Here is a 56,049-nt window from a genome sequence, read left to right on the forward strand (position 1 = left end):
AGCTCCCCGCGCTCCACGCCCTCGCGCAGCACGGTCTCCACGACGGCGACGGCCTCGCGCCGGACGACCATCAGGGTGGACTGCCAGGTCCGGTTTCGCCGCGTACGGGCTGCTGCTGTGGGCCCCCGGCCTGCCGGCCCTCCCCTGCCTCGTTCTCGCGCTGCACGGCATGTTCTACGCGGCCACCGACGGGGTCCTCCCGGCCGCCGTCGCGGCCACCGTCCCGGCCGGGCTGCGGGCCACCGGGATCGCCCTCGTCGGCACCGGCCGGGCCCTGGCCCGGTTCGGCTGCTCCCTCGCCGTCGGCGCCGCGTGGACGGTCTGGGGCTCCGGCCCGGCCCTCGCCGCCGCCGCGGCCGGCCTGTGCTGCTGCGCCGCCGTCGCGGGCTTCGTACTCCGTCCGACGGCCCCGGAGGGCGACGCCCCCGGCCCGGCCCGCACCCCTCGCCCCCGACGCCCCCGAGGAACCCGATGACGCGCTCCCGCCGGCTGCTCGTACTCGTGCTGGCCGTGCTGCTCCTCGGGGGTCTCGCCGCCGTCCTGGTGCTGCGCGCCGCCGCCCGCGGCGAGCAGACCCGGGAGGGCGATCCCACGGTCGCCCGCGGCGAGGTCGCCCTCGGCCGTACGGACGCCCTGGCCTTCCTCAACGGCGCTCAGGGCCCGCACCGCGGAGCGCTCGTCTCGGTACCGGCCCGGACTCCCCGGGCGGAGCGCACCGCCTCCGACCTGAACTGCCTGCGCTTCCACGCGGCCGCGGGGACCGGCGTCTGCCTCAGCTCCACTCCGGGGGCCCTGTCCCAGGAGAACCGGGCCCTGATCGTCGACTCCGGCCTGCGCACCCTGCGCGGCTTCCCCCTCGCGGGCACCCCCTCCCGGGCCCGGGTCTCCCCCAGCGGGCATTTCGCCGCCTGGACCGTCTTCGTCTCCGGGGAGTCCTACGGCTCCGCGTTCTTCTCCACCCGTACCTCGATCGTGGACACACGGACCTGGGCGCTCGAACCAGACCTGGAGAAGTTCTCCGTCCTGCTCGACGGGAAGCCGTACGGCGCGGGCGACGTGAACGTCTGGGGCGTGACCTTCTCCAAGGACGACGACACCTTCTACGCGACCCTGTCGACGGGGGGCCAGACCTACCTGGTGAAGGGCTCGCTCGCGGGCCGCAGCCTCGTCACCCTCGCCCAGAACGTCGAGTGCCCGTCGCTGTCGCCCGACGAGACCCGGGTGGCGTACAAGAAGCGCGTGCTGCGCGGTGCTTCCCTGTGGCGCGAGCACGTACTGGACCTGCGCACGCTGCGGGAGCAGCCGCTCGCGGAGAAGCGCAGCGTGGACGACCAGGCCGTCTGGCTCGACGACCGCACCGTCGCCTACTCCCTGCCCACCGAGGGGTCCGTGGACACCACGGACCTCTGGACGGTCCCGGCGGACGGCACCGGAGCCCCCCGCATCCTGGCACCGGCGGCCTCCTCGCCGGCCCGTCTCGGCTGACGGACGGCTGACGGACGGCTGAACGACGGCTGAAGGACCCGGCGAACGGCGGCCGGACACCGGACGGATGCCGGCCGTCGGCCTCAGGGCGTGCCCGCGGGCACGCGGAATCGTTGGGGCGGGCATGGGCACTACACATGCGACCGGCTCGCCCTCCGTGGCGCGGCACAGGGCACCCGAGCGCGGCCCCGCCGTGCCGGTGCGGGGGATCCCCCGACAGCAATCGGGCGGTACCACCCCCGCCGCCGGCGGGGGCGACGGGCCCGTCCTCTTCGACCAGCTCGTGCGGGAATGGGAGGCGCGCGGAGCCACGGTTCCCGGCCGGCCCGACCCCCTGTGGGACCGGCTGATCACCTACGAGCACTTCGAGCGGGAGACGGACGCCACGCTGCGCAGCCTGCGCCTCGACCGCGCCGACCCGCAGCCGGACCCCGTCGTGCCGGGCCCGCGCTGGCGTCGGGCCTGAGGGGCGCGTCCGTTTCCCCGTTTCCCCGGTCCCTCGACACCTCGGTCCTGCGGTCCTGCGGTCCCTCAGTCCCTCACCGGCACCGCCGCGGCGAGCCGCCCGGCCGCCGGAAAGTGCAGACGGTCCAGCCGGGCCCCGTACGGCCACTCCCGCGCCCGGTGGAAACAGAGGTCGCTCGGGACGGGCGCCTCCCGGAGGTCGGCCACGTGCGTGCCGTCGGGCAGCCCGGCGGCCGTGGCCGCGCGCAGCGGATCGGCCGATCCCGCCCATTCGGCGACGGGCGCCGGCCGCGGCCACGGTTCCCCGGTGTTCGGGAACAGCCAGTCTCCGCCGCCGGGGACGCTCGGTGCGCCGCCCGCTGCGGAACCGGCCCCGGCGGCCTTGCGGGCCCGCCCGGCGTACGCCAGGAGCAGGGCGGGCAGCGATTCCGCGACCAGCTTGACCTCGGGGTACTCCCGGAGTTCCGCTGTGTCGGAGGGGACCGAGACCACGTACCCCCATTGCCCGGTCTCCGGGTCGATCCGGGCCTGCGCGAGCGCGTGGCCGCGGCCGTACCGGACGTGGGCCAGCGGCCAGTACGTCCCGTCGCCGCCCAGCATGCGGTGCAGTCGCGGATCGACGGCGCGTTCGGGCGGCCACGGCAGCAGGTCCAGCGGGGGGAGTCCGGTGACGGTGACCCCGCCGATCTCGCGGAGCACGACGCGGACGTCCTCGGGGACCGTGACGGGCCAGGTGTCCAGGTCGGAGTCGGCGCGGCCCGCCGCGAGGACGACGAATCCGGGGTGGAGGGCGGCCAGTTCGCGCAGTTCGGCCACCGCGCGGTGCGGGGCGTCCTCGGGCAGCGCGTGGCGGCGTACGGGACGGGCCAGGAAGTCCCCGCTCACGAGGGAGCGCAGCAGGAGGGCCCGGCCGCCGGCGCCGACGCCGGCGAGCCCGAACTGGATCTCGCTGCCGCTGGTGTCCGCCGTGCCGTGCGCGGTGGAGAAGTACGGCTCCCAGTCCACCCCGCACGGGTATCCGGGCAGGTCGCGCAGGTCGGCCACATCGGTGAGCGGGTCCCCGCGCCCCACGAGGGCGGCCAGTTCGGCGTCCGGGCCCTCGGCCGCCCCGACGCTCGGCACGGCGGTGACGAACACCTTCGGCCCGGTGGCGGAGGCGTCCTCGCCTGCCGTCAGGCGCGCCGCGAGGCCGGCCAGCCATCCGACGAACTCGGGCGCCTCGACGGTGACGTCCCGCGCGTCGTCGCGGTACGGGTACACGGAGACGAGCGGCCCCCAGTCCCCCGCTCCGGCGCCGACGATCAGCGAGCCCTCGCCGTAGTCCAGTTCGCCCAGCGTCCAGCAGCCGTCCTCGAACACCTGGCGGCCGCGCGGTCCGAAGGCGAAGCTCTCCTCCTGGGTCTCCACCCCGCCGATCGCCCGCAGTACGGTCCGCAGTCCGTCCGGCACGTCCACCGGCCAGGCGTCCATCTCGGCATCCGTGAACCCGTCGAGCAGCTCGATCTCCCCGGGCCGCTCCCGCGCCAGCTCCCGCAGCGCGCCGACCACCTGGGCCGCGTCGGTCATACGCCCCCACCTCTCGCGTCTCGTCCCCGTGCTGGTCGGGCCTCCGATCGGGCCCGGCCGCGCCGTTGCCCCGGCACCGTACATTGCCGCCGTGACGCAGTGGGCCGCCCGGCCCGTGGGGGCCCGAGGCGCTCGGCCTCGTCGACGCGGAGTTCGCCGCGGCCCGCACCTGGGCGGCGGAGCGGGCGAGACCACCACTCGTGATCACCACCCCGTTCGCGGTCCAGTGCTGTGACCGGGGGCCCACCAGCCGGCCGGGCTCGGTCCACGAGCCCCCGGCCCGTGGAGCGGGAGGCCTGCCGGCCGCGGCCCGCCGCCCACCGCCCGCCGCCGGTGGTCAGGAAGCCTGCTCCCGGCCGAGGAACAGGACGGTCGTGACGGTCCCGGCCAGCACGATCGCCGTGTTGACGACGATCGCGGTGGTGATGCCGGAGTGGATGCCGGTGTGGGCCGACGCGATCGCGCTCATGACCGGGGTGCCCATCGTGATGCCGATCTGCTGCGTCATGGTGGCGAGGCCGGTGGCCATGCCCTGCTCGTGGTCCGGGAGCCCGGTGGTGGCGGTGACCATGAAGCCGACGATCACCAGCATGTTGCCGATGCCGCCGGCGAAGGTGGCGGCCAGCAGGAGCCACAGGCCCGTGGAGGAGGTCCCGAGGGCGACCAGGCTCAGCGTGGCGGCGGCCTGGAGGAGTCCGCCGGCGATCAGGGTCGTCCGGGTGGACGTGGCCGCGATGACGCGGGACGCCAGGGAGCCGCCGATGACGGTGCCGAGGCCCAGGACTCCGAAGGAGAGGCCGGCCGCGAGCGGGGAGAAGTCGAGGACCTCCTGCAGGTGGAGCGTCATGAGGAAGACGAGGCTCGTCTCCGTCAGGAAGGCGATCAGTCCCGCGGTGTTGCCCCAGGCGACCGTGCGCTTCTTCAGTACGGAGACGGGCACGAGCGGACTGACGGCCCTGGACTCGACGGCGTAGAAGGCGATCAGCAGGAGCACGCCCGCCGCGAGCCAGATCAGCGCCGTCGCCGAGTCCCAGCCGTGCTCGCCCGCCCGCGTCAGACCGTAGATCAGGGCCAGGAGGCCCAGGGTGACGGTCGCGGCGCCGGGCAGGTCGAGCCTCGGGCGGGTGACGGGGCGGGACTCCTTGATGACCGTCGGGGCGATCGCCAGGACCGCCAGGGCGACGGGGACGTTGACGAAGAACGCCCAGCGCCAGGAGAGCAGGGACGTCAGGACGCCGCCCAGGACGGCGCCCGCCGTGAATCCGGCCGACATCAGCGCACCGTTGAGGCCCAGCGCCCTCTGGCGCAGCGGTCCCTCGGGGAAGGAGGTCGTCAGGAGCGACAGGCCGGCCGGGGTGACCGCGGCGGTTGCCAGCCCTTGGAACACCCTGGCGGTCAGGAGCATTTCGGGGCCGGTGGCCAGGCCTCCGGCCAGGGAGGACAGGCCCAGGACGGCGAGGCCCGCCAGGAAGACCCGGCGGCGGCCGAAGAGGTCCGCGATCCGGCCGAAGAGCAGGGTGAATCCGGCGGCGCTGAGCGCGAACGACGTCGCGATCCACTGGAGGCCGGAGAGCGGGAAGCCGAGCCCCTCTCCGATCACCGGCAGTGCCACGTTCAGGATCGAGAAGTCGACGGCCAGCATGAACTGGGCGACCAGCAGGACCCCCAGGACGAGCCGCAGGCGACCGTCGGGCCGAAGCCCTTCGGACTCCCGCACGAGCTCCCCGCCCCGCTCCCGTTTCCCCTTCGTTTCCTCCCTCTCCCTCTCCCTCTCCTCCCGGCTCCCCTTCTCCCCGGCCGTGTCCACGTGCCTGCGTGCGCTCCCGGTAACCGGCATCGCCGTACTTCCCTTCCCTCGTCCGTCACGTCGTTCCGGACAGCGACTCTGGTCCTTTCGAGGGGAGTTACCCAGCCCCCTGGTTCTGATGGCGCCGGGGAAGCCAGCACTGGCAGGGCCACCCTCGGCGGGCCCGCTCCCCGGGCCGGCGCGGCACACTGGCACCCATGGACACACCCACTGCCCTGGGCGACTTCCTTCGCAACCGCCGTGCCCGGCTCCAGCCGGAGGACGTCGGGCTGCCGGCGCACGGCGCTCGTCGGCGCGTGCCCGGACTGCGCCGCGAGGAGCTGGCGCTGCTCGCCGGAGTGAGCATCACGTACTACACGCACCTGGAGCAGGGCCAGAGCACGAACGCTTCGGACAGCGTCCTCGACGCGCTCGCCCGCGCCCTGCGCCTGACCCCGGACGAGCACGCGCACCTACGGGACCTCGCCCGGCCGCCCAAGGCCAGGCGGGCCCGGTCCCCGCGTCCCGAGCACGCCCGTCCCGCCACACGCCGGCTGATCGCGGCGATGCCGCAGATCCCCGCCGTCGTGCTGGACGGGCGCAACGACGTGCTCGCCTGGAACCCGCTGGGTCACGCCCTGCTCGCGGGGCACGTCGATCCGAAGAGCCCGGACGACCCGGCCGCCCGCCCCAATCTGACGCGCATGCTCTTCCTCGACCCGCACACCCGGGAGCTGTACGCCGACTGGAAGAACGAGGCCCGCGTCGCCCTGGCGGCGCTGCGGCTGGTCGCCGGCCGCAATCCCGAGGACCGCGCGCTCGCCGAGCTGATCGGTTCGCTGATGCTGCGGAGCCCGGACTTCGCGGCGCTCTGGTCACAGCAGCCGGTACGGGACTGCACGGTGGGGACCAAGGCTCTGCGCCACCCGGCCGTGGGTCCGCTGACCCTCGACTTCGAGAACCTCCACGTGGCCGACGGGACCGCCCACCGCATGCTGCTCTTCAGCGCTCCTGAAGGTTCCCCGTCCGACGCGGGGCTGCGGCTGCTGTCGGGCCTGGTCGCCGATTCCGACCCGCGACTGCTCGATGATGCTTGTTCGGACGGAGTTTCGAGCATCTCTTGACATAGACAGGCGCCTGCGCTGCACTTTGGCCACTCCCTCCGGCCGTCACGGCCGGAGGGAGACACGCCCGTGCACTCCCCCGACACCCACCACACCTGGGGACTGGCCATGCACCTGCTCAGATTCCTGACCGCCTCCGCCTTGGCCGTGGCCGCGCTCTCCCTGCCCGGCGCCACCACCGCGTCGGCTTCCGCCCCGGCTCCTGCCCCTGCTTCCGCCCCTGCCGCTTCCGCCGCCTCCGCCGGTTCCGTCGGTTCCGTCGGTTCCGTCGGTTCCGCCACCTCCGCCGCCGGGGTGCCGCAGACCGTGCCGGCGTTGCGCCAGTGGACGGCCGGCAGCGGCACGTACAGCTTCACGAGCACCAGCCGGATCGTCGTGGACCCCGCCTACACCGCTCAACTCTCGGACGAAGCAACCACGTTGGCGGAAGATCTGGGTGCACTCGCCGGGCGTCCGGTGGCCGTCACCACCGGGACCGCCTCCCCCGGCGACATCGGCCTGAGCCTCGGCGACGGTTCGCTGCCCGCCGAGGGGTACCGGATGACCGTGGGGCAGAGCGTCGCCATCCGCGCGGCCACCGATGCCGGCGCGTTCTACGGCACCCGTACCGTGCTGCAACTGCTGCACCAGTCCGCTTCGGTGACGGCCGGCACGGCCGTGGACTGGCCGACGAAGGCCGAACGCGGGCTCATGATCGACCAGGGCCGGAAGTTCTTCACCGTCGCCTGGGTCGCGCAGCACATCAAGGAACTGGCGTACCTCAAGCTCAACTACTTCCACTTCCACGTGTCGGACACCTTCGGCTTCCGACTGGAGAGCACGACCCACCCCGAGATCGTCTCCACCGACCACTACTCCAAGCAGGACATCGCCGATCTGGTCGCGCTCGGACAGAAGTACCACGTCACGATCGTGCCGGAGATCGACACCCCGGGGCACATGAACCAGATCCTGGCCGCCCACCCGGAGCTCAGGCTCAAGGACGGCGCGGGCACGGCGAGCCCCGATTTCATCGACCTCTCGCTCCCCGCCTCGTACACGCTGATCAAGGACCTGATCAACGAGTACCTGCCGCTGTTCCCCGCGGCGTACTGGCACATCGGCGCCGACGAGTACGTCACGGACTACAACAGGTACCCGCAGCTGCTCAGTTACGCCCGCGCCCACTACGGCGCGAACGCCACCGCCAAGGACACCTACTACGGATACGTGAACTGGGCGGACGCGCTGGTCCGTGCGGCCGGCAAGACCACCCGGATGTGGAACGACGGCATCAAGGCCGGCGACGGCACCGTCACCCCGAATCCAGCGATCCTCGTGGAGTACTGGTACAGCTACGGCCTCACCCCGCAACAGCTGGTCGCCGCCGGGCACAAGGTCGCCAACGAGTCCTGGACGCCGACCTATTACGTGCTCGGGGGTGCGAAGCCCGACACCAGGTGGATGTACGAGAACTGGACCCCGGACACGTTCGAGGGCGCCAACGTCCTCGCGGACGGGTCGAAGAACCCCGGTTCGCTGCTCCACGTGTGGTGCGACAACCCGAACGCCGAGACGGAGACCCAGGTCGCCGGCGGCATCATGTACCCGCTGCGCGCACTCGCGCAGCAGACCTGGGGCTCGCCGAAGCCGGTGAGCACCTACGCCGCCTTCACCCCGATCGTGGCCGCGATCGGCCACCATCCCGCCTGGCCCGGCAGCTCCCAGCCGGGCAACCTCGCCCTCAACCGCCCCACCACCGCCTCCAGTACCGAGACCTCCGCCTTCCCCGCCCCCCTGGCGACGGACGGCGACCCCGGCACCCGGTGGTCGAGCGCGTACGCCGACCCGCAGTGGCTGGAGGTCGACCTCGGGTCCAGCCAGGCCGTCGACCGGGTGATCCTGCGCTGGGAGGCCGCGTACGGCAAGTCCTTCCAGGTCCAGCTCTCGGACGACAGGGCCACCTGGCGCACCGCCTATGCGACGACGACCGGCGCGGGCGGGGTCCAGGACCTGACCGGGCTGTCCGGGTCGGGCCGCTACATCCGCGTGTACGCAACCCAGCGCGGCACCCCGTACGGCTACTCCCTGTACGACTTCGAGGTGTACGGCGGACGGTTGAGCGGGACCCGGACGCTCACGGCCGCCGGGAAGGCACTCGACGACCCGGGGAGTTCCCCCGCGTCCGGCACCCAGCTGATCACGTGGACTCCGCACGGCGGGCCCAACCAGCAGTGGCGGCTGACCCTCAACGGTGACGGCAGCTACGCCATGGCCAACGGCTCGTCCGGCCTCTGCGCGGACGTCGCGGGCGGCTCCACGGCCGCCGGTGCGGCCGTGGTCCAGGCCACCTGTGGCGGCGGCGACAGCCAGCGCTGGCTGATCACGGCGCTCGGCGGGGGTGAGTACGCGGTCACCAACAAGAAGAGCTCGCTGCGGCTCACCACCGCCTCCGGCGCGGAGGGAGCCCCGGCCACCCAGCAGCCGACCGGCGCTTCGGTGTACCAGCGCTGGCAGATCGGCTGACGGCGGACGGCGGACGGCTGACGGCCGGCAACGGGCTCAGCGGGCGAACGCCGGGCTCAGGCTGATGTGGTAGCCGTCCTGTTCCATCCGCCCGACGGTGACGCCGAACGGGTCGGGGTGTGCCAGTTCCACGGGAGTGAAGCAGCGGCCCACCGCGGCCCGGATCGGCGGGATCAGCTCGCCGCCGGGCTGCGGCGCGGGGGCCGGCTGCCAGTCGGGGGCCGTCGACGCCCAGCCCTCGGGGCTGTGGCACAGGAGCTGCTCGGCGTAGGGGAACGAGTGCAGCACGTGTCCGTCCGGGGTGGCGAGGACCACGTTCACGCACGGCGCCGGGCCGACGACGGGCAGCTCGCAGGCGGTGGCGACGTCGCGGGTCTCCCACGCGAGAACGACCTCGTCCGCGCCGGCTGCCGCGGCGAGGTTCGCGAGCTCCGCGATGGCGGCGTGCGCGTCCTGGCCGGCCTCGGGCGCGGGAACCGAGATCAGCCCGACCAGCTCGCCCCGCACCAGCGGCATCATGAGCGGGCGCGGCACGCTCCCCTCGCCCAGCTCTGCGGTGTACGTCTCCCTGACCAGGGCGACCAAGCCCTTCCACAACCGTGCTTTCACGGGAGCCTCCTCCGTCTGTCGTAGGCGATCACCGCCGACCCTGCCGCTCGAGCTTCAAAACGAGGTGCGAAACGAGGTGCGGCAAAGGCCGGTCGAAGATCAGAACGGAACCGACAGACCGGCGTCGCGCAGTCGGGCCAGAGCGACGGACATGCACTGCTGAACTGTCCTCCCGTCAGCTCGCATCCCATGCGCCAACGGTCCGCCGCTGGCGGCGAAGGTCCACGCCGGCGCGTTGTCGGCCAGCCGCTCGGCGTCCACCCTGATCATGGCGTTCACACCCTGCTCGCCCAGCCACTCCAAGATCAGGAGCGTCACGTCCTCGACGCCCCGTTCCTCATCGGTCTTCGGCCCACGGCTTCGGTTCCCAGTCGTCATCACCCCGACTGTATCGGGGCCCCGGGACGCCTGGAGGGTGGGACCGACGGGCTCGGTCGCACCCTCGCCGTCCCCGATCGGAGCAGGTCGATTCCCGGGACAGCCAGGACCGCCCGAGCCCGCCGCCCGCTCACGCGGCGTCGGCGCCGCCGCAGTCCGGGTGTCCCCAGCGGGAACCGAGCTTGGTGATCTTCTCGCCCGCGGCGTACTGCTTGCCGCACGGGCAGGTGCCGGGGAACTTCGCCTTGATGGTCACGCCGCCGCGCACGGCCGTCGCCTTCCCGGCGGCCGCGGCGCCGGTCCCGGCACCCGGCGCGCTCCGGCGCGCCGAGGCGCCGCGCGAGGAGGAGGTCCGGGCGGGCGTGCTGCGCGCGGGCGCCGGGACCGGCATGGCCTCGTGGCCCAGCGCGGTGCCGGCCGGCTCCTGGCTGACGGCGGCGTCGCTGGCCGCCTGGTCGGCGATCGCGTTCAGGTGGTCGCCGTCCTCGCGGTGCGCGGGGACGTAGCGGAACTCCACGTCCCGGTCGCTCAGCAGCGCGTCGATGCTCTCCACGAGCTCCCGGTTCGCCACCGGCTTTCCGGCCGCGGTCTTCCAGCCGTTGCGCTTCCAGGCCGGCAGCCACTGGGTCACGGCCTTCATGGCGTACTGCGAGTCCATCCGTACCTCTACGGCGGTCCCCGGCTGCACCGCCTCCAGCAGCCGCTGCAGGGCGGTGAGTTCACCCACGTTGTTGGTGGCCCGCCCGAGCGGCCCGGCCTCCCAGCGCTCGGGGCGCCCGTGCGTGTCGGCGATGACCCAGGCCCATGCGGCTGGCCCGGGGTTTCCCTTGGCCGCGCCGTCACAAGCGGCGAAGATGCGATCAGACATCCCCCGATCATGCCTCACCCGCGCCCCTCCCCGTGCACGGCGGCGGCCGGCGCCCCCTGGCGGGGGGCGGGGAGCGGGTCCGCACGCGGACCCGGGTGCGGATGCGGCTCCGGGGCCGGGTCCGGAGCCGGGTCCGGGTGCACGTGCGTACGCGGCAGGATCCGGTCCAGGAAGGGCGGGAGCCACCAGTTGGCGCGGCCCATCAGGAACATCATGGCCGGGACGAGCACCAGCCGGACCACGGTGGCGTCCAGGACCACGCTGACGGCCAGGCCCAGCGCGAGCATCTTGACGACGACCGTGGACGAGGCGGCGAAGGACAGGAAGACGGCCGTCATGATGAGCGCCGCACTCGAGATGACGCGCCCGGTGGCCGCCAGGCCCGTGCCGACGGCAAGGGTGTTGTCCCGGGTGCGCTGCCAGGTCCCCGCGATGGCGGAGAGCAGGAAGATCTCGTAGTCCATCGACAGGCCGAAGACGATGGCGAACATCATCATCGGTACGAAGGACTCGATGGGCACGGGCTCCGACAGCCCGACGAGGCCGCTCCCCCAGCCCCACTGGAACACCGCGACGAGTACTCCGTAGGACGCGGCGGTGGTGAACAGGTTGAGGACGACCGCCTTGAGCGGAACCACCACGCTGCGGAACACGACGGTCAGCAGCGCGAGCGCGGCGGCCAGCACGATGCCGATGATGAACGGCAGCCGGTCCTTGACGGTGTCGCGGAAGTCCAGTTGTCCGGCGGTCGAGCCGGTGAGGTGGCCCTCGGCGCCGGTGCCTCGCAGCGCGGTGGGCAGGGTGGCTCCGGTGAGTTCCGTGAACAGGCTCCCCGTGGCCGCGCTCTGCGGCCCCTGGGCCGGGGTGAGCGTGGAGAGGAGCAGCTTTCCGTCGGGGCTCGGCGTGAGGGGGGTGAAGCGGGCGATCCCGGCCGTGTCCCGCAGGGCGGCGGTGACCTGGCCGCTGATCCGGTCGGCCGGGACGGTGGCGTGGCGGAGGTCCGTCACCAGGACGAAGGGGCCGTTGGCGCCGGGGCCGAAGCCGGGTCCCTCGCCCTCGGCGATCCAGTCGTAGGCGTTGCGGGTGGTGCTGCCCGGCCGGTCGGCGCCGTCGTCGACGTGACCCAGGCGCAGGGAGAACAGCGGTACGGCGCACAGGGCGAGCAGCAGCGTGCCCGCGGTCAGGAACGCCCACGGCCGCCGGGCCACCAGGGCGGCATAACGGTGCCAGCGGTCGTGGCCGCCGGTGGTCTCGGCGACCGGGCTGCGCAGGGCGAAGCGGTCGATGCGGCGCCCCACCAGGCCCAGGGCGGCCGGAACGAGGGTCAGCGCGGCCGCACCCGTGACGATCACGACGAGGGTGGCGGCGAGCCCCATGCGTCCGATGAAGCCGAGTCCGCACGCGTACAGGCTCAGCATCGCCACCGCGACGGTGACCGCGGCCACCACGACCGCGCGTCCGCTGGAAGCGGCGGTGCGGCCGGCCGCGTCGACCGGATCGTGCCCGTCGACGAGGTCCTGCCGGAAACGGGTGGTGAGGAAAAGGGCGTAGTCGATGCCCACGCCGAGGCCGATCATCGTGGCGAGGGTGGGGGCGGCGGTCGCGAAGGTCAGGGCGCCGGCGACGATGCCTACGACGCCCATGCCCACGCCGACGCCGATCAGTGCCGTGACCAGGGGCAGCAGCGCCGCGGCGACGCTGCCGAAGGCGAGTACGAGGATCAGTAGGGCCACGACGACGCCCGCCGCCTCGCCGGCCTTGTCGTCGGCCGGCGGCCGCACGACCTGATTAAGGTCCCCGCCGTACGCGACCCGCACCCCAGAGGCGCGGGCCGGCCCGGTGGCCGCGTCGAGCGTGTCCGTGTAGGCGTGCCCGAGCGCTTTGACCTGCCGGTCGAAGGCCACCGTCGTGTAGAGCGTACGGCCGTCCGTGCTGGTCACGGCCGGGGAGGCGGTGGTGACGTGGGGCATCTCCGCGAGGCCGGCGATGCTCTCGTCGACGGCCTGCCGGTACCCGGCAAGCGTCCCCTCGTCGACGTGGAAGACCACGCGCCCGCTGGGGTCGCCGACCCCCGGGGCGGAGGCGGCCAGCAGGTCCGCGCCGGTACGCGACTGCGTGCTGGGCAGGGTGATCTGGTCGCTGTAGGCCGGGGCGGCCAGCTGGCGGCCGAGCACGGCGCCGCCCAGCAGGAGGAGCCAGGCCGCGATGACCCAGACGGGGCGCCGGGCGCAGAGGATTCCGAGGCGGCGCAGGCGGGAGGCCCGTGCCGGGGGTTCGGGTTCGGGCGGCTGGGGGCAGTGCACGACGCCTCCGGGAACGTGTCGGACAGGAAGGTCAGGACCGATGCGAAGCACCTTGGCAGAAAATGGCAGGACTGACAATTGGCGTGAGCGACAATTGACGTGCCTGACAATTGACAGAGGTGACGTCATTGCTAGGCTTCGGCCATGAGCCACGATCAGGCCGGCACCGGCACCGAGCCCGGCCTGCGCGAACGCAAGAAGGAGCGGACCCGCAAGCTGCTGCGCGAGGGCGCCGCAGCGCTCTTCGCCGAGCGCGGCTTCGCGGGCACCACGGTCGCGGACATCGCCGCCTGCGCGAACGTGTCGGAGCGCACCTTCTTCCGCTACTTCGACAGCAAAGAGGCCCTGCTGCTGCCCGACAGCGTCGACGTCTTCGGCTACGTGGAAGCCGAACTCGCCCGGCGCCCCCCGGAGGAGGAGCCGCTCGAGGCGGTGTGCAACGCCCTGATCTCCGCCGTGGCGCCGTTCGCTGCCTCCAGCCTCACCGCCCTGACCCACTCCATCTCCGTGGCGGGCGGCGAGCACGCGGTGGCCGCCCAACTCGTGCAGCTCTTCGCCGAGTTCGAGAACCGCCTCACGCTCATGGTCCTGGACCGCCTCCCCGCCGGCACGCCCGACGCCGACCTGCGCGCCGGAGTGATCGCGGGCGCCGCCCTCGCCGCCGTACGCGCCGTCCTGCGCACCCAACGCCGGCGGCGCGAGAACGGCACCGTCACCGACACCCCTCCCTCCCACCTCCTGCGCGAGGCCTTGGGGATGCTGAAGCAGATCGGATCCGTACCGCGATGAAGTTCCGCCGCACCCCCGTCCTCGTCACCGCCGGCATCGTCACCGCGCTCACCGCGGCGCTGTGCACGGCCGACGTGGTGGTCGCCCACTCCGCCCAGGACCGCATCGCACGGGCGGCCGGCTGCCGCCTCCAGGCCGGTGGACCCGTCAGCGCCGAACTCACGGGCACTTTCGCCGGACTCCGCGCGCTGACGGGCGAGGTGGGTTCCCTGCATCTGGCGGCGCAGGGCGTGCGCCGCGCCGACACCGAGATGAGCGTCGAGGCCGACCTCCACGACGTCACGCGCGACGGAGCCGTGGGCGGCGGCCGGGCGACGGCGACCATCCCCTACAGCTCCCTGCAGAAACGCCTGGGCGACTCCGCGCAGGCCGGCGGCGAGGACGCCCCGGCCGACATGAAGGTGGGCGGCGACGCCGAGGGACTCACCCTCACCGGGACCGTGGGCCGCCTCGGGCTGCCCGTCACCGTCCGCGCGAGCACCAGCACCACGGCGAACAGCCTCACCATCACGCCGACGACGGTGACCGTACTGGGCCGCGAGCTGCCCATCGCCTCCCTCAGCGGGCTGCCGGGCGCCGCCGACCTGGCGGGGCGGCTCGCACCCCGCACCGTGGACGTCGGCGACCTTCCCGACGGGGTCCGCCTCACCGGGTCCCGTCCCACCAGCGCCGGGCTGAGCCTCGACGTCTCCGTCGCCCCCACCTCGTCCGCGGCCGGCGACGAGGGGAAGCGCTGCACCTCCGTGTGACCCGCGACGAGTAGCGGGCCCTCGCGACACGGGCCGGGAAGGTACCTACGAGGCGGACGCCCTCACTGAGGGCAGGAAAGCGGGGTGAGGCCCGCACTGGTGAACACGTAGCTGACCGATCGTTTGTCCGGTCCCGGATAGGAGACGACGACGGCGGTCCCGTGGCTGTTGGTTCCGCCGTACTGCGGTGTCATCTGCGTATAGGCGCGTCCGCGGAGGTCGGCGGCCCACGTCGCGGTGGAGTCGGTCCAGGTGATCACATCTCCGGCGACATGGACCCAGTCGATGGGCGCCCCCTCGACCACCAAGACCGGCGCCGGCCATCCGGCCCTCCAGGCGTACAGATTCTTGTTGTCCACTCCGGTCCACGCCCACGTGGTTCCGTCGCTCGCCGAGGCCGGTGAGCCGTCAGCGGCGGCCAGTGCCGCGGGGAGGCTGCCCGGCTCGCCCTGCGGGGTGACGGCGGTGAGCTTCGTGGCGGTGTCGATGGCGAAGGCCTCCGGCCAGACCAGTGTGTCTCCGGCGAAGAAGGAGGGCGCCATGCGCCCGGTGTGCACGATCTTGTCGGTCGCCGAGGCGAGATCGTAGAGATGGACCTGCCGCTGGACGTCGGTGAGTTTCTGGTCCTTGGTCCCGTCGCCGACTCCCTGGACCCAGGTCGCCTTGCCGTTGTTGACCCACGGGTACATGAACGGCCCGGGCACCGCGTTCCCGGCGGCGCCGACTTGGGTCTTGGCGATGCTCTTGGGGGCTCCGCCGGCCTGGGAGTCCCAGGCGAACAGCTCCCACTTGGAGCCGACGTCGTTCGAGGCGAGGATGTTGAAGACCAGCCAACGGCCGTCGAAGTCAGCCAGGCCGAGGCCACCCTTGCCGGAGTCGGCGGCGGTGTAGATCGTGGTGCGCTCGCGACCCTGGTCACGCAACCAGACCAGGGTCACACGGCCGTCGCGCCGGCTGGCGGCGATCACCGAGGAGCCGTCGGGCGCCACGGCCATCGGGTCCAAGGACTCGCCCTGCGCCGCCTGGAGCGTGCCGGCGGTCTGGGCCTGTTTCCAGGCGGCTGGGGTGTCCACCTTGCAGAACGGCTTGCCGGAACCGGGCGGGGGCACGGAACCGGACGGCTGGGAGGGTGCTGCGCTGCTCGGGGTAGGAGACGCTGCTGTCGCCTCGGAAGTGCGCGGCTCCGGCGAGCACCCGAAGGTGCTCGCCAGCGCCACGCCCACCGCTGCGATCAGCAGTCTCCTACCAGTTGTAGCCACGTCCGCCCATGATCGTCACGAGGGTGCTGTCGGGCATGCCGCTCCGTGAAGGCACGCTGGACCACACGGTGGTCGCCGAGTCCAGGTAGGCCGCCCAGTCCCCGTCGTAGCCCTGGAACGGGAACCAGTGGTAGATCGTCGACTGGTTGTTGGGGTGGCCGACGAGGTGCGGGCCGTTGTGGACCTCCATCGCGTTGCCGACCAGGGAGGCGTTGGCGTCGGTGTCGCCTATGAGACGGTTCTTGAACGCGGCGACGTCTGCGCCGGTCGGGGTGTACGGCAGGTCGACCCTGACGTAGGGGAAGCCGCCCGCTTCGTCGTTCAGCTGCTTGCCCATCTGATCCACGCCGGTACCGCCGTTGTTCGGCGTGATGCCGATCCAGCTCGCGAAGGTCCCCTGGTCGTAGTTCCAGATACCACGCATGCCCAAGGCCATCACCAGCGTGGCCGGCCCACAGTAGTTGTTGTACCACTGGCCCTGGTGGGTGTTCGCGAGCATCTTGCTGGTCGCTAAGGTCGAGGTCTTCGGTTGGTGGGCCGCCATGTACGCGTCCTTCGACTTGAGTTCGGCCGCAGTCGCGCTTCTGCCGCCCCAGCCGTCCTTGGACCGGTCGCTCCGGTCGTCGTTGGCGGCCTTGGCCGCCCCGACCTCCTGCGCGGACAAGGTGCCCACCCCGGAGGACGGGGAGTCCGCCGAGGCGGCCTGCGGGGTGATGAGTCCGGCACATACGAATGCGGCCAGCACTCCTGCCGTGGTGGCCTTCACTGCAATGGTCATGATGTCCTTCGGATGGTGGGTGGGTTTTTGGGAATCAGCGTGCTGAGAGGCGGCGCCGTGCCGGCCCCGCCGACCGGGCCTGTGGGGCCGGGCCCCCGAAGTGCGGAAGGGGTCGTCCTGCTGGGTGGCCCTTGCGGTGGGAAGGTCCTTCACCGACCAGATGGATACGGAAAATGGCGGAAGAACGGGTCGATCCCCTCACGCATCCACAGGGAATAAGAGAGCGACGCCCGGGATTTCCGAACGAATCCAGACGCCCTTCCTCCGGAGGCGCAGATCCTCACACGCCGAACCTCTTGAGGGGGATTTGAGGTTGACCGGTAAACTCCAGCCACAGCCGGCCGGACTGTCCAGAAGTGACGACTGCCGACGGCTCTCGGCCGCCCACGCCGCCACCCCGCGGGAGGAGAAGCGGAGCTTCCACCCTCACCCCCGCGACCGGCTCCGAATGAAGCGTCCAGCAGACATCACGGCACACCCGTGTCCACGGACACGCCGACATCCGGGTGAGCACCGCCCGTCCGTCGGGAACTCCAGCCGCCGAAGCCGGGGTTCACGGGAAAGACTGAGGAGTGGCGCCCCTGCTCGCCACTGCTGAGCAGCAGCCCTTCGGGCCCCCTGGCCTCGGACCACTCCTCCAGTTCCTTGAGTGCACGGCTTCATACGGACGGGGCTGGTGAGGCAGGACGGCCGGGCCGGCGGACCGTCGCGCCGTCTCCGGCGTATGAGTCGACGAGCCGCGTGAGCGTCATGGACATGACCGAAAACTGTCGGCCGCCCGGCGGGCGCTGTCCAAGGTGTCCCAGGATGTGCGTACCGCTCCGGGAACCGGGCGGAGGCGCGAAGCGGGCAGCGGGCAGCGGGCAGCGGGCAGCGGGCAGCGGGCAGCGGGCAGCGCCAGGTTCCGCCACCGCACGCGCCCCGCCGCCCGACCGGGTGGACACCCACCCTGGGAAATCGGCTCGCGCGCGGGATCGCCGGGCGACGAGGATGACCCGACCACCCCGTCGTCCGGAAGGACCTCCCATGAACGGCCCGCCGCGGGACCGCGCCGCACACGCCTCCCTCGACGGCCTGGTGATGGGTGACGCCTTCGGCGACAGCTGGTTCACGCTCTCCGGCGAGAACGTCGAAGAGCAGTGGGCGGCCCGGCAGTTGCGCCCCGCCCCCTGGCAGTGGACGGACGACTCCGCCATGGCCTTCGTCCTCTTCGCCCATCTGCGGACCCACGGCGAGGTCCGACCGGGCCGGCTGGCCCGGGAGTTCGCCGCGGAGTACGCGCGGGACGACGGACGCAAGTACGGACCCTCCATGCACGGCGTGCTGCGCCGGATCGGAGAGGGCGAGGACTGGAGGAGCGTCACCTCCGGCCAGTTCGAGGGACAGGGCTCCTACGGCAACGGCGCCGCGATGCGGGTCGCGCCGCTCGGAGCCTGGTTCCGCGACGACCCGAAGGCCGCCGCCGAGCAGGCCCGGCTCTCCGCGCTGGCCACGCACGCCCACCCGGAGGCCGTCGCGGGAGCCGTGGCCGTGGCCGTCGCCGCCGCTCTGGCGGCGGCGGGCTCGGACCACGTCGCCCCGTCGCGCACCGAGTTCCTCCGGGAAGTCGCCGCGTACGTACCGCGGAGCGACGTCGGTTCCGGGCTGCGGGTGGCCGCGGGCTTCCCGGCGCACACGTCGGTGCGCCATGCCGCGTCGGTGCTGGGCTCGGGGTGGCGGGTCTCGGCGCCGGACACCGTGCCGTTCGCCCTGTGGTCCGCGGCCGGGCACCTGGACGACCTGCCCGAGGCGCTGTGGCAGACGGTGGCCGGGTGGGGCGACCGCGACACCACCTGCGCGATGGCGGGTGGCGTCGTCGCGGCCCGCACGGGAACCGCCGCCGTCCCGCCCGCCTGGCGCGCGGCACGCGAGCCCATCCCCGCGTGGAGCCGCTGGACTCCCCCGCAGGTGGCGCCCGACGGCCGGCCAGTACGCCATCCGTAGCGCGTGATCACGAGGGGGAAGACCCGGCAACCGGGGACCGGGGACCGGGGACCGGGGGCGCCCGCTTCTCAGCTTGTTCCCCATCTTCGGCGGTCTGCGGCTGGGTCGGGCGGGCCCATGAAGGCATCGATCTTTTCGATGATCTTGCGGAGCTCGCGGGCTCCGCGAGGTGACATTGCCCGGATCACGCCGTCGAGCAGGGCACGGCCTTCGAGAGGGTTGCCGCAGCAGTACCAGTGCACGTTCCCGAACTCGTCGTCGTGCCAGAGCTCACGCGCGGGCCGGTGGACGTAGTCCTTCCACAAGCGCAATGCCGCGCCGATGTCCCCCGGTTGGAGGTAGTTCCGCGTGCGTTCAAGGCGAACGATCTCGGACAGCGTTCGCGGGGAGAGGCGGTCGATGGCCGGCCTTGAGTGCTGTGACTGCTGCCGGTCCGGGGTTCCTGCCCGGATGCGTCCTGGCCGTCTACGCGGCATGGACCTTTCGGTTGGTCGTCATGCCATACATGGTGCCACGAGGTCGAACGGTGTCTCGAACGGGTTCCCTCGCCTGGGGATTCGCCGGACGTGGGGGCGGCCTTCGTCTGATCACGTGCTCCGACCAAGGAGTACACGTGAACATGACGAAGGCCGCGAGGGTGATGTCCCGTCTCATTTGATCTTGCCTATGGTCGAGGCTGTGAACAGGGGTGATGCAAAGAGGGTTGAGACGGATCTTCGGCGGAGTCTCAGCTGGCGTTGTCTCCATCAGCATCGCGTGGTGCCGTTCCAGATGCGACTTGCAGGACAGCTGACAGCTACCCGGCCGTCGCGGCCGCCCAATAGTCACGAGTCACGGGCCTCTGCCCCTGGTACGACTTGACCGTACGCACCGGCGATAGCCGCTCGAACTTCAGCGTCCAGCAGGCCGACAACAGCTCGCGGCGGCGTACGCAGTCCTCATCGACATTCGCCACTTCGAACGCAGCCTGCCCCAGCTTTCCGGTCTCCACCGCCAACCCCCGACAAGATCTCGCACCGATCAGACCGATCCGAGCAAACCCATAAGAAGGCGCTGGTCACAAGGGATACGGCCTCAAACCGCCCCGGAGAGGAAGATCAGCGAGAGGTCGACGAGGCGGTTGCATGATCTGAGGTCTCGAACGCGTTAGTGAACGTCTCGTGGGCCGCGTGCGACGAGCGGGCAACGGCTGTCTTCAGGCAGGACAACGATGAACTCCCACGCACCGTCCTCAACGCGGGCCAAGCCAATCGACGTGGCGGCATCAAACGCCTCAGAGGCGGGTCCTGCCCCGTCGGTCAACTCGTCGAGCCTCGCGTAGTGCTTCGCCAGAGTTGGGGATGGGCCGTTGATCCACAAGGGAACCTTTGCACCTTTGAGAAGCGCGGCAAGCAGGTCGTCGCGGGCTTCCCCTTCAGCGGCAGCCTGAACCCTAGTGTGAAGGCGTTCCTGTGTGCACGGCTGCGTCGGGGCGACGTCAGCCTGCCGACGGCAGCGCAAACACGACTGCAGGGCGTCGGGCTCGAACAAGTGCAGATATCGGGTGGTATGCCGCGCCGAAATGCCGCACAGCGTCCCGCGAGCACCCACTGCGTGCTCGACACCAGGAGCACCGTTCACCTCACAGGCGGAGAATCGGGCTGGCTCCCGCGCTGTGGCGAACGACCAGCCATCGTTCGTGACGGGGATCATGCGGATGAGCTTGCCACAGCTGTCCATCATCACTCAGTCTGACCGCCGGCATGCGATTCAGCCGGCAAAGCGACAACATCGCTTGAGACGCATCAGCCTGGCCGACACCATCACCTGAGACCCCTCACGTAGCCCGGCGTGGGAGCGACAACGTCACCCGAGACCAGCAGCGAATCCAACAAGATCACCTGAGACAGCGAGAACATCACGAGAGACAGGACAGGTGAGTCGGCTGCCTGATGCTGTCCGCAGGGAAGCGTTCGCGGAGCGTCACGCTTCCGGGGCGAGTTCTATGACTGTCTGACCGCCCGGCGTGAAGAACTGTTCGAACTGACTGATGCCCTGCTGTGCGTCGACAGGCCGGTGGTCTCGCCTGTGGACCTGACGCTGGTGCCCGAGCACCGTCGTGGGCACAGAGCGTTGTACGGAGCCCTCGACCACGGCCGGATCGACGTCGACAGGTTGCGGTCCCTGCTGGCCGACATGCCCCTGCCGCGCTTCGACGGTAGTCGTCTGGTGCTGACGGTCGATGTGTCGCCGTGGCTGCGGTCGGACGCACCGTGCTCGGCGGACAGGCTGTTCTGCCCCGTCTACGGGCGGGCAAAGTCCGCGTCGCAGTTCATCCCGGGCTGGCCGTAATCCTTCGTCGCCGTCCCGGAGCCCGGCGCCACGTCGTGGACCGGGATCCTGGACGGGGTCCGGCTCGGGCCCGAGGACGACGCGACCGCGGTCACCGCCGCCCAGCTGAGGACCGTGGTCGAGCGGCTCGTCGCTGCCGGCCAGTGGACGCCCGCAGACTCGGACATCACGATCGTCATGGACGCCGGCTACGACGTCACCCGTCTGGCCTGGGTGCTGCGGGATCTACCCGTCGAGCTGGTCGGGCGGATCCGCAGTGACCGGGTGATGCGTCTGCCGAAACCACCGAGGATGCACGGCATCAATGGCCGGCCGCCCAAGCACGGGCCGGAGTTCCGCTTCGCCAAGCCCGAGACCTGGCCCGAACCGGCGATCACCACGGCCACCGACACGGTGAACTACGGAAAGGCCGAAGCCCAGGCGTGGGACCGGGTCCACCCGAGACTGACCCATCGCTCGGCTACTGTCGGCGCATGCAGCCAAAGGTGATCTTCTTCGACCTCGGGGGTGTGGTCTGCCGGTTCCTTCCGCAACGGCGCCTTGACGCGCTCGGCGATGCGTGCGGGGTGAGTTCGGACCAGGTGGAAGGTGTTCTCTACTCGTCCGGGCTCATCAGGCGCGGGGAGCTCGGGCATGCCTCGTCCGCGGAGATCCATCGCACGGTGGTGGACGGGCTGGGGTACCCGGGGAGCTTTGCCGAGCTCCGAGAACTCTGGTGTCGCGCGTTCCAACCGGATCCACACGTGTTGCAAGTGGTGGACCGGCTGCGCCCGCTGCGGACGGCCCTGCTCACCGACAACGACCCTCTGCTTCTGGACGCGCTCCCCCATGTGTTCCCCGAAGTCGGGTCCCGCTTCGACCCCTTGCTCTTCTCCTGCCGGCTCGGGGCTGCCAAGCCCGATCCGGTGGTGTTCGCTCGGGCGCTCGACCTGACGGGCTGTGCTCCGGCCGAGGCCGTGTTCATCGACGACAAGGCCACGAACGTCGCTGCCGCCCGAGAGCTGGGGATCACCGCGATCCAGTTCGTCGGCGCCGCCGAGCTCGTGGCCGAGTTGGACGGGCTCCTGGCACCATGAGCGCGCCGCGCCTCGATCCGAGCGTCGCGGCACCGGCACCGGCACCGGCACCGAGCGACGTCGGGGGCCGGCCGGGCGGCGTAGGCCGTCAGGGAAGGCGCAGCAGCTTGTCGCCGAAGGAAGGTGCGGAAAGGTCGGTCCCGAGAGCCGCCGGTACCTTCACCGCGCCGGGTCCGGTGCCCACGGTCAGCACTCCGATCTCCGTGCCCGCTCGCGCCTCGCGCGGGAGGCCCTTCTCACCGACCTCCAGGGTCAGTTCGAGCCTCTGTCCCGGCACGGCGACGACGGCCGCGTCCTGGGCGGCCACCACCGGGGTACGGGTCCCGAACCCGTCGTCGACGTAGCCGAGGACCTGGCCCTTCTTGACCGCTCGGGCCTCGGTCAGCGCCGCCCGGACGGCTTCGATGACCTTCCTGCTGTTGTCCTTGACCAGGAGCAGGCTGTTGGAGCCGTTCGGGTCGGCTCCCGTGACGTGCTGGTCGAGCATCGTGCCGAGGATCAACGGGGTCTTGTCACCCACCGACTTGTAGGCCGCCCACATCAGCGCGCCGCCGGCCGGTGAACTGGATCCGGTCTTGATGCCCTTGATGCTGAGGGGCGACAAGAGCAGATTGTCGTTGTTGTTGACGATCGCCTTCGGGAGGCCCGGGATCGTGGCACTGGGCAACTGGACGATCGCCCGGAAGGCGTCGAACCGCATGACCGCCTCGGCCAGCTTCAGCTGATCGACGGCCGTGCTCACCGTCTTCGCGTCGAGGCCGCTCGGGTCGGTGTACGTGGTCGAGGTCATACCGAGCGCCTTGGCCTCGGCGTTCATCTTCTCCACGAAGGCCGCCTCGGAATCACTGCCCGTATCCCAACGAGCCAGCAAGCGGGCGATGTTGTTGCCCGAGGGGATCATCAGCATCTTCAGCATGTCCTGCTGCGTGAACCGCGTTCCGGTCGTCAGCCCCTCGACGCGCGACTCGTTCTCCGAGGTGCCGTCCGCGACGGCCTTGTCGTCCACGGTGATCGACGGGCCCGCCTCGTCCTTCTTCAGCGGGTGGCCCTTGAGGACCACGTACGCCGTCATCACCTTGGCCACGCTCGCCGTGGGCACGGGCTGCTGCGCCCCGAACGTCCCGACGTCGCCCGCGCCTTCCACCCGTACCGCGGCCTGCCCCTTCTCCGGCCAGGGCGCGTCGAACCGGCCGTCGAGGGTGACAGAGGCCGGGGCGTCCCCGTCGGCGAGGACGAGCGCGGGCAGCGGCCGCAGGGCCTGCACGAGGGCGAGTACGCCGACCAGCAGGAGGAACAGCGGCACCCAGATCTTGAACCGGCGGCCCCCGCTCCGGGCCGCCGTCTCGGGCGGCGGAGGGGAGTTCGTGAGCCGGGCGAGCAGGTCGAGCGGGGGCAGCGGCTGCTCTGCGGTCCCCTCGGGAGCGGGCGCCGACACGGGGACAGGGGGCGAGACGCGAGCGGCCTCCTGCGGGACGACGTCAAGGGGCTCGAGCGGGATGAACGCACTCGTCACCTCCCCGTCCGGCTCCGGCCCGGACGACGCAGCGGGCTCGGCTCGCGTCCGCGCCCGCGGCCGCACCGCCGGTACCGGCTCGGCCTCGGCCTCCGTCGCGGACTCCGGCCGGGACTCGGGTTCGGGCTCCGGCCGGGACTCGAATGCGGGCTCCGGCTCGGACCCGAACTCCGGCTCCAACTCCGACTCGAGCTCGGAATCCGTCACGGGTTCCGTCACGGTTTCCGTCACGGGCTCCGCGGGTGCCGGCGACACCGGCACTTCGGCGGTCCCGGAGGTCCCGGGGGTCCCGGAGGTCCCGGCGACGTGTGCCGTCCCGGCCGCGCCCTCGTCCCCGTGCTCCGCCGCCGCCGCGTGGAGGCCTTCGCGCTTCACCGGTACCGCCGTCATGCCGTACACCGCCTTGCTCATGCTGTTCTCGACCACTCGGACGCCAGTTTCCGCATCCCATATGCGCGGATCATGCGCACAAGATGACCAATTCGTCACAGCCGGGCGGTCTCACACTGTCATCAAATGATCATCTGGCCATCACGGCTCCATCACGAGAGCTCCGAAGAATCACTTCTCCCCCATGCGAGGCGCCTTCAGGAAGTCGGACACCGTTCATGAACCACAGGAACCCCGACCCCTCCGCACCCGACAGGCGACGCCTGCTGGCCGGCGGCGGAGCCCTGCTCCTCGCCCTGACCGCCGGCCCCCTGCTGGCCACCAGGTCCGGCGCACCCGCCCCGCGGGACGACGGCGACCCGTCCGGGGTCCCCCGCGCCCCGGCCTCCCTCTCCCCGGCCTCCGGCTGGATGCCCGGGGTGGTCAGGCGGCCGCTGGAGCGCAACTTCGTCGTCGGGGAGCGCGACGCCCAGCGCGGGCTCGTCCTCCATGTCCAGGAAGGCGAGGGCTCGTTGTACGAGCGCTTCAACAGCCCCGGGATCAAGGCTTCCTCCCACTTCTGGGTGTCGCAGAGCGGAGAGACCGAGCAGTACGTCTCCGTCCTCGACCGGGCCTGGGCGCAAGTGGACGGCAACGGCTCGTGGGCCTCGGTCGAAACCTCCGGCTTCGCCACCCGGGCGCTCACCGAAGCGCAGGTCGACGCCGTCTCCCGCATCTACGCGTGGGGCTGCGGCACACACGGCTGGCCGCCCTCGATCAGCGACTCCCCCGGCCAACCGGGCCTGGGCACCCACGCCATGGGCGGCGCCCCGTGGGGCGCCCACGCATGCCCCGGCACCCTCCGGGCCGGCCAGCGCAGCGACATCCTCCGCCGGGTGAGGGAAGGGCTTCCCCTCGCCGGATAGCACCGGCCGGCGTTCCGGGGACGGGCGCGCTCAGGTCTGCGGGTGCAGGGCCAGGAGCGCGGAGCGGTGGAAGACCCAGCCCAGGAGGCGGCCCTGCTCCTCGTCGAGGACCGGGAGCCCGTCGCCCTCGCTCGCCGCGAGCAGGGGCATGGCCTCTTCGAGGGACTGGCCCGCGCGCGCAGGGCGGGCGGGCGCGGGCCGCCCCGGCGAAGACCGCTCCCGTCCCGATGACGGAGAGGTCGCGGCCGAGCCGGCCACGCCGGGCGCGACGAGGTCCAGGGTCTGGCCGAAGGAGCTGCCGAGCATCGCGCCGACGAAGAGGCAGGGGGCGAAGACGCCGCCCGATCCGCCGAGGTTCGCCCGTTCGGCGGAGCGCCGGGCTCCGGGCTCCGGCGTCGGGCGCCGCCGGCCGCGCTCACTGGGCGGCGAGGCGGCCGCTGAGCCATTCCAGCGACGGCGGGATCTCCCGCTTCCACGTGTTGAAGCTGTGGCCGCCGTGGTCGAGGGTGATGGACCAGACGTGGGCGGGGGCCTTCACCTTCTCGATGAACTTCTGCGTCGCCTGGTAGTTGTCCTCGCCCTGGATCGAGGTGGTGACGAGGAAGGAGGTGTCGCCCTGCGGGAGGTGGTCCAGGCTCCACAAGAGGTCGGCGCGCTTCTGTTCGTCGGTGTTCCCGTGGAAGAGGTCGCCGGCGCCGTAGCTCTCGGGCTGGTAGTCCGCGGACAGCCCGACGCCGGCCGCGTAGGTCTCGGGGTGCTCCAGTGCGATCTTCAAGGCGCAGTAGCCGCCGGTGGAGTCGCCCATCATGCCGAGGTACCGGGGCGAGGCGCCGATGCGGTAGGCGCCCGTGAGGGCCTTGGGGAGGTCCGTCCCGAAGAAGGTCTCGGTCTGCGGTCCGCCCGGGATGTCGACGCACTGGGTGTTGCGCGGCGGGGAGACCGTGGGCCGCATCAGCACCAGGATCATCGGATTCGCCTTCTTCTCCCGGGCCAGCGTCCACGCGGTCCTCGGGTAGGGCAGCGGCTTCAGGAGGTTCTCCGCCGTGCCCGGGTAGCCGGTGAGGACGACGGCCGCGGGGAAGACCCGGTGCTCGTTGCCCTTCTGGAAGTACTCCGGCGGCAGGTACACGTAGGCCGGGGTCGCGATCTTGGACCGCTCGCCCTGGATCATGACCTTCTCGATCTCCCCGACCACCCTTTTCGTACCGCCGCCGGGCACGTCCGGCTTCTGCCGGCCGGTCACCTTCAGGGACGAGGTTCCGGCGCCGTCCTGCCCGCTGACGGTGGCGGCCTTCTCCTGTCCGGCCAGCTCCGTCCAGGAGCCGTAGATCAGGAAGCTGCGGTTCGCCGCGAGGCCGACGGCGCAGAGCACCAGCACCTGCACGGCGAGGACCAGACCGACCCGGCCGAGGGCCCGGCGCCACCCCGCCTCCGCGAAGCGCGGCCACCACCGCACGGCGGCGGCGAACATCAGTGCCGTGGCGAACAGGACGGCCACGAAGAGCGTGTTGCTGGTCAGACTCACGAAACGGGGGACCTTCTGGGACGGTTCCGCTGGGAACGGGCTTCGGCCGTGCACCGCGTCGAGGCGCACACAGCACTAGACAGCCGCGGGAGCCGATCCGTTGCCTCGTCAGGGAGCCTTGTTGATCACGGCCTCGTGGTGCGGCCGCGCCACCGGGTGCGCACGAGGACGCCTCCGAGGAGCAGGGCGCCCGCTCCGGTACCGGCCAGGCCGGCGCTCAGCCCCTCGGGGAGGTACGAGCAGGACAGCCGGTCGGCGCCGCCGCTGCCCAGCGGGACGCCCAGCAGGCCCTGGTAGGAGACCGGGGCGCGGGCCGGGCCGCCGTCGACCGAGCAGGTCCAGCCGGGGGACGCGGTGGTGGCGACCACCGCCGTGCCGGTGGAGCCCTTGGGGAGCCGGGCCTCGAGGGTGTGGCCGCCCGCCGTGATCCCGGTGGCTCCGGTGGCCTTCAGCCTGTTCACGGCCGCGTCGAAGGCGGCCTGGTCCAGGCACGCGAGCGCGTCGGGCGGGAGGATCTGGCCGTCCTGCGGCGCGTGGACGGAGAAGGTGAACCGGCCGTCGGGCCCGGCGGTACCCAGCTCTTTGAGCGGTGCGCTGACCGCGGGCGGCTTGCCGTAGAAGCTTTCGCGGCGTCCGGTGCCCTCGGCCTGTGCGGTCGCGTTCAGGTCGGGCGCGTACAGGAAGGCCCGCTCGCCGGGGGCGCAGCGTGCCGTGAACGCGGTCCCGTGTTCGGCGCCGTCGCCCGCGGCCCGGGGCAGGGCGAAGCCCCGCGCGGAGGCGGGCGCGGGCGGCCCGCCGGCGGGGGAGAGCGCGGGCACGGTGTAGATCCGGGCACCGAGCGCGGCCTGGCGGCGGGCCCAGACGGAGCCCTCGGGGGCGCCGTAGGCCTGGTCGGTGCCGGGCGCGTGGACGGTGACCAGCGGCGGGGCGGACGCGGAGCGGGCGGTCACCGCGTCCTCGCCGGCCGGCTCCAGGACGGTACCGACGCCGAGCAGGGCGCGCAGGACGGGGTCGGCGGCGGGCCACAGGTGGCGGCCGCCCATGGCCTGGCCGAGGCCCAGGCCGCGCAGCCCGCGTGCCGTCTCCACGCTCACGTAGCTGCTGTAGTAGGCGCCGCCCTGGCCGCCGACGAGCATCGCGTCGTTGTCGGTGACGAACACGTCGGGTCCGGCGTCGGCGCGGGTGGCGGGCCAGTTCTCGCGCTCGCTCAGGGCCCGGTGCGCGTCGGTGCCCAGCGTGGTCATGGTCTGGGGGCGGGCCGGGCCGCGTCGGCGGGGGTCGTCGACGACCGCGTTGCCGTAGACGGCGTAGGCGGTGCTCGTGAAGACCGAGACGGCCAGCAGCACCATGACGCCGATGCGGGCGGGCCGGCGCAGTCCGCGCGCGTAGAAGAGCAGCAGGACGAGGGTGGCGGCGCCGGCGGCCACGACTCCGTTGAGGGCGTACCGGTTGACGGGCGGCAGGTCGTAGGTGGCCGCGACGAGCAGGACCAGCAGGGACGCGCCGCCGAGCAGGGCCCGGGGCCGGGGCATGTGGGCGAGGCAGATCCAGGCGGCCATCGCCAGCATGCCGCTGAGGACGAAGGACTCCCGGAAGGGGGCGCCGTGCGGGAGGGCCCCGCCCTGCCAGAGCTTGGCGGTGGGGGTGACGACGAAGGAGACCGCGGTGAGCAGCAGGAGCCCGCACCAGGCGGCGCGTTCGCGGACGCGGACCTTCGACTGGAAGGGCAGCGTCAGCACGAGGAGCAGGACGAGGACCCCGGCGTAGATGTTGGGTGCGGGAGGGCGGGGATGGGTGCCCGGTATGAGCATCGACAGGTAGGCCAGCGGGTCCGTGCTCACGCTGACGACGTAGAGCTCGGTCGGCTGGGCCCGCTGGTTGGCCAGCGCGCACACCAGGACGGCGGGAGCCGCGAGGAGCAGTCCGGTGGCGGTCATCGTGCCGGCCCGCCACAGGGCGCGGCCGCGGGTGCGCCAGTCGGTGTCGGCGAGCAGGAGCCGTACGAGGAGGACCAGCGCGGTGGCGAGGGTGGCCATGGCGGCGGTGTAGAAGTTGGCGAACCAGCACAGGGCGACCAGGAGGCTGCCGAGGACCCATCGGCGGCCTGTCAGGCACCAGTCGGCGGCCAGACCGAGCATCGGTATCGCGACCAGGCCCCAGGTCCACATGGGGACCACGGTGCCTTCGGCGACTCCCCAGCCGCAGACGGCGTACCCGACGGAGAGCAGGGCGCGCAGCCAGGGCGAGCCGGGGCGCAGACGGCCGAGGTAGACGGTCATCAGTGCGGCGGCGAGGCCGATGCTGAACAGGCTGACGAGGTAGACGGAGAACTCGGCGTGGTGGCGGGGCAGGGCGCCGGTCAGCCAGGAGAACGGGTTGGTGAGATAGGTGAAGAAGTCGCCGAGGAAACCCACTCCGTAGCCGCTCTGCCAGTTGAAGAGCAGGTCGCCCTGGGCCTTTCCGTGCTGAAGGTCCCACAGGTGGGTGTGGAACGGTACGTATTGGTGGCGCAGGTCATTGTCGGCGCGCGGGATCGGCCCGAAGGGATACGTACCGCGGACGGCGAGACCGGTGGCGTACGCGGCCATCGACAGGAATGCGGCCACGAGAGCGGAAAGGAATTGAATATTCCGCTTCACCCCGACGACCTGGCCTTCAGCCTCTCTGCGGCGCCCTGCGGAGAGGAGGCTTTCGGCAGGCGGAAGCGAGGTGGCGGTCATCTTTGGCAAACCCCTGTGCGCGACTTATCGGCCACGGAAAGGCCGCCTATTGAGCGCACCCTATGTACCGCGCCGAAAGAATTATGCACCGCCCCCGGGGAATATGATCGCCATCACGGACACATAGAGACCAAATCAAGACATAAAGTGAACAATCACCCGTCGATCACGCGGTCGGCACAGGGTCTTCCGCCGGTCCGCACACCGGCCCGCCCGCGTCCCGTGAACCCCCGGATCCCGTAGGCTCGGCGGATGGCTAAGTACTTCGACGTACACCCCGAGAACCCCCAGCCCCGCACCATCGGCAGCATCGCCGACAGCATCCGCTCCGGCGGGCTCGTCGCGTACCCGACGGACTCCTGCTACGCGCTGGGCTGCAAGATGGGCAACCGTGAGGGCGTCGACCGCATCCGGACGATCCGGCGGCTCGACGACCGCCACCACTTCACCCTGGTGTGCGAGAACTTCGCGCAGCTCGGCCAGTTCGTGATCATCGACAACGACGTCTTCCGCGCGATCAAGGCCTCCACCCCCGGCAGCTACACCTTCATCCTCCCGGCGACGAAGGAAGTCCCGCGCCAGCTGCAGCACCCGAAGAAGAAGACGGTCGGGGTCCGCATCCCCGACCACGTCGTGGCGCAGGCCCTGCTCGCCGAACTCGGCGAACCGCTGCTGTCCAGCACGCTGCTCCTGCCGGACGAGACCGAGCCGATGACCCAAGGCTGGGAGATCAAGGACCGGCTCGACCACGTCGTGGACATGGTGGTGGACTCGGGCGAGTGCGGGACGATGCCGACCACCGTCATCGACTTCTCCAGCGGTGAGGCCGAGATCGTCCGCCGCGGCGCCGGGGACACCACCCGCTTCGAATAGGCGAGGCGGGGCCGCCGACGGGCCGGGCCGCCGGGAGGCCCCCACGGGGCCGCCGGGGGCCGCGGGCGGTCAGGAGGCCGCGGCGTCCGACGGCCCGTACAGGACGGGCTTGAGGCCGTAGTCGAGCTCGGCCCCGTCCACGAGGAGCGCTTCGACCGTCCGGGTGGCCGGATCGATGTCGGCCACCATCCCGTCCCCCGAGTAGCGGGGGTAGCCCGAGGCGCCGTTCGCGCCGGTCGGGGCCACGACGGCGGATCGGACGGCGTGCTCCTTGGACCCCTCGGCCACGTGCTCGGGCACCAGCAGGATCTCGAAGTTCTGCGATTCGCTGCTCATTCCACGACGCTAACCGGCCCCTCGGCATCACGCCGTCCGGCGTCGCCGTCGATGAGCCCCTGGAGACCGGGCGCGTACAGCCGCGCCAGCCGCTCCGGAGTCGTACGGGCCCCCGCGCCGTCGGGTCGGTGCAGACTCAGCGTCGCCCCCAGACCCAGCAGCTGGCCCGCGATCAGCTCGGCGCGCAGCTCCCGGTCCCGCCCCGTGAGGGAGGCGGCGAGCCGGGCGGTGACCTGTTCGCGGAAGCGTGCGCGCAGCAGGGTGCGCTCGTCGTCGATGCCGAGCGAGAAGACGACCCGCAGGAGCGGGTCGCCGCGGAGTTCGTCGCGCAGCCGGAGCATGGTCAGCACGAGGTGCCGGCCCAGCTCGGCCGGTTCCGCCGCGAACAGGGCCTCGGCCGCCGGCTCGAAGTCCGCGACCGTGTTGAACAGTCTCTCCTTGCTGCCGAACCGCTTCACGATGAGCGACGGGCTGACCCCCGCGTCGGCGGCGATCCCGCGCAGGGTGACCTCGGCGTACGGCCGCAGCGTGAAGGCGCGGCGGGCTGCGCGGACGATGGCGTCGCGACCGGTACCGACCGCGGTCCCGGTGTCCGCGCCGGTACCGGTGTCGGTGTCCGCGTCGGTACCGGTGTCGGTGTCCGCGTCGGTACCGGTGTCGGTACCGGTGTCCGCGTCGGTACCGGGGTCCGTGTCGGTGTCCGTGTCGGTCATGTGCTCTCCCCGGCGGCGGGCGCGGACTTCGTCCCCACGACCGTACCGGCCGGCGCCGGGCCGTCGGCCGGGACGGGCCCGGCCGACGAGTGCGGCCCGGTGGCGGACGGCGCCGGCCCGGCGGCCCGCGCGGATCGCCGCGACGGCAGGCAGAGGGCCGTCGCCAGCGCCGAGAGGGAGGCGCCGGCCGCGATGAGGAAGACCAGCAGGTACGCGTGCAGCGTGGGGGCGACGCGTCCGCCCGCCAGGAACGTGACGTGGGCGAGCACGGCCGCGACGACGGCGCTGCAACAGGCTTGTCCCACCGAGCGCATGAGCGTGTTCAGGCCGTTCGCCGCGCCCGTCTCGCTCACCGGCACGGCCCGCATGACGAGCGCCGGCAGCGCCGAGTAGGCGAGGGCGGTCCCACAGGCGACCACCGTGGCACCGGACACGATCAGCCAGAGGGCATGACTGGTGAAGAAGCGCAGGGCGTAGCCGCACGTCATGACGGCCGCGCCGAGCGCGAGGGCGGCCCTGGGACCGTACGTCGCGGAGAGCCGCGCCGACACCGGGGACAGCACGACCATGGCCAGCCCGCCGGGCAGCAGGCACAGGCCGCTCACCACGATGGAGGCGCCGCGCCCGTACCCCGTACTCGTCGGCTCCTGCACCATCTGCGCGGTGACCAGGGAATTCGCGTAGAAGGCGAAGCCGATGAGCAGCGCGGCGAGATGGGTGAGCAGGACGGCGGGACGGGCCGAGACCCGCAGGTCGACCATCGGTGAACCGGTCCGCAGCTCGTAGCGGCCCCAGAGCGCGCCGACGACCAGGGCGCTCGCGAGGAGGGCGAGCGTCCGTGGGGAGGTCCAGCCCCAGTCCGCGCCCTGGGTGATGGCGAGGAGCAGCGCCACGAGGGTCACCGCGAGGCCGAGGGTGCCGGGTACGTCGAAGCGGCCCGCGGTGCGCAGCGGCGACTCGGGGACGATCCACAGGACGAGGAGGCAGTCGAGCAGCCCGAGGCCGGCGGAGGCCCAGAACATCGCGTGCCAGTTGAAGTTCTCGACCACCAGGGCGGCCACCGGCAGCCCGATCGCGGCGCCGATCCCGAGGGTGGAGCTCATCAGGGCGACGGAGGGCAGGACGCGTTCGGGCGGGAGTTCGTCGCGGATGATGCTGATGCCGAGCGGAATGACGGCGAGCGCGGTCCCCTGGAGGCCGCGACCGCCGATCAGCCAGCCGATGTCCGAGGTGACCGCGCACATCACGGATCCCGCGGTGAGCACCCCGAGCGAGGCGAGGAGCACACGGCGCTTGCCGTACATGTCACCGGCCCGGCCGAGCACCGGGGTGAAGACCGCGCCGGTGAGCAGGGTGATGGTGACGAGCCAGCCGGCGGCGGCCGGGCTGCTTCCCGTCAGTCCCGGTACGTGCGGCAGCAGGGGGACGACCAGGGTCTGCATGACGGCGACCACGGCGCCGCAGAACGCGAGGACGGGAACGATCAGCCGGGGGTGGGCGCTGGCGGGGGGTATCTCGGCGGGCATGCTGCTCCCAACGCTGGCCCGAAAGGGGGTGCACACCCGTTCACCCCCAGGGTAAACGGGTGTGCACCCCCCTGTCCGCCGGTCCACGGCGTTAGTTTTCAGCTGTTCTGCGTCATCCGAGAACCGGTGGAAGCCGTCGCCGCGTCGTGAGGGCGCGTACGCGGCGCCGGGGAAGGTACCGATCACGTTCTCGTTCCCGATCGCGCGCGCCTCGCGCCCCACTCCTCTCGCGCTCGCGGCCACCGCCGCCACGGGCGCGCTCTCCCTCGCCGGCCCGGCCGGCGGGAGGCTCCTTCCGCCGATGCCCGTCACGCGCTCCGGCAGCGTGCTGGCGGGTGCGGGCGCCCGGGCAGCCGGATAGGTTCCCGCCATGACTGGCGACTGGCGGACGGATCGGATCGGGAGCGCTCTGCGAGGCGAAAATCCCGCGGTGCTGCGGCGCTTGGACGCGGGGTTCGCGGTGATCGGCGATGTGCAGTTCCTGCCGGGTTACTCGGTGCTCCTGGTGGACGACCCCCGTGTGGAGAGGCTGTCGGACCTGCCCAAGGACAAGCGGTTGGCCTTCCTGTCCGACATGGACCTGCTCGGAGAAGCGGTCGAGCGAGCCGTCCGTCGGACGGACGCGGCATTCCGGCGGGTGAATCTGGAGATCCTGGGCAACGCCGACGGGTTCCTGCACGCCCACGTGTGGCCACGGTTCGCGTGGGAGCCGGCTGACGTGGTCCGCATGCCGGTGTGGTTCCACCCCCGCCGCAACTGGTTCGACGAGGAGTACGCACTCGGTCCGCGGCACGACCCGCTGCGCAAGGCGATCGGGGACGAGCTGGACCGTCTGCGCTCGGCGAGCTGAGGCGGGCGGACCACGGCGCGGCCCTCTTCCGTACGCGGGGGAGGAGGCCGCCCGCGCCCTCCGGCGCGACGTCGCGTCCACGTCCTCGGACACGGCCCGTGCGATCGACTGAACGGCTGAACGGCTCGCGACGAGAGGCGCCTCAGGCGCGGCGCGCCCCTTCGTCCTGTCCGGGCTCGTCGCGCGGTGCCGAGGGATGGCGCAGCAGGCCGCGGGCCCAGCGTTCGTTGAGGCCGGCCAGGAAGCCGAGGGCGCCCCAGAAGAACCAGGTCTTGATCACGGCCTCGTGTCCGGCGACGGAGAGCGGGCCGGGGCCGCACAGTGCGGCCGGGGAGGCCGGCGGGGTGATGACCGTGAGGACGCCTCCGCCGACGAGCAGGAACAGGGCGGTGGCCAGGAACCATCCCACCACCACGCGGTACCAGCCCTCTTGCCGCAGGCTCTGCGACAACTGGACGGGATCGGCGGCCGGGTGGCCGCGCCGGGCCCGGGTGCGGATCAGCCTCGCCGGGTCGCGCAGCCGCATGATCACGCTGAACACCGCGCCCATCGCGCCGCCCGCGAAGCACACCGTCGCGTGGACGAGGGCCTGCTGCTCCAGGCAGCCGAAGTCGACGCCGAACAGTCCGGGCACCCACGCCCCCAGCGCGAGGGTCACCAGCAGCACCACCGGGCTGACCACGATCCCGCAGGTCAGCCCGACGTTCAGGCCGCGCGCGGCGGCGGTGGCCGTATCGTCCTCGAGCCGGGACTCGGCGAGGGCGACCGCCGTGTCCAGCCGGGCCACGTCCGCGCCCCGGGCCACGGCGCGCAGGGCGCGCAGCAGGTCCTCGGCGACCGCGGCGCGCGTACGGCGTTCGAAGGCGCGCTGCGAAGCCGCGTAGAGCCGGTCGAGGCGGAGCATCAGCTCCGGTTCCGCGCACCACAGCTCACGCAGCCGTTCCAGGTCGGTGCCGGGCCCGTCTTCCAGTGCCCGTATCTCCCCGTCGGCCGCGCCCAGGAACCACTCGATCATTCCCCGCCGCATCCCAGCCCCCTCTTCGCACAGAAGTTGTACCACCCCGGGGTCCGGCCCCCAGGGCCGGCGTCCGGCTCCACCACCGCGCCGGGGCCGCCGCCCGGGGTCCCCGTAGGCTCTGGGCTCTGGAGATCGGCGGGCTACGGGAGGACGGCACATGGCGGGCACCGGGACGGGGACGACAGCGCGGCGGCGCCGGGTGGTGCTGGCCACCGACCAGGTCGGCCGGTCCATGGACGCGGACCTGCCGGCGCTGGTCGCGGCGCTTCAGGAGCGCGGTACGGACGCGGTGGCGGTCGACTGGGACGACCCGGAGCACCCGTGGTCGGCCGCGGACGCCGTGGTCGTCCGGTCGACGTGGGGCTATACGCGCCGGCTGGCGGAGTTCCTCGCCTGGGCCGACCGGGTCGCCGCGGTGACGGCGCTGCACAATCCGGCCGGGGTGGTGCGCTGGAACAGCGACAAGAGGTACCTCGAGGAGCTCGTGGCGCGCGATGTGCCCACGGTGCCGACGCGGTTCATCGCGCCCGGCGACCCGGTCTCGCTCCCTTCGAGCGGTGGCTTCGTCGTCAAACCCTCGGTGTCGGCAGGGGCCCGGGACAGCGCCCGGTACACCCAGGAGCAGCGGCCCGCGGCCGAAGCCCACGTACGGAGCCTGCAGGCCGGCGGGCAGAGCGCGATGGTCCAGCCCTACATGGAGCGCATCGTCGAGGGTGAGCGTGCGCTGGTCTTCGTGGGCGGGGAGTTCAGCCATGGCGTGCGCAAGGGGCCCGTGCTCACCGACACCGGCCGGGTCGACAACGGCCGCACACCCCACCCGGACCTGGTGGAGCACGTGCCTGACACGGCCGAGCTCGCCGTGGCCCGGGCCGCTCTGTCCGCGGCGTACGGGGCTTCGGGCTCCGCGGGCGCTCCCCTGTTGTACGCGCGGGTGGACCTGGCACTGGACAGGGGCGGTTCGCCGGTCGTGATGGAGCTGGAGCTCATCGAGCCCAACCTCTTCCTCACCCGGACCGAAGGCGGCCTGCGCCGCTTCGCCGACGCCGTCGGCCGCCTCTGAGGGCGCGGCCGCGAACGGGTACGCCGGCGCGGCCGCGCCGTGGACCGGCGCGGCCGCCCTCGTACGCGGTCATGGCCGCCCCCGTACGCCGTTACGGCCGCCCTCGTGGACCGGCGCGCCCCGGGCCCCCGCGCGTCAGCGCGGCCCCCGCCGTCCGTCCGTCGGGCCGCCCTCGCGCGTCCGCGCCGGCGGGCGCAGGGACTGGCGGACCGACCAGATCACCGAGACCAGCGGCACCGCCACCACGGCTCCCACGATCCCGGCGGCGATGGCTCCCGCGACCACCGACAGGGCCACCACCATGGGGTGCAGGCGTACGGCCCAGCTCATCACCAGGGGATGGAGCAGGTGCCCCTCGATCTGGCCGATGACCACGATGAGCACGATCACCAGGCCGGCCACGAGCGGCCCCTGGGCGGCGAGCGCGACGATGGCGGCCACGCCGAGGGCCACCGGGGAGCCGACGAGCGGGACGAACGCCGCGAAGAACTCCAGCAGCGCGAGCGGAACGGCCAGCGGGACGCCCAGGACGAACAGCGCGACGCACACCAGGATGGCGTTGGTCGCCGCCACGAGCACGATGCCGCGGGTGTATCCCGTGAAGGTCCGCCACGCCGCCTTCCCGGCCCCTCGCACCCGCTCCCGCACGCCCTGCGGCAGCTGTTCGCAGAACCAGCCCCACTGCCGGTCGCCCGAGTGGATGAAGAAGACCGAACAGAACAGCCCGAGGGCCGCGACGGTGAGCACCGCCACGACCCGACCCGCCCCGCTGACCGCGGTGTTCAGCAGGGTCGATCGGTGGCTGGAGAGGTACGTGCCGATCTTGGACTGGAGATCGCTCAGCACGTTCGAGTCCAGCCGGAAGGGCGGTCCGCTGAGCCAGGTCTGGATCCGGTCCAGTCCTTGCCTGAACTCCCGCACCAGTGAGGGCCACTCGTTCGCCACCGACTCGCCGACCAGGGCGAAGGCCCCGAGCACGAGGAGCGCACTGACGACCAGCACGAGGGCCACCGCGAGCGGTCGGGGCATGATCCGGTCCAGCCGGTCGGCGGCAGGGCGCAGCATCGCGGCCGCCACCAGGCCGAGGAAGAGGGCCAAGGCGATCTCGTGGAACTTTCCCAGGACCGAGAAGACGGCGTAGGCCACGGCGCCCACGACCAGGATCCGCCAGGCGTACGCGGCGGCCGTCCGCAGGATCGGGGGCACCGGCGCGTCCACGCCGGGCCGCCGTCCGCGGCGCGGGCCGGGCGGGCGCCGGGCCGGCCGCGTCACGAGTCGCCTGGTCATGTGCGGCCGCACCTCCGAGGTGTGTTGGTCACCACGGGCTATCACCCCGCCGGCGCCCGCTCCGCGCGCCGCGCAGCGCGTTCGCCCGAAGGCGTCATGCGCGCTGGGCCGAAGGAGCCCACGGGACGTTGCCCGCCCCACCGAGACCTCGCTGGTCAAGAGGGGTTTCCCGACGGGGGTGCGCGACCGGCAACGGGAAACCCGTCGACCTCCGGGTCCGCCCGGGACAGGCTGAAGGTGTCAGCACGTCAGCACGGAGCAAGACCCACAAGGGGACATCATGCGCAAGATGATCCGCGGCGCCGCCGCGTTCGCCACCGCCACGGCCGCCGTTGTCGCACTGAGCGGCGCCGCCGGCGCCCAGCCGGCCAACCCGTGGGCGGGCTGCCCGGACGGAGCGGTCTGCATCTACCCGCAGAACCAGAACCCCGCCGTGAAGCCGAGCCACGTGTTCTACAGCTACGGGGCCCACAACCTGAGCAACCAGTACGGCAACCACTGGGTGCTCAACAACCAGACCGGCGGCGCCGGCGCCCGCCTGTGCACCGGCTCCAACGGGGTCAACTGCGGCAACTCCATCGCCCAGGGCACCGGCGTCTACGCCGACCTCGGACCGATCAACTCGATCACCCTCCACCGCTGACCGGTCCCCGAGGGACGGCGCAACGACCGCGCACGCGTTCGCCCGTTCGCAAGGACGTTCCGGCGCCGGCCGCCCGGCCCGCTCCGGAGCGTCCTCCTTTCCCGCCACGCCCCGCGCACGGCCGGTCGGCCACCCCTCCCCCGCGCTAGCCTGGGCCTCTGCCTCTCACTGCCTGGGCGCGCACTGCCATGGGGGACGTCTTGGGGGATCCGCACCGCGGACGGGCCACCGGCCGGCCGTACACGCCGGACGACGCATCGGACGACTCTGCCGACGGCGCCGCGCCGCACTTTCCCGCCCAACTGCGGCGGCTTCGGGTGCAGCGCGGCCTGTCGCTCTCCGACCTGGCCCGCCGGACGCACTACAGCAAGGGCTACCTGAGCAAGATCGAGACCGGCGCGAAGCCGGCCACCGTCGACGTGGCGCGCAGCTGCGACCGGGCCCTGGACGCGGAGGGCGAACTCCTGCGCCTGCTGCCGGAGAGCGCGGAGTCGGATCGGCTGCCCGGGGCCCGTTCCGCCGACCGATCCGCCGACAGATCCGCGGGCCGATCCGCGGCGCCGCCCGGCGCCCCGCCGGGCGGACCCCGGTCGCAGGGTCCCCAGTCGGACGGCGAGTGTCCCTACCGTGGCCTGGCCTCGTTCACCCCCCGGGAGGCGGGGTGGTTCTTCGGCCGGGAGCGGGCCACCGCCGCCCTCGTCGAGCGGGTCCACGAACGCCTCGGCCACGGGCCCCTGCTGCTCGTCGCCCGCTCGGGCGCCGGCAAGTCCTCCCTGCTCAGCGCCGGTCTGGTGCCGGCCCTCGGGCGCGGCGGCTTCCCCGTCGCGGGCGCCGACGGCTGGCCGGTGGTCCGGTTCACCCCCACGGCGCACCCGCTGCGCGAGCTGGCCGACGCCACCGCCAGGGCCCTGGGCGAAGACATCGGCCACACCCCCGGGGAACTCGGCGCCCGGCCCGAGCTGTTGCTCGAAGCGGTTCACCGGCTGTCGAACGCTGCCGGGGCCTTCCCCCCGCGGGCGGGCGGCCGCCCTCTCCCGACCGTGCGGCCCGTGTTGCTGGTCGACCAGTTCGAAGAGCTGTTCACGCTCTGCCCGGACGAGGACGAGCGGCGCGCCTTCGTACGGCTGCTCTGCGCCGTGGCCCGGTCCCGGCCCGCGCTGACCGGGTACGACCCCGCCGTCGTCGTGCTCGGCGTGCGGGCCGATTTCTCCGGGGACTGCCTGGAACTTCCCGAGCTGGCCGCCGTCTTCACCGACGGACTGTTCGTGCTGCCTCCGATGTCCGTGGCGGAGTTGCGGGAGTCGATCACGCGCCCGGCGGAGCTCGCCGGTCTCACCCTGGAACCGGGGCTCGTCCCGCTGCTGCTACGGGACGCCGGCGTACGCGAGGGAGCGGGCCGGAGCGGGCGGAGCGAGCGGCCCGGCCTGCCGGAGGTCGGACGGGAGAACGGGCCGGAGGGCGGGTTCGAGGGCGGACCGGAGAGCGGACCGGAGAGCAGGCCGGGGGACGCGCCCTGCGGCGCCCTGCCCCTGATGTCCCACGCGCTGATGGCCACCTGGCAGCGGCGTGAGGGAGCCGCGCTCACCGTCGCCGGATACGAGTACGCCGGCGGCATCCAGGGCGCCGTCGCGCAGAGCGCCGAGCAGGTCTTCGCCCGCCTGTACCCGGCCGAGCAGCGGACGATCCGGCGGCTCCTCGTACGGCTCGTCCACATCGCCGACGGCGCCGGGCCGGCCCGGCGCCGGGTGAGCCGGACCGACCTGCTCGAAGGGCAGGACGACGCCGACCGGGCGGCGGCCGCCCTCGACGCGTTCGTCCGGGCCCGGCTGATCACCACGGACAGCGACACCGTCGAGATCACCCACGAAGCCCTGCTGCACGCGTGGCCCCGGCTGCGCGGCTGGATCCATGCCGACCGGGCCGGACTCCTGGTCCACCAGCAGTTGTCCCAGGCCGCCGAGGAATGGGCGCGCGAGGGCCACGATCCGTCCGTCCTCTACCGCGGTACCCGCCTCGCCACCGCCCGCGCCTGGGCCGAGGACCTCGACGGCGGCAGCACCCTCGGCGCCCGGGAGGCGGCCTTCCTGCGGGCCGGCCTGGCCGCGCAGGACACCCGCAGGCGACAGGCCGGACGCCAAGTCCGGCTGCAGCAGCGGATGCTGGCCACCCTTCTGGTCCTGCTCGTACTGGCGCTGGGCGCCGGCAGCGTGGCGTACCAGCAGCGCTCCGGGGCGCTCAGCCAGGAGCGCACTGCCCGTTCGCAGGCCCTCGCCGTGCGGTCGCTCTCGCTGGCCGCCGGCCAGCCCGAGGCCTCGATGGTGCTCGCGGAGGAGGCGTACCGCACCGAGGCGACGAGCGAGGCGCGCGGCGCCCTGCTCAGCACCCAGTCCCAGCCGTTCCTGGCCCGGCTCGGCGAGCACGGCGGACCGGTCAACGCGGTGGCCTTCGCCCCGGGCGGGGGCCTGTTGGCCACGGCCGGATCCGACGGGAAGGTCCTGCTGCGCCGGATGGCCGACCGTCGGAGGGTCGCGGCCTTCGCCATGCCCGGCCGGGTCCGTACGGTCGCCTTCAGCCCCGACGGGCGGACCCTGGCGGCCGGTTCCACCGACGGCCCGGTCCGGCTCTGGCCCACCTCCGGCACCGGGCCGGCGACCCTTCTGCCCCCGGGCACGACGGGTGCCAGGGCGATCGCCTTCGCCCCGGACGGGCGCACCCTCGCCGTCGCGGCCGCCGACGGGACCGTACAGCTGTGGGATCCGGCCGGCGACCACCGGGAGTTCGCGGCCCTGACCGGGCACGTCGGAAGGGTCGACGCCCTGGCCTACGCGCCGGACGGCCGCTCCCTGGTCTCGGCCGGGGCCGACCAGACCGTACGCCTGTGGGACACGGAGCGGGCCCGTCCGGTCGCCGTGATGGAGGGGCACACCGGAGAGGTGCTGGGCGCGGCCTTCGCCCCCGACGGACGGACGGTGGCCACCGGCGGAGTCGACCGGACCGTGCGGGTGTGGGACGTCGCCGCGCACCGGACGGTCGCCACGCTGACGGGGCACAGCGACGACGTCAACGCGGTCGTCTACACGCCGGACGGCACCACCGTCGTCAGCGGGAGCGGCGACGGCACCACTCGGCTGTGGGACGTCGGCAGCGGCCGGCTGACCGCGACGCTGGCCGGGCACACCGACTACGTACTGGCGGTCGCCGTGGATCCGGCGGGCGCCGTGCTGGCGACCGCCGCCTTCGACCAGTCCGTCGTGCTGTGGGACCTGCGGGGTCCCGTACTGACGGCCCGTCCGTTCACCGAGGTCTGGCACGCCGCGTACAGCCCCGACGGGAAACTGCTGGCCGCGGCCGGCGCCGATCACGCGGTGGCGTTGTGGGACGTACCCGGGCGCCGGGTCCTGGCCTCGCTCGCCGGGCACACCGAGACCGTGTTCTCGGTGGCGTTCGCACCGGACGGCCGCACCCTGGCCTCGGCCGGCGCCGACGGCACCGTACGCCTCTGGGACACCGCCACCCGCACCGCCCTCGCCACCCTCACCGGGCACGACGGCACCGTGTTCTCGGTGGCGTTCGCACCGGACGGCCGCACCCTGGCCTCGGCCGGTGCCGACGGCACCGTACGCCTCTGGGACACCGCCACCCGCACCGCCCTCACGACCCTCACCGGGCACACGGACTTCGTCAACGACGTCGCCTTCTCCCCCGACGGGCGCACGCTGGCCAGCGCCGGGGACGATCTGACCGTACGGCTGTGGGACGTGGCCGGGCGCCGCCCGCCGGCCGAACTCACGGGGCACGCGGGGGCGGTACGGGCGGTCGCGTTCAGCCCGGACGGGAAAGAGCTGGCCAGCAGCGGCAACGACGGCACGGTCCGGCTGTGGGACACGGGGCGCCGTCGCGTCACCACCGTCCTGACCGGGCACACCGGTTCCGCGCGGGGCGTCGCCTTCTCCCCCGACGGCCGGACGCTGGCCAGCAGCGGCAACGACCGCACGGTGCGGCTGTGGGACCTTCCCCGCCGCCGGCTCCGGGCCGCCCTGTCCGGTCATACGAATGCGGTGTGGGGCGTCGTGTTCTCCCCCGACGGGCGAACGGTGGCGAGCAGCAGCAACGACGGCACCGTGCGCCTGTGGAATCCGGATCCGGGTGCGCGGCTGGCGGACATCTGCCGGATGGCACTGCGACCCGGGCGCTCCGCACGCGCGTGTAGGTAGACCTGCACGCGGAGAGCGGCACGCTGACCGGTACGTGGACCTGGCGGGTGGTTTCCCAGGGGGTTTCCCGTTGCCCGTTCGGGGAGGGCCGCGTCCGGCCGTGGACGGGGCGCCGAGGCCGCCGTCAGGCTGGTCCCGGACGCGGCGCCCGCCAAGTGGCCTGCGGACGGACGTGCTTCGGCGCGGGGACAGCGCCCCTCCGCGGCGCGGCGTACCGGGCACCGAGCACCGAGCACCGAGCACCGAGCACCGAACAGCAAGTACCGAGCACCGAGCAGCACGCACCAGGAACGAGGTACTCCGCCATGCCCGACCGATCAGGTCCCCGCCGAACCGCACGCGTCGGCACCCTGCTCGCCTTCCTGGCCGTCCTCCTCTGGTCGCCCCCCGCCCCGGCGGCCGCCGAAGGCGCCTGCCGCGTTCTGGCCCCGGGAGCCTCGGCCGCGGCCGAGCGTGCCGTGGGCGCCGCCTGCGAACAGGTGGGCAGGGACGTCTGGTACACGTGGGGCGGCGGTCACGGCCAGCAGCCCGGTGCCACGTACGGGCAGGTGGACCCCACCGATCCGGCCAGCGAACACGATCCCGAACGGCTCGGATTCGACTGCTCGGGGCTCGTCCGCTACGCCTATGCCCGAGCGGCAGGGGCGGACGTCCTGGACGGGGTGGCCAGTCAGCAGTACTACACGCACCGGGCCGCCGGCCGTTTCACCGCCGCGCAGGGCCTCGCGCCGCTGCTCCCCGGCGATCTGCTCGTATGGGGCACCTCGCAGCGCCTGCACCACATCGCGCTCTACCTCGGCGCGGGCCACATGGCCGAGGCCAAGCAGTCGGGCACCAAGCTGATGGTCAGTGACGTCCGGCTGACCGGGGACTACTTCGGGGCGGTCCGCGTCGACACGGGCCCGGTCGACGGCCACGTCCTGCGCACCTGGGGCTCCGGCGTCTGGACCAAGGACCGGCCGTCGACGGCGGGCGCGCGCGTCTACGCCCTCCCTGGACCGACGACGATCCGCGTGGGGTGCCAGAAGCACGCGGAGGTGGTGACCTCCGACGGTTACAGCAACGACGCCTGGTCCTATCTCCCGGACTACGGGGCCTGGATGACGAACATCTACATCCAGGGGCCGGATTGGCTGGAAGACGTTCCTGTCTGCCACTGATCGTTTGTAGGCTCTCAAATGGCCCCACCGGGCCCAACTCCACCCTTAACCGACCAAGTCGAGGACAAAAGTGCGCTTTCCGTCCCATCAGCGACGCCTTGTCACCGGTGCCGCCCTGCTCGCCGTGATCGCCGGGGGCGTGCTGCCGGCCACCGCCGCTCACGCCGCCGCGCCCACCACGCCCGCCGCCCTGTCCCTGCCGCTGACCGCGCCCGGACAGGTGGCACCCGGACAGGTGGCGCCCGATCTGGAGGCGCTGACCCAGGCGCTGCGCAACACCACGGCGGCCGGAGCTCCCGGCGCGATGGCCCGCTTCACCGGTCCGGAGGGCGTCTCGACCCGGGTGGAGGGTGTCCGCGACCGGAGCACGGGCGCGGCGATGGACCCCGCGGCCCGCTTCCGGATCGGCAGCGTCACCAAGACGTTCTCCACCGTCGTCCTGCTCCAGCTGGTGGACGAGGGCAGGATCGAGCTGGACAAGCCGGTCAACAGCTACCTGCCGGGCCTGCTGCCCGACGACCGGATCACGGTGCGCCACCTGCTGACCCACCGCAGCGGCCTGGCGGACTACACGAACGCGATGTTCGAGCACACCGTTCCCGGCTTCGAGGCCGTCCGGAACAAGGTGTTCACCTACCGCGAGCTCGTCGGCCTCTCGCTCGCCGAGCCGAGGACCACCGAGCCCGGCGTGTCGTACAAGTACTCGAACACGAACATGGTCGTCGTGGGCATGCTGATCGAGAAGGCGACCGGCAAGGGGGTGGCCAAGGAGTACGAGCGGCGCATCATCAAGCCGCTCGGGCTGCGCAACACCTCGTACGTCCATCCCGGCACGGCCATCAAGGGCCTGCACGCCAACGGCTACCTGCACCCGGACGAGGCCGGCGCGCCGCTCGTCGACTCCACCGAGCAGACCGTCTCCTGGGCGCAGTCCGCCGGCGCGATGATCTCCAACGCGGCCGATCTCAGCACCTTCATGTCCGCGCTGGTCCGCGGCAGGCTGCTGCGCCCGGCCACCCTGGACGCCATGCTCACCATGACCCCGACCGACACGACGAACACCCGGTTCTACGGGCTGGGCCTGCGCCGCTACGACCTCTCCTGCGGCACCCAGGTGTACGGCCACACGGGCACGGTGCAGGGCTTCTACACCTACGCCTTCACCACCCGCGACGGCAAGCGCTCCCTCTCGGCGATGGCGAACACCTCCAACCGGGGCCAGGCCAACACCGCCTTGGGCGGCACCCTGGAGGCCGCCTTCTGCGGCAAGGCGCCCGCGGCCGGACCGGCCACCGCGCGCGGCTTCGCGTTCGCCCCGGCCGCGGCGGAGGCGGACCTCCCCGAGCGCGGCTGACGGCGATTCGCTCAGACCGAAGGCTCCTGCCCCTTTGCTTGGGGGCGGGAGCCGGGAATGCTGAACTCCGCAATCCCGCACGGGTGTTGTCCCGTGTGACCGATGAGGAGGACACGATGGCCGACGCACTGCCCGTGAAGCGTTCCCGGAGGGGGCCGGGCCCGCGGGCCCGCAGGATGCTCGCGGCCACGGCGGGGGCGGCGGCGCTGGTTCTCGCCGTCCCCGCGGTCGCGTACGCGGCGCCGCCCACGGCCCTGCCCGCCAACGCGGACGGGCTGGACCAGACCTTCCAGCCCGCCTTCGACTACGACCGGGACGGCTGCTACTCCACGCCCGCCATCGGGCCGGACGGCACCATCGCTCCGGGCCTCAAGCTGGGCGGTGACGTCAACGGCAGCTGCCGCGACCTCTCCGACCTGAACAACACCAACGGATACTCCCGTTCGAAGTGCAACAACGGCTGGTGCGCCGTCATGTACGCGCTCTACTTCGAGAAGGACCAGGTGTCGCTCGGCCCGGGCAGTGCCGGACACCGGCACGACTGGGAGCACGTCGTGGTGTGGATCCAGAACAACCAGGTCGCCTACGTCTCCACCTCGGAGCACGGGAACTTCAAGGTCCACGCCGCCTCGCAGATACGTTTCGACGGGACCCACCCGAAGATCGTCTACCACAAGGACGGGATCGGCACGCACTGCTTCCGGGCCGCGAACTCCAACGACGAGCCGCCGGAGAACCACAAGGGGACCTGGCAGTACCCGCCGCTGGTCGGCTGGAACGGGTACCCGGCGGGGCTGCGCGACAAGCTGAGCCAGGCCGATTTCGGCAGCGCCCTCCTCGGGATCAAGGACGGCCAGTTCAACGGCCACCTCGCCAAGGCCAAGCCCGCGGGCATCCCCTTCGACCCGAACGCGTGACGGCGGTGTGACGGACGTCTCGGACATCTCAGCCCTTCCGGACGTCTGGGATGTCCGATACGTCCGAGGCATTCAGGATGTACGCGACATCACGCACTTATCCGGACCCCCTGGCGACCCGCTCGGGGGCTCCGGGTAGGGTCGTCGTACGAGCGCGCCGCCCCGGCACCCCGGGGAGGCGCGAGGTCGGACGGCCGTCGATCACGGTGCGCTCCCCCGCCGTGCCGCCGTGCCGCCCCTCGGGCGCTGACCCGCACGGCGCGGCCGGGTGCCCCCGGCTCGACCGTCTCCGTCCCGCCCCTGCCCGGCCGCCGGCCGCCCTGCCCGGAAAATCACTGCCGCAATGACCACCGCGCTCCACCCGCCGTCCGCCCCCAGCACACCCGCTCCCGCCCCCACGCCGGCCCCGGAATCCCCCCGCCGCCGTGCGTTCGCCGGCCGGGCCCCCGCCCGGCCCACGGCCGCCGCCGCGGTCCACAGCATCAGCGCCGCGACCACGGTCCTGCTCTCGCTCGTGGCCATCGGAGCCGCGCTCCACGAGCCGATCCTGATTCCGCCCCTGGCCGCCAGCGCCGCGCTGGTCCACAGTGCCCCGACGCTGCCGCTGGCCCAGCCCCGCGGGGTCGTCCTCGGACACCTGCTGGGCGCCGCCGTCGGTTACGGGGTCCTGGCCCTGGCCGGGGGCAGCGCGTGGGCCGCCGCCGTGGCCGCCGGGGTCACGCTGGCGCTGGTCATGGCAGCGCGCACCCCGCATTCGCCCGCCTGCGCCACGGCCGTCGTGGTGGTCCTCCAGAGCCCGGCGCCCGCGCGGTTCGTCCCCCTGCTCTTCGGCTCGACCGTACTGATCGTCCTGACCGGGTACGCCGCCTCCCGCGTGCGACGCAAGGCGCCGAGGTATCCCGCGTACTGGTGGTAGCCGGGTGGCACGGGTGACGGTTCGAGATGCGCTCCCGGCCCGTGGCTGGTTCGCTAAAATCCGCCCGCTGTCCCCCACAGCGCCAGGAGTCGACATGAGTGCAGGCGAGTCCCACGGCCGGTCGCAGCAGCTGCGCGACAAGGCCCAGGAGCTGAACGAGGCGGCCACCCGGTCGACCGATCCCGACGAGAGCCGCCGGCTGCGGGACAAGGCCCGCCGGCTCCAGGAACAGAGCGAGCAGGAACGCGTCATCGACGACCCGGGCATGGACCTGCGGTAACCGGCCCCCGGGTCCCGGCGGGGCGGCGGAACCCGCGGCCCCGCGCGGACCGGCCACCGGTCCCCGGCAGCTGCCGAGCGGCGACTACGGAGCCGCCGTCACCGGAGCCTCGTCGAGCTCCCACGCGTGGCGCTTGAATTCGCGGGCGAAGTCCGCGTGGTCCTCCCACTGGCGGGCGATGCCCCGCAGCACGTCCCAGTGGTGCTCCACCGCCTGGTCGATGACCCGGCGGACGGCCGGTTCGGCCGTGGCCCGCTGCTCGATGAGCCCCTTGGCCACCGAGGCCTCGAGCGCCGCGTTGCGCAGCGCGCGCAGGGCCCGGGAGGTGTCGTCCATCGCGAAGCCGCTGTCGCTGCCCGTCTCCTCGGCGAAGAGCGGGGTCAGCCGCGCCTCGATGAACGCGGTGATCCGCTCGAAGTGACGTACGTCCATCGGTGGCTCCATCTCGGGTCGCTCTCGGTTGCCGGTGCGAGCCGGGCCCGCACCGTCGATCATTATCCCGCAGCCGGTGTCCCCCTCCCGCCCCGGGGCGGCCGTCTACGCTGGCGGCATGGACGAGTTGGACGGCGCGGAGGTCATCGCCTTCGCGGACGCGGAGGCCTTCGAGAACTGGCTGGCCACGCACCACACCCGGCACGCGGGCGTGTGGGTCAAGCTGGCGAAGAAGACGTCGGGCATCGCGTCGGTGTCCGCCGACGAGCTGGTCGACAGCGGACTCTGCTACGGCTGGATCTCCGGGCAGCGCCGGTCCCTCGACGAGCGGTACTACCTCCAGAAGTACGTGCCGCGCAGGCCCCGGAGCCTGTGGTCGCAGGTCAATGTCGACAAGGTCGCCGAGCTCACCGCTCTGGGGCGGATGCGGGAGCCGGGCCTCGCCGAGGTGCGCCGGGCCCAGCGGGACGGCCGTTGGACGGCGGCCTACGCCTCCCAGCGGACGGCGGAGGTCCCACCCGACGTCACGGCGGCGCTGGCGGCGGATCCCGCTGCCCGCGAAGCCTTCGAGGCGCTCGACCGGACCGGGCGGTACCTCGCGCTCCTGCCCGTCCTCCAGGCCCTGACGCCGGAGAGCCGCCGGGCCCGCCTGGACAAGGCCGTACGCCTCCTGGCGCGGGGCGGCACGGACTGACGCCGGGGTCCCTTCAGGGGGCCCGGACCTCCCGGGGCCGGCCGGAGCCGTCCACGCGGACCAGCAGCCCGCCCGGCGCGCCCGGGCCGGCCGACCCTCCCGGCGCGCCGACGCCTCCGTGGCCGAAGGTGACGTCCGTCGCGTCCGGAGCGAGCACGTCGACGGAGTACAGGAACAGCCGCTCCCGCACGGGCGGCCCGACGCCCGCCGCCTCGGCACGGCGCCGCCAGTGCGCGGGCGCCCCTGCGAGGGCGAAGTCCTTGAGGGCTTCGAGTTCCCCGAGGACGCGGCGGATGCGCGCCGCCGCCTCGTCGAGGCCGACCGGCTCGGAACCGGCGTCCGCGTCGGCCCCGCCGGGACCGATCGTCACCCCGCAGTCCGTAGCGCCGCCGGCTCCGGCCGGCGCGGCCGCCGGGTCCATCTCGATCACGCCGGTCAGCCGGCCTTCCGCGTCCGGGCGCAGGACCCCCAGCCACGGATGGCGGACGGGCCCGGCGAGCCGGGCGCAGCACGGGGCGAGCCGTTCCGAGACCAGACGTCCGCAGGTGGGACACAGGAGGTGGGCGAGACAGGCCGGGTCGCCGCCTTCCGGGAAGGTGTCCATGGCGTCAGCCTAGTGCGGTGGACCTTCCGGTCAGCACTGGGCGCGTCGGGGCCCTGCCGTCCTACCAGCGGACCGGGAAGCGCGTCACGCCGCGCATCAGGCTTCCCGCGTGCCAGAGGCGGGGGCCGGCCGCCGGGTCCTCGGTGAGGCCGGGGAAGCGTTCGAGCAGGGAGCGGATCGCGATGCGGCCCTCCATGCGGGCCAGCGGGGCGCCGATGCAGAAGTGCAGTCCGTGCCCGAAGGCCAGGTGGCCCTGGGGGGCGCGGCGGATGTCGAAGACGTCGGGCGCGGCGAAGCGCGCGGGGTCGCGGTCGGCCCCGGCCAGGGAGACGAGCACGGTGGCCCCCGCCGGGATGGTGGTGCCGCCGATGTCCAGGGCCTCGCGGGCATAGCGGTACGTGGAGTGCTGCACGGGGCCGTCGTAGCGGAGCATCTCCTCGACCGCGCCGTCGAGCAGTCCGTCGAAGTCGGCGCGCAGCGAGGCGAGTTCCCCGGGGTGGGCGAGCAGGGCGCGCACGCCGTTGGACACCAGGTTGACGGTGGTCTCGTGGCCCGCGACCAGCAGCAGGAAGGCCATCCCGATCAGCTCGTCGTGCGAGAGGGCGTCGCCGTCCTCGTCCCGGGTCCGGATCAGCGCGCTGAGCAGGTCCTGACCGGGATCCTTGGCCTTGGCCTCGACGAGCTCCGCGAGGTAGCCGCCGAGCTGCCGGTGCGCGGTGTTGTTCGGGGTCCCGGGGGCGGGGGCGACGACCTCGTTGGACCAGTACCGGAAGCGGGCACGGTCGAGATCGGGGACGCCGAGCAGTTCACAGATGACGGTCATCGGCAGCGGGAAGGCCAGCATGTCGATGAGGTCCCCGGAGCGCTCGGGCCGGGCGGCCATGGCGTCGAGGAGTTCGTCGGTGATCCGCTGGACGCGCGTGCGCATGCCGTCCATCCGCCGGGCGGTGAACTCCCGGGCGACCAGGCGGCGCAGCCGGGTGTGGTGCGGCGGGTCGGACTCCAGCATGTTGGAGTTCACGGCCGTGGCGAGTGTGCCGGGGAACGCGCCCGAGGTGCGCCAGTCCTTGGACAGGGCCGGGTGGCTGAGCGCCTGGCGCGCCTCTTCGTGGCCGACGACCAGCCAGCAGGGCTCGAACGCGTCGGCGGAGACGACGACCTCGTGGACCGGTCCGCTCTCGCGGAGTTTCGCGTAGAACGGGTACGGGTCGGCATCGAAGTCATCGGCACTGGCACTGATGTCCACTACTGGCATTCGACCACAGTAGAGCGGGAGTTGACGTGCGCAAGGGAGGATTTCCGGACACCCCGGGGCGACTCGCCGATCACGGTATTCTGCCGCCCTTGCCATACGAAAGAGGGGGGACGGTCATGACCACCGCACACGAGGTGCGCCGGACAACCGTGGACATCGCCACCCATGACGGCACGTCGGACGCCTATCTGGTCCAGCCCGAGGGCGAAGGCCCGCATCCCGGGGTCCTGCTGTACATGAACGCCCTCGGAGTGCGTCCGCACATCAAGTCGATGGCGGACCGGATCGCGGCGGCCGGCTATGTCGTCCTGGTGCCCAATCTCTTCTACCGCCACGGGCGCACGCCGGTGTTCGAACTGCCGGAGTTCGTCGACTTCGCCCGGCAGCCGGAGATGTTCGACCGGGTGGGTCCGGTCCTCGATTCCCTGACGCCCGAGCTCGCGATGCGCGACGCACCGGCCTATCTGGACTGGCTCGCCGGCTTCCCGGCGGTCTCCGCGGGTCCGGTCGCCCTCACGGGGTACTGCCTGGGCGCCCGGCTGGCGCTGCTGACGGCGGGTACGTATCCGGATCGGGTGGCGGCCGCGGCGGGGTTCCACGGCGGGGCCCTGGCCACCGAGGGGGTCGACAGTCCGCACCTGCTGGCGCACCGGGTGACGGCGGAGCTGTACTTCGGCCACGCCGACCAGGACCCGTCGCTGCCGGCCGAACAGATCGACCGGCTGGACAAGGCCCTGTCCGCCGCGGGCGTCCGCCACCGGACCGAGGTGTACGAGGGCGCGGCGCACGGATACACCCTGGCCGACACCACCAGCTACGACTCGGCCTCGGACGAGCGGCACTGGGCGGCACTGTTCGCGCTGCTCGACCGGACGTTCTGACGCGCGGGCGGCGGCCGTGGAGTGGGGAGGCGTCCTGCGACGCCTCCCCACCCCTCGGACCTGGAGGCAGACCCACAGGTCCCCCGGCTCCAGGGTCCCGGGTCCCGGGTCCCGGGTCCCGGGTCCCAGGTCCCAGGTCCCAGGTCATGCTGCCGCGCGGGTCGCCGGCACGCCTCCGGGCTGCCCACCAGCGAGACCGGGCGCCGCCGGGCCGGACGGTCACCGGGCCGGTCTGACGGCCGCTCCGGTGGCCGCTCCCCGAGCGGCCGGGCCGACTACTCGACGACGAGCTCGACCGAGATGTTGCCCCGGGTGGCCCGGGAGTAGGGGCAGACCTCGTGCGCCTGCTTGACCAGCAGGGCGCCGGTCTCGCCCGCCAGGGCGTCCGGGAGCTCCACGCGCAGGACGGCGGCCAGCCCGAAGCCCGCGCCGTCCTTGCCGATCGAGACTTCCGCGGTCACCGAGACATCGCTGGTGTCGACCTTGGCCTGGCGGCCGACCAGCCCGAGGGCACTGGCGAAGCAGGCCGCGTAGCCGGCCGCGAAGAGCTGCTCGGGGTTGGTGCCCTGGCCGTTCCCGCCGAGGGCCGGGGGCATGGCCAGCGCGAGGTCGATCTGACCGTCGGAGCTGACGGCGCGGCCCTCGCGGCCGTTGGCGGTGGCGACTGCGGTGTAGATCGCGTCCATCTCGGGGTTCCTCTCACAGGCGGGGGCGGGGCCATCGGTCGCTGACCTCGCTCCACCAATATGGCACACAATTAAGTTGTGCACAATTTAGTTGCCGGCATGGCACCCCGCGTACACTGGACCCCATGACCGAGCAGCCGATCGACACCCTCCCCGACCAGGACTTCCTGCGCCTCGACGGACAGATCTGCTTCGCCCTCGGCGCGGCGAACCGCGCTTTCGGAAGCCTCTACCGGGTGGTCCTGAAGGACCTCGGGCTCACCTACCCGCAGTACCTCGTGATGCTGGTGCTCTGGGAGCACGGTGAGATGCCGGTCAAACAGCTCGGACAGCACCTGCGGCTCGACTCGGGGACGCTGTCCCCCCTGCTCAAACGCCTGGAGGCGGCGGGCCTGATCTCCCGCGAGCGCAGCTCCCAGGACGAGCGGTCCGTGCACGCGCGGCTCACGGCGGCCGGTAGCGCCCTGCGCACCCGGGCCGTCGAGGTCCCCCGGCGCATCGCCGTGGCGACCGGCTTCGAGCTCGGCGAGATCAGGGACCTCCAGGACCGCCTGCGGCGGCTCACCGCCGCCCTGGACGCGGCGGTTCCGCAGGAGTAGGCGGATCCTGCGCGGTGGCGGGCGGCGGGCTCCACAGCGGGTGCTCGCGCCGCGCCCAGTCCGTGTCCACCTCGCCCGTCCGCATCCCGCGCCGGGCCTCCGGATCGGCCACGGCCTTCATGACGTGGCCGACGACGGCGACCGCCACGGCGATGGCCAGCCAGTCGTGGACGAAGGTCGCTCCCGTCCGCCAGCGCAGCGGGGCCAGGCCCGTGCACCACATCAGCAGGCCGGTGCCGAGCATCACCAGGGCCGCGCCGGCGCTCCAGCTCGCGTAGAGCTTCTGGCCCGCGTTGAACTTACCCGCCGGACGCGCCGACCGGCGGTGGTCGCGGCGCAGCGCGGATCGCAGCCAGGCCCGGTCGTGGGGGCCGAAGCGGTTCAGCCGGCGCAGGTCGGTCCGGAAGGCCCGGGATACGAGGCCCAGCAGCGCGGGGACCGGCAGCAGCAGCCCGGACCATTCGTGGACGGTGACCACGAGGTGGCGGCGGCCCACGAGTTCGGCGAGGGGCGGCAGGTAGAGACAGCCGGCCGTGACCAGACACACCCCCGCCACGGCCGCGGTGGCCCGGTGGACCCCGCGCTCGGCCGGGCTGAACCGGCGCACCCGGGCGGGGGGCCCGGCCGCGGGCCCGGCCCCGGACCCGGCCGGGCGGCCGGAGGAGCTGCCGTACGGGCGGCCGGAGGGAGTACCGGCGCGGGTGCCGGAGGGGGTATCGGAGGGGGAATCAGACCGTGGGTGCATCGTCGCGTCCGTTCGACTTGCCGACCCAGGCATCGACGTCGTAGCCGAGTTCCTCCCAGTAGCCGGGCTGTACGTCCTGGGTGAGGGTGATGCCGGACAGCCATTTCGCCGACTTGTAGAAGTACATGGGCGCCACGTAGAGGCGGACCGGGCCGCCGTGCGCGTGGCTGAGCGGCTTGTCCTGCATCGCGAGGGCGACCATGACGTCGTCGCGGCGGGCCTGCGGGATCGTGAGGCTCTCGGTGTAGGTGCCGTCGAAGCAGGTGAAGCGGATCGCGCGGGCCTCGGGGCGGACGCCGGCCGCGTCGAGGAGCCGGGTGAGCGGGACACCCTCGAACGGGGTGCCGGGGACCCGCCAGCCGGTGACGCACTGGACGTCGCGGACCACGCGGGTCTGCGGCAGCCCGCGCAGTGCGTCGAGGGTGTACGTGGCCGGGCGCTCGACCAGGCCGTCGACGGTGAGCCGGTAGTCCGCCGGGCCGCGCTCGGGAACCGAGGAGGCGACGGAGTAGTAGCGGAACCCGCCGCCGCCCGGCAGCAGCCCCGTCAGGCCCGTGGGGTCCTTCGTCGCGGCCTTGCCGAGCGTCGCGTCGAGACCGCTCTGCAACTGCGGTCCGGCGGCCAGGCCGAGCGCGCCGAGCCCCACCATGCCGAGGACGAGCCGCCGGCCGACGGGGGCACCGCGGCCGTCGGAGCCGGAGGGGTCGGCCGGATCGGCGGGGGCGACCGGATCGGAGGGGCCGGCGGGGGCGGACGGGTCGTGCGGGTGGCCGGGATCGGCTTCCGGTTCTCTGCTCACGTGCCGATTCGACCACCCGCCGCACTCCCTGACCAGGGTTCGCGGACCACCGTCAGACTTCCGTCAGATCCGTCAGACTTCCGTTCAGACTTCCGTCGGATTTCCGGTACGTCCGTCGGCGGCGCCGCCGGCCGCGCTCCGGCCGGTGCGACCGCGTCAGCCCCGGAAGTCCTCGGGGCGCTCCGGCGAAGCCTCCGCGAGCGCCTTGATCACGGCCTGCGTGCCGGCGCGGAGTCCGTAGACCGGGGTACCGGGCTGCTGGCGCCAGGAGTCGTCGATGCCGCCCGAGTCGACCGTGTCGAAGCCGAGTTCGTCGATGAGGGCCCGTACCGTCTTCTTCGCCTCTTCGTCGTCACCGGCGACGGGCAGGGCCTGCCGGTCCGGGTGGCCGGCTTCGAGCGGCCTGGCCAGGATGTCCTCGGCGTAGGTGCCGTTGAAGGCCTTGACGACGGGGTGCCCGAGGTGGCCCTCGGTCCACCGGCTCTCGGTGAGGCCCTCGTCCTCGATGGCGGGGATCCGGCCGTCGCGCTGGCGGGGGTAGTAGTTCCCGGTGTCGATGACCACGAAGCCGGGCGCCGCCCCGTCGAAGAGGCCGGAGGGCAGGTCCGGGACGTTCTTCAGCGGGACCGTCACGACGACGACCTCGGCCCCACGGGCGGCCTCGGCGACGGTGACCGGGGTGGCGCCGGTTTCCTCGGCGAGGGCGGTCAGCGTTTCGGGGCCGCGCGAGTTGGCGACCGCCACGTCGTGTCCGAGGGCGGTGAGGCGGCGGGTGAGGTTGCCCCCGATGTTGCCCGCGCCGATGATGCCGATCTTCATGAGCTCTCCCGTGCGTCCAGGGGTGTTCGGATGTCTCGATGATCCGAACCACCCCCGGGCGCAGGGCATTCCGCCCCGGCCCGACGGGTTCCTCCGGCCGGGCCCGCGCGCGGCGGGTCCGGCCGGAGTGCGGGACTACGCCCCGCTCGCCTCGAGCATGTCCTCGCGCTCGACGAGCTTCACGCGCGCGCGGCCCTGCGGCTCGCCCAGCGCCTTCTCGGCGGCGTCGAGCTTGTACCAGCCCTCCCACGTGGTGAAGCGGATCTCCCGCGCGGTGAGGAAGGCCTCGACCGCCTCCGGCGCCGGCGTGGCCGGCGTCAGCAGGCGGCCGCCCTGGTGGTCGGCGAGGAGGCTGGCGACCGTCTCGTTCGCGTCGCCCTTGGTGTGGCCGATCAGGCCGATGGGGCCGCGGCGGATCCAGCCGGTGACGTACGTGGACGCCAGGTGTGCGCCCGCTTCGATGACGCGGCCCGCCTCGTCCGGAACCGTGCCGGACTCGACGTCCCAGGGCAGCTTGGGCAGCTCGTCGGAGAGGTAACCGACGGCGCGGTAGACGGACTGGACGTCCCAGTCGGTGAACTGCCCGGTGCCCTTGACGTTGCCGGTGCCGTCCAGCTCGGTGCGCTCGGTGCGCAGGCCGACGACCTTGCCGTCCTCGCCGAGGATCTCCGTGGGCGACTCGAAGAAGTGCAGGAAGAGCTTGTGCGGGCGGTCGCCGATGTCGCGGATCGCCCAGTTCTCGAGGGTCTTGGCGACCATGTCCGCCTGCTTGTTGGAGCGGCGGGTGGTGATCGAACCCTCGTCGTAGTCGATGTCCTCGGGGTTGACGATGACCTCGATGTTCGGCGAGTGGTCCAGCTCGCGCAGCTCCATCGGGCTGAACTTGGCCTGGGCGGGCCCGCGGCGGCCGAACACGTGGACCTCGAGCGCCTTGTTGGCCTTCAGTCCGTCGTGGACGTTCGCCGGGATCTCGGTCGGCAGCAGCTCGTCGGCGGTCTTGGCGAGGATGCGCGCGACGTCGAGGGCGACGTTGCCGACGCCGAGGACGGCGACCTTCTCGGCCTCGAGCGACCAGGTGCGCGGGACGTCGGGGTGCCCGTCGTACCAGGAGACGAAGTCGGCGGCGCCGTAGGACCCCTCGAGCTCGACGCCCGGGATGCTGAGGGCGCGGTCCGCGGTGGCGCCCGTGGAGAAGATCACGGCGTCGTAGAACGAGTGCAGCTCGTCGAGGCTGATGTCGTTCGGGTAGTCGACGTTGCCGAAGAGGCGGACCTGGGGCTTGTCGAGCACCTGGTGGAGGGCGGTGATGATGCCCTTGATGCGCGGGTGGTCGGGGGCGACGCCGTAGCGGATCAGGCCGAAGGGCGCGGGCATCCGCTCGAAGATGTCGATGGACACACCGGGCTCGGTGGCCGCCTCGGACTTCAGCAGGGCGTCCGCGGCGTAGATGCCTGCGGGGCCGGCACCGACGATTGCTACCCGCAGGGGGCGAGGCATGGCTGTTCCCTTCGAACGACGAACATACGCGATCAAGGAAACCCTAAACTGAGGCAAGCCTAACCCAGCACCCGCCCCTTGGTTATGACCATATAACCTTGACTTATGCCCTCCCCAAGCCAGCCTTGGGGCGCGCGTGGGCGGCACGGGCCGTGAGCTGGCCCTGGACGAACGCGTCGGTGTCGGGCGAGTACGGGCCGCCGTGGTCGACGAGCAGTTCCGCTATGCGCCGCCATTCCGCCACGGCCGCGCGTGCGGCGCTGTGTGCACCTTCCGGATCACCCTCGGCGGCGCCCTCGCCGGCCGCCTCGTCGCGGCGCTCGAGGGCTTCCTCGGCCTCCTCGAGGGCCTCGACGCACTCGTGGTGGCTCATGCCGGTGGCGCGCTCCCGCACCTGGGCGCGGGCCGCGCGCTCGGCATCGGAGGGGACGTGCGGCTCGTTCGCGGCGTCGTCGGTCATCGTGATCCTGCCCTCTGCATTCGGTCTCGGTCGTCGTTCCGGTTCCGCCGGTGCGGATGGTGTGGATGGTGCGTCTGGTGCGGACGGTGTGGCTGGTTCGGCTGGTGCGGTCACCACGATCCGGTCAGGACCGTCACCGGAGGGCTCCCGCCCGCGCGGACGGTGAGCGTGCCGGTGTCCCCGTACACCTCGTGCCGCCAGGCCGCGAAGACACGTATCACCCCGCGCGCGTCCTCGGCCCGGCCCTTGCCCACCTCGCGGGAGGTGAAGGACACCTCCGCCAGACCGGTCCCGCGCACCTTGCGGACGCGGGCGTCGGCGGTG

General features: G+C 72.7%; 49 protein-coding genes and 3 pseudogenes (1 of these 52 only partly in view). 24 read left to right on the forward strand and 28 right to left on the reverse strand.

The genetic code is table 11. The features are described 5' to 3' along the window. Nucleotides 1–101 (reverse strand): annotated as a pseudogene (locus ABZY44_RS20240) (TetR/AcrR family transcriptional regulator); the annotation flags it as partial. A 2-nt stretch (nt 102–103) separates the two neighbouring features. Between ABZY44_RS20240 and ABZY44_RS20245 the strand changes: the two are divergent. The 3 genes and pseudogenes from ABZY44_RS20245 to ABZY44_RS20255 all read left to right on the forward strand — a co-directional run. Continuing rightward, nucleotides 104–475: pseudogene (locus ABZY44_RS20245) on the forward strand (hypothetical protein); the annotation flags it as partial. Next, a complete protein-coding gene (locus tag ABZY44_RS20250) occupies nt 472–1,485 on the forward strand; it encodes a TolB-like translocation protein (RefSeq protein ID WP_356655653.1) in 1,014 nt (337 codons plus the stop codon). The pseudogene ABZY44_RS20245 and the gene ABZY44_RS20250, both read left to right, overlap by 4 nt. 124 nt (nt 1,486–1,609) lie before the next feature. Beyond that, nucleotides 1,610–1,951, forward strand: a complete 342-nt coding sequence (locus tag ABZY44_RS20255) for a hypothetical protein (protein ID WP_356655655.1) — start codon at nt 1,610–1,612, stop codon at nt 1,949–1,951. Between the two features lie 65 nt (nt 1,952–2,016). Here ABZY44_RS20255 and ABZY44_RS20260 read toward each other — a convergent pair whose 3' ends face one another. Further along, complete coding sequence (locus ABZY44_RS20260) at nt 2,017–3,516, reverse strand: hypothetical protein (protein ID WP_356655657.1); 1,500 nt, start codon at nt 3,514–3,516, stop codon at nt 2,017–2,019. A gap of 337 nt (nt 3,517–3,853) precedes the next feature. Further along, the gene (locus ABZY44_RS20265; protein ID WP_356655659.1) at nt 3,854–5,233 is read right to left on the reverse strand and encodes an MFS transporter; all 1,380 of its coding nucleotides are present in this window, start codon (nt 5,231–5,233) and stop codon (nt 3,854–3,856) included. A gap of 287 nt (nt 5,234–5,520) precedes the next feature. On the opposite strand from ABZY44_RS20265, the gene ABZY44_RS20270 reads away from it, so the two are divergent. Further along, nucleotides 5,521–6,426: a helix-turn-helix transcriptional regulator gene (locus ABZY44_RS20270; RefSeq protein WP_356655661.1), complete on the forward strand. Its 906-nt coding sequence runs from the start codon at nt 5,521–5,523 to the stop codon at nt 6,424–6,426. 69 nt (nt 6,427–6,495) lie between these two features. Beyond that, nucleotides 6,496–8,931, forward strand: coding sequence for a family 20 glycosylhydrolase (locus ABZY44_RS20275; protein WP_356655663.1), 2,436 nt, complete (start codon nt 6,496–6,498; stop codon nt 8,929–8,931). Between the two features lie 36 nt (nt 8,932–8,967). Here ABZY44_RS20275 and ABZY44_RS20280 read toward each other — a convergent pair whose 3' ends face one another. From ABZY44_RS20280 to ABZY44_RS20295, 4 genes are all read right to left on the reverse strand, one after another. Next, nucleotides 8,968–9,540 (reverse strand): hypothetical protein, encoded by a 573-nt coding sequence (locus ABZY44_RS20280; RefSeq protein WP_356655665.1) that lies wholly within the window; start codon nt 9,538–9,540, stop codon nt 8,968–8,970. Nucleotides 9,541–9,639: 99 nt separating this feature from the next. Next, nucleotides 9,640–9,918 (reverse strand): hypothetical protein, encoded by a 279-nt coding sequence (locus tag ABZY44_RS20285; protein ID WP_356655667.1) that lies wholly within the window; start codon nt 9,916–9,918, stop codon nt 9,640–9,642. Between the two features lie 130 nt (nt 9,919–10,048). Further along, complete coding sequence (locus ABZY44_RS20290) at nt 10,049–10,786, reverse strand: ribonuclease H (protein ID WP_356655669.1); 738 nt, start codon at nt 10,784–10,786, stop codon at nt 10,049–10,051. A gap of 14 nt (nt 10,787–10,800) precedes the next feature. Next, nucleotides 10,801–13,089: an MMPL family transporter gene (locus tag ABZY44_RS20295; protein ID WP_356655671.1), complete on the reverse strand. Its 2,289-nt coding sequence runs from the start codon at nt 13,087–13,089 to the stop codon at nt 10,801–10,803. Between the two features lie 144 nt (nt 13,090–13,233). On the opposite strand from ABZY44_RS20295, the gene ABZY44_RS20300 reads away from it, so the two are divergent. Then, nucleotides 13,234–13,878, forward strand: coding sequence for a TetR family transcriptional regulator (locus ABZY44_RS20300; RefSeq protein WP_356655673.1), 645 nt, complete (start codon nt 13,234–13,236; stop codon nt 13,876–13,878). Then, complete coding sequence (locus ABZY44_RS20305) at nt 13,875–14,627, forward strand: DUF2993 domain-containing protein (RefSeq protein WP_356655675.1); 753 nt, start codon at nt 13,875–13,877, stop codon at nt 14,625–14,627. Before ABZY44_RS20300 ends, ABZY44_RS20305 begins: the two co-directional genes overlap by 4 nt. Before the next feature lie 62 nt (nt 14,628–14,689). On the opposite strand, the gene ABZY44_RS20310 is transcribed toward ABZY44_RS20305, so the two are convergent. Together ABZY44_RS20310 and ABZY44_RS20315 are read right to left on the reverse strand one after the other, a co-directional pair. Continuing rightward, complete coding sequence (locus ABZY44_RS20310) at nt 14,690–15,700, reverse strand: hypothetical protein (RefSeq protein ID WP_356655677.1); 1,011 nt, start codon at nt 15,698–15,700, stop codon at nt 14,690–14,692. A 169-nt stretch (nt 15,701–15,869) separates the two neighbouring features. Next, nucleotides 15,870–16,664 (reverse strand): hypothetical protein, encoded by a 795-nt coding sequence (locus tag ABZY44_RS20315; RefSeq protein ID WP_356655679.1) that lies wholly within the window; start codon nt 16,662–16,664, stop codon nt 15,870–15,872. A 1,026-nt stretch (nt 16,665–17,690) separates the two neighbouring features. On the opposite strand from ABZY44_RS20315, the gene ABZY44_RS20320 reads away from it, so the two are divergent. The 3 genes and pseudogenes from ABZY44_RS20320 to ABZY44_RS20330 all read left to right on the forward strand — a co-directional run bounded on the left by ABZY44_RS20320 (nt 17,691) and on the right by ABZY44_RS20330 (nt 22,054). Next, a complete protein-coding gene (locus ABZY44_RS20320) occupies nt 17,691–18,647 on the forward strand; it encodes an ADP-ribosylglycohydrolase family protein (protein ID WP_356655681.1) in 957 nt (318 codons plus the stop codon). A 1,915-nt stretch (nt 18,648–20,562) separates the two neighbouring features. Then, nucleotides 20,563–21,440 (forward strand): annotated as a pseudogene (locus tag ABZY44_RS20325) (transposase); the annotation flags it as partial. 11 nt (nt 21,441–21,451) lie between these two features. Next, nucleotides 21,452–22,054 (forward strand): HAD family phosphatase, encoded by a 603-nt coding sequence (locus ABZY44_RS20330; RefSeq protein WP_356655683.1) that lies wholly within the window; start codon nt 21,452–21,454, stop codon nt 22,052–22,054. Nucleotides 22,055–22,142: 88 nt separating this feature from the next. Here the strand turns inward: ABZY44_RS20330 and ABZY44_RS20335 are convergent, their stop codons facing one another. After that, the gene (locus tag ABZY44_RS20335; RefSeq protein WP_356655685.1) at nt 22,143–23,978 is read right to left on the reverse strand and encodes a serine hydrolase; all 1,836 of its coding nucleotides are present in this window, start codon (nt 23,976–23,978) and stop codon (nt 22,143–22,145) included. A gap of 197 nt (nt 23,979–24,175) precedes the next feature. On the opposite strand from ABZY44_RS20335, the gene ABZY44_RS20340 reads away from it, so the two are divergent. After that, complete coding sequence (locus ABZY44_RS20340) at nt 24,176–24,862, forward strand: N-acetylmuramoyl-L-alanine amidase (protein WP_356655687.1); 687 nt, start codon at nt 24,176–24,178, stop codon at nt 24,860–24,862. A 30-nt stretch (nt 24,863–24,892) separates the two neighbouring features. On the opposite strand, the gene ABZY44_RS20345 is transcribed toward ABZY44_RS20340, so the two are convergent. The 3 genes from ABZY44_RS20345 to ABZY44_RS20355 all read right to left on the reverse strand — a co-directional run bounded on the left by ABZY44_RS20345 (nt 24,893) and on the right by ABZY44_RS20355 (nt 28,993). Then, nucleotides 24,893–25,168, reverse strand: a complete 276-nt coding sequence (locus ABZY44_RS20345) for a CBS domain-containing protein (RefSeq protein ID WP_356655689.1) — start codon at nt 25,166–25,168, stop codon at nt 24,893–24,895. A 109-nt stretch (nt 25,169–25,277) separates the two neighbouring features. Next, nucleotides 25,278–26,333, reverse strand: a complete 1,056-nt coding sequence (locus ABZY44_RS20350; protein ID WP_356655760.1) for an alpha/beta hydrolase-fold protein — start codon at nt 26,331–26,333, stop codon at nt 25,278–25,280. Between the two features lie 179 nt (nt 26,334–26,512). Then, the gene (locus tag ABZY44_RS20355; RefSeq protein WP_356655691.1) at nt 26,513–28,993 is read right to left on the reverse strand and encodes a YfhO family protein; all 2,481 of its coding nucleotides are present in this window, start codon (nt 28,991–28,993) and stop codon (nt 26,513–26,515) included. 366 nt (nt 28,994–29,359) lie between these two features. Here ABZY44_RS20355 and ABZY44_RS20360 point away from each other — a divergent pair, with 366 nt between their 5' ends. Further along, nucleotides 29,360–29,980 carry an L-threonylcarbamoyladenylate synthase gene (locus tag ABZY44_RS20360; RefSeq protein ID WP_356655693.1) on the forward strand — a complete coding sequence of 207 codons (621 nt, stop codon included), beginning with the start codon at nt 29,360–29,362 and terminating at the stop codon, nt 29,978–29,980. Nucleotides 29,981–30,049: 69 nt separating this feature from the next. Here the strand turns inward: ABZY44_RS20360 and ABZY44_RS20365 are convergent, their stop codons facing one another. The 3 genes from ABZY44_RS20365 to ABZY44_RS20375 are packed head-to-tail and all read right to left on the reverse strand — an operon-like array spanning nt 30,050 to nt 32,555. Further along, the gene (locus ABZY44_RS20365) at nt 30,050–30,316 is read right to left on the reverse strand and encodes a hypothetical protein (protein ID WP_356655695.1); all 267 of its coding nucleotides are present in this window, start codon (nt 30,314–30,316) and stop codon (nt 30,050–30,052) included. After that, nucleotides 30,313–31,029 (reverse strand): TetR family transcriptional regulator, encoded by a 717-nt coding sequence (locus ABZY44_RS20370; protein WP_356655697.1) that lies wholly within the window; start codon nt 31,027–31,029, stop codon nt 30,313–30,315. The genes ABZY44_RS20365 and ABZY44_RS20370 overlap by 4 nt, the downstream gene beginning before the upstream one ends. Next, the gene (locus ABZY44_RS20375; protein ID WP_356655699.1) at nt 31,026–32,555 is read right to left on the reverse strand and encodes an MFS transporter; all 1,530 of its coding nucleotides are present in this window, start codon (nt 32,553–32,555) and stop codon (nt 31,026–31,028) included. Before ABZY44_RS20375 ends, ABZY44_RS20370 begins: the two co-directional genes overlap by 4 nt. Nucleotides 32,556–32,925: 370 nt before the next feature. On the opposite strand from ABZY44_RS20375, the gene ABZY44_RS20380 reads away from it, so the two are divergent. Continuing rightward, the gene (locus tag ABZY44_RS20380; RefSeq protein WP_356655701.1) at nt 32,926–33,405 is read left to right on the forward strand and encodes a diadenosine tetraphosphate hydrolase; all 480 of its coding nucleotides are present in this window, start codon (nt 32,926–32,928) and stop codon (nt 33,403–33,405) included. A gap of 142 nt (nt 33,406–33,547) precedes the next feature. Here ABZY44_RS20380 and ABZY44_RS20385 read toward each other — a convergent pair whose 3' ends face one another. Continuing rightward, nucleotides 33,548–34,420 (reverse strand): hypothetical protein, encoded by an 873-nt coding sequence (locus ABZY44_RS20385; RefSeq protein WP_356655703.1) that lies wholly within the window; start codon nt 34,418–34,420, stop codon nt 33,548–33,550. Nucleotides 34,421–34,580: 160 nt separating this feature from the next. Between ABZY44_RS20385 and ABZY44_RS20390 the strand changes: the two genes are divergently transcribed. Further along, entirely contained in the window at nt 34,581–35,483 is a 903-nt protein-coding gene (locus ABZY44_RS20390) for a hypothetical protein (protein WP_356655705.1), read from the forward strand. Between the two features lie 135 nt (nt 35,484–35,618). On the opposite strand, the gene ABZY44_RS20395 is transcribed toward ABZY44_RS20390, so the two are convergent. Further along, entirely contained in the window at nt 35,619–36,770 is a 1,152-nt protein-coding gene (locus tag ABZY44_RS20395) for an AI-2E family transporter (RefSeq protein ID WP_356655707.1), read from the reverse strand. A 280-nt stretch (nt 36,771–37,050) separates the two neighbouring features. On the opposite strand from ABZY44_RS20395, the gene ABZY44_RS20400 reads away from it, so the two are divergent. The 7 genes from ABZY44_RS20400 to ABZY44_RS20430 all read left to right on the forward strand — a co-directional run bounded on the left by ABZY44_RS20400 (nt 37,051) and on the right by ABZY44_RS20430 (nt 46,254). Beyond that, nucleotides 37,051–37,413, forward strand: coding sequence for a hypothetical protein (locus ABZY44_RS20400; RefSeq protein WP_356655709.1), 363 nt, complete (start codon nt 37,051–37,053; stop codon nt 37,411–37,413). A gap of 188 nt (nt 37,414–37,601) precedes the next feature. Beyond that, entirely contained in the window at nt 37,602–41,627 is a 4,026-nt protein-coding gene (locus ABZY44_RS20405) for a helix-turn-helix domain-containing protein (RefSeq protein WP_356655711.1), read from the forward strand. Nucleotides 41,628–41,932: 305 nt separating this feature from the next. Next, on the forward strand, nt 41,933–42,787 hold the full coding sequence (locus ABZY44_RS20410; protein WP_356655713.1) for an NlpC/P60 family protein: 855 nt from the start codon (nt 41,933–41,935) through the stop codon (nt 42,785–42,787). Between the two features lie 70 nt (nt 42,788–42,857). After that, nucleotides 42,858–44,141 carry a serine hydrolase domain-containing protein gene (locus ABZY44_RS20415; RefSeq protein WP_356655714.1) on the forward strand — a complete coding sequence of 428 codons (1,284 nt, stop codon included), beginning with the start codon at nt 42,858–42,860 and terminating at the stop codon, nt 44,139–44,141. 176 nt (nt 44,142–44,317) lie between these two features. Beyond that, nucleotides 44,318–45,058: an NPP1 family protein gene (locus tag ABZY44_RS20420; protein WP_356655762.1), complete on the forward strand. Its 741-nt coding sequence runs from the start codon at nt 44,318–44,320 to the stop codon at nt 45,056–45,058. Nucleotides 45,059–45,401: 343 nt separating this feature from the next. After that, the gene (locus ABZY44_RS20425; RefSeq protein ID WP_356655716.1) at nt 45,402–45,974 is read left to right on the forward strand and encodes an HPP family protein; all 573 of its coding nucleotides are present in this window, start codon (nt 45,402–45,404) and stop codon (nt 45,972–45,974) included. Between the two features lie 94 nt (nt 45,975–46,068). Beyond that, nucleotides 46,069–46,254, forward strand: coding sequence for a DUF6381 family protein (locus ABZY44_RS20430; protein WP_356655718.1), 186 nt, complete (start codon nt 46,069–46,071; stop codon nt 46,252–46,254). Nucleotides 46,255–46,338: 84 nt separating this feature from the next. Here the strand turns inward: ABZY44_RS20430 and ABZY44_RS20435 are convergent, their stop codons facing one another. Then, on the reverse strand, nt 46,339–46,686 hold the full coding sequence (locus ABZY44_RS20435) for a hypothetical protein (protein ID WP_356655720.1): 348 nt from the start codon (nt 46,684–46,686) through the stop codon (nt 46,339–46,341). A gap of 118 nt (nt 46,687–46,804) precedes the next feature. On the opposite strand from ABZY44_RS20435, the gene ABZY44_RS20440 reads away from it, so the two are divergent. Continuing rightward, nucleotides 46,805–47,380, forward strand: a complete 576-nt coding sequence (locus ABZY44_RS20440) for a YdeI/OmpD-associated family protein (protein ID WP_356655722.1) — start codon at nt 46,805–46,807, stop codon at nt 47,378–47,380. Between the two features lie 13 nt (nt 47,381–47,393). Here ABZY44_RS20440 and ABZY44_RS20445 read toward each other — a convergent pair whose 3' ends face one another. Continuing rightward, nucleotides 47,394–47,984 carry a hypothetical protein gene (locus ABZY44_RS20445; protein WP_356655724.1) on the reverse strand — a complete coding sequence of 197 codons (591 nt, stop codon included), beginning with the start codon at nt 47,982–47,984 and terminating at the stop codon, nt 47,394–47,396. A gap of 61 nt (nt 47,985–48,045) precedes the next feature. Next, nucleotides 48,046–49,239, reverse strand: coding sequence for a cytochrome P450 (locus ABZY44_RS20450; protein ID WP_356655726.1), 1,194 nt, complete (start codon nt 49,237–49,239; stop codon nt 48,046–48,048). 116 nt (nt 49,240–49,355) lie between these two features. Here ABZY44_RS20450 and ABZY44_RS20455 point away from each other — a divergent pair, with 116 nt between their 5' ends. After that, nucleotides 49,356–50,120 carry a dienelactone hydrolase family protein gene (locus ABZY44_RS20455; RefSeq protein WP_356655728.1) on the forward strand — a complete coding sequence of 255 codons (765 nt, stop codon included), beginning with the start codon at nt 49,356–49,358 and terminating at the stop codon, nt 50,118–50,120. A 275-nt stretch (nt 50,121–50,395) separates the two neighbouring features. Here ABZY44_RS20455 and ABZY44_RS20460 read toward each other — a convergent pair whose 3' ends face one another. Further along, nucleotides 50,396–50,806 carry an organic hydroperoxide resistance protein gene (locus ABZY44_RS20460; protein WP_356655730.1) on the reverse strand — a complete coding sequence of 137 codons (411 nt, stop codon included), beginning with the start codon at nt 50,804–50,806 and terminating at the stop codon, nt 50,396–50,398. A gap of 125 nt (nt 50,807–50,931) precedes the next feature. Between ABZY44_RS20460 and ABZY44_RS20465 the strand changes: the two genes are divergently transcribed. Beyond that, nucleotides 50,932–51,405 (forward strand): MarR family transcriptional regulator, encoded by a 474-nt coding sequence (locus tag ABZY44_RS20465; protein WP_356655732.1) that lies wholly within the window; start codon nt 50,932–50,934, stop codon nt 51,403–51,405. Here the strand turns inward: ABZY44_RS20465 and ABZY44_RS20470 are convergent. The 6 genes from ABZY44_RS20470 to ABZY44_RS20495 all read right to left on the reverse strand — a co-directional run. Beyond that, complete coding sequence (locus ABZY44_RS20470; protein WP_356655734.1) at nt 51,368–52,150, reverse strand: cytochrome b/b6 domain-containing protein; 783 nt, start codon at nt 52,148–52,150, stop codon at nt 51,368–51,370. The two genes, ABZY44_RS20465 and ABZY44_RS20470, sit on opposite strands and share 38 nt — an antisense overlap. Then, nucleotides 52,134–52,949: a molybdopterin-dependent oxidoreductase gene (locus ABZY44_RS20475; RefSeq protein ID WP_356655736.1), complete on the reverse strand. Its 816-nt coding sequence runs from the start codon at nt 52,947–52,949 to the stop codon at nt 52,134–52,136. The genes ABZY44_RS20470 and ABZY44_RS20475 overlap by 17 nt, the downstream gene beginning before the upstream one ends. A gap of 156 nt (nt 52,950–53,105) precedes the next feature. Next, nucleotides 53,106–53,837 carry an NAD(P)-binding domain-containing protein gene (locus ABZY44_RS20480; RefSeq protein WP_356655738.1) on the reverse strand — a complete coding sequence of 244 codons (732 nt, stop codon included), beginning with the start codon at nt 53,835–53,837 and terminating at the stop codon, nt 53,106–53,108. 66 nt (nt 53,838–53,903) lie between these two features. Next, on the reverse strand, nt 53,904–55,265 hold the full coding sequence (locus tag ABZY44_RS20485; protein WP_356655740.1) for an FAD-dependent oxidoreductase: 1,362 nt from the start codon (nt 55,263–55,265) through the stop codon (nt 53,904–53,906). Between the two features lie 103 nt (nt 55,266–55,368). Continuing rightward, nucleotides 55,369–55,725, reverse strand: coding sequence for a hypothetical protein (locus tag ABZY44_RS20490; RefSeq protein ID WP_356655742.1), 357 nt, complete (start codon nt 55,723–55,725; stop codon nt 55,369–55,371). A 110-nt stretch (nt 55,726–55,835) separates the two neighbouring features. Further along, on the reverse strand, nt 55,836–56,049 hold the 3' portion of the coding sequence (locus ABZY44_RS20495; RefSeq protein WP_356655744.1) for a hypothetical protein. It continues 536 nt past the right edge of the window; the window shows 214 of its 750 coding nt (coding positions 537–750); the start codon falls outside the window, past its right edge; the stop codon is at nt 55,836–55,838.

It is taken from the genome of Streptomyces sp. NPDC006544, assembly GCF_040611715.1.
Classification (GTDB): domain Bacteria; phylum Actinomycetota; class Actinomycetes; order Streptomycetales; family Streptomycetaceae; genus Streptomyces.

Bases quoted from the DNA above. Each gene is read 5' to 3' on its own strand.
- ABZY44_RS20250 (WP_356655653.1), top strand. From the start codon at position 472: ATGACGCGCTCCCGCCGGCTGCTCGTACTCGTGCTGGCCGTGCTGCTC.
- ABZY44_RS20255 (WP_356655655.1), top strand. From the start codon at position 1,610: ATGGGCACTACACATGCGACCGGCTCGCCCTCCGTGGCGCGGCACAGG.
- ABZY44_RS20260 (WP_356655657.1), bottom strand. From the start codon at position 3,516: ATGACCGACGCGGCCCAGGTGGTCGGCGCGCTGCGGGAGCTGGCGCGG.
- ABZY44_RS20270 (WP_356655661.1), top strand. From the start codon at position 5,521: ATGGACACACCCACTGCCCTGGGCGACTTCCTTCGCAACCGCCGTGCC.
- ABZY44_RS20285 (WP_356655667.1), bottom strand. From the start codon at position 9,918: ATGACGACTGGGAACCGAAGCCGTGGGCCGAAGACCGATGAGGAACGG.
- ABZY44_RS20290 (WP_356655669.1), bottom strand. From the start codon at position 10,786: ATGTCTGATCGCATCTTCGCCGCTTGTGACGGCGCGGCCAAGGGAAAC.
- ABZY44_RS20300 (WP_356655673.1), top strand. From the start codon at position 13,234: ATGAGCCACGATCAGGCCGGCACCGGCACCGAGCCCGGCCTGCGCGAA.
- ABZY44_RS20305 (WP_356655675.1), top strand. From the start codon at position 13,875: ATGAAGTTCCGCCGCACCCCCGTCCTCGTCACCGCCGGCATCGTCACC.
- ABZY44_RS20315 (WP_356655679.1), bottom strand. From the start codon at position 16,664: ATGACCATTGCAGTGAAGGCCACCACGGCAGGAGTGCTGGCCGCATTC.
- ABZY44_RS20320 (WP_356655681.1), top strand. From the start codon at position 17,691: ATGAACGGCCCGCCGCGGGACCGCGCCGCACACGCCTCCCTCGACGGC.
- ABZY44_RS20330 (WP_356655683.1), top strand. From the start codon at position 21,452: ATGCAGCCAAAGGTGATCTTCTTCGACCTCGGGGGTGTGGTCTGCCGG.
- ABZY44_RS20335 (WP_356655685.1), bottom strand. From the start codon at position 23,978: ATGAGCAAGGCGGTGTACGGCATGACGGCGGTACCGGTGAAGCGCGAA.
- ABZY44_RS20340 (WP_356655687.1), top strand. From the start codon at position 24,176: ATGAACCACAGGAACCCCGACCCCTCCGCACCCGACAGGCGACGCCTG.
- ABZY44_RS20345 (WP_356655689.1), bottom strand. From the start codon at position 25,168: ATGCTCGGCAGCTCCTTCGGCCAGACCCTGGACCTCGTCGCGCCCGGC.
- ABZY44_RS20350 (WP_356655760.1), bottom strand. From the start codon at position 26,333: ATGTTCGCCGCCGCCGTGCGGTGGTGGCCGCGCTTCGCGGAGGCGGGG.
- ABZY44_RS20360 (WP_356655693.1), top strand. From the start codon at position 29,360: ATGGCTAAGTACTTCGACGTACACCCCGAGAACCCCCAGCCCCGCACC.
- ABZY44_RS20365 (WP_356655695.1), bottom strand. From the start codon at position 30,316: ATGAGCAGCGAATCGCAGAACTTCGAGATCCTGCTGGTGCCCGAGCAC.
- ABZY44_RS20370 (WP_356655697.1), bottom strand. From the start codon at position 31,029: ATGACCGACACGGACACCGACACGGACCCCGGTACCGACGCGGACACC.
- ABZY44_RS20375 (WP_356655699.1), bottom strand. From the start codon at position 32,555: ATGCCCGCCGAGATACCCCCCGCCAGCGCCCACCCCCGGCTGATCGTT.
- ABZY44_RS20380 (WP_356655701.1), top strand. From the start codon at position 32,926: ATGACTGGCGACTGGCGGACGGATCGGATCGGGAGCGCTCTGCGAGGC.
- ABZY44_RS20385 (WP_356655703.1), bottom strand. From the start codon at position 34,420: ATGATCGAGTGGTTCCTGGGCGCGGCCGACGGGGAGATACGGGCACTG.
- ABZY44_RS20390 (WP_356655705.1), top strand. From the start codon at position 34,581: ATGGCGGGCACCGGGACGGGGACGACAGCGCGGCGGCGCCGGGTGGTG.
- ABZY44_RS20395 (WP_356655707.1), bottom strand. From the start codon at position 36,770: ATGACCAGGCGACTCGTGACGCGGCCGGCCCGGCGCCCGCCCGGCCCG.
- ABZY44_RS20400 (WP_356655709.1), top strand. From the start codon at position 37,051: ATGCGCAAGATGATCCGCGGCGCCGCCGCGTTCGCCACCGCCACGGCC.
- ABZY44_RS20405 (WP_356655711.1), top strand. From the start codon at position 37,602: ATGGGGGACGTCTTGGGGGATCCGCACCGCGGACGGGCCACCGGCCGG.
- ABZY44_RS20410 (WP_356655713.1), top strand. From the start codon at position 41,933: ATGCCCGACCGATCAGGTCCCCGCCGAACCGCACGCGTCGGCACCCTG.
- ABZY44_RS20420 (WP_356655762.1), top strand. From the start codon at position 44,318: ATGCTCGCGGCCACGGCGGGGGCGGCGGCGCTGGTTCTCGCCGTCCCC.
- ABZY44_RS20425 (WP_356655716.1), top strand. From the start codon at position 45,402: ATGACCACCGCGCTCCACCCGCCGTCCGCCCCCAGCACACCCGCTCCC.
- ABZY44_RS20430 (WP_356655718.1), top strand. From the start codon at position 46,069: ATGAGTGCAGGCGAGTCCCACGGCCGGTCGCAGCAGCTGCGCGACAAG.
- ABZY44_RS20435 (WP_356655720.1), bottom strand. From the start codon at position 46,686: ATGGACGTACGTCACTTCGAGCGGATCACCGCGTTCATCGAGGCGCGG.
- ABZY44_RS20440 (WP_356655722.1), top strand. From the start codon at position 46,805: ATGGACGAGTTGGACGGCGCGGAGGTCATCGCCTTCGCGGACGCGGAG.
- ABZY44_RS20445 (WP_356655724.1), bottom strand. From the start codon at position 47,984: ATGGACACCTTCCCGGAAGGCGGCGACCCGGCCTGTCTCGCCCACCTC.
- ABZY44_RS20450 (WP_356655726.1), bottom strand. From the start codon at position 49,239: ATGCCAGTAGTGGACATCAGTGCCAGTGCCGATGACTTCGATGCCGAC.
- ABZY44_RS20455 (WP_356655728.1), top strand. From the start codon at position 49,356: ATGACCACCGCACACGAGGTGCGCCGGACAACCGTGGACATCGCCACC.
- ABZY44_RS20460 (WP_356655730.1), bottom strand. From the start codon at position 50,806: ATGGACGCGATCTACACCGCAGTCGCCACCGCCAACGGCCGCGAGGGC.
- ABZY44_RS20465 (WP_356655732.1), top strand. From the start codon at position 50,932: ATGACCGAGCAGCCGATCGACACCCTCCCCGACCAGGACTTCCTGCGC.
- ABZY44_RS20470 (WP_356655734.1), bottom strand. From the start codon at position 52,150: ATGCACCCACGGTCTGATTCCCCCTCCGATACCCCCTCCGGCACCCGC.
- ABZY44_RS20480 (WP_356655738.1), bottom strand. From the start codon at position 53,837: ATGCCCTGCGCCCGGGGGTGGTTCGGATCATCGAGACATCCGAACACC.
- ABZY44_RS20485 (WP_356655740.1), bottom strand. From the start codon at position 55,265: ATGCCTCGCCCCCTGCGGGTAGCAATCGTCGGTGCCGGCCCCGCAGGC.
- ABZY44_RS20490 (WP_356655742.1), bottom strand. From the start codon at position 55,725: ATGACCGACGACGCCGCGAACGAGCCGCACGTCCCCTCCGATGCCGAG.